This window comes from Brucella lupini (assembly GCF_002252535.1).
Taxonomy (GTDB): domain Bacteria; phylum Pseudomonadota; class Alphaproteobacteria; order Rhizobiales; family Rhizobiaceae; genus Brucella; species Brucella anthropi.
Genome location: NZ_NNRN01000038.1, coordinates 57,672 through 114,289 on the forward strand (window position 1 = coordinate 57,672; position 56,618 = coordinate 114,289).

Sequence of the window (56,618 nt, forward strand, 5' to 3'; positions counted from 1 at the left end):
CGATATGGGACCGGGCACCGACATGGCAAAACCGCTCTTCCGCAAGAACACACTCGATGAAATGACGGTCAAGCGGACCGAAGTGCCAAGTGGCGGCGACGATGCCGCAATCCGCCGTGAGCGCGCAGGCATCGGGTCTTACGAGGACCCTGCCGAAACAGCGCGCAAGAAACGCCGCCCCGGCAAGACAGGCCGACCGGGACGGTGACCGAGATCGTTGATTATGTGTTGGAATACTTACCGATCTTCCAACACATCACGAACGGCCATTCGATTTTCTATACTCAGCGGCACTGCCCGCCATTCATAATGCGATAGCCTGCACGGTCGGCTTCGCAACGGTTGGGGAAAGTGCGCCTGTCGTTACCGCGTCTTGCGCAAACAGGCATATATTCCCGCGTGCAAGCACCCGCGCCCGGCCTGCCCGGTCTGTTGCCCTGATGCGGCGGACGCATGCCGCCTTCGCCGCCCCATCCCGGACCCGGTCTTGATGAGCACTGGCCATTTGCGATGACGCGATAGCCCTCAGCTCTTGCCTGACAGGAATTGCCGAAGGTCTTGCGCGAAGAACCGCGCGTGGCGCAGACGGGAGCATAGATCATCGGGCACATCTGCGGCTGCGACGGTCCAGGGCGAATCGGCGGACGATAATCCGGGCCGCCTTCGGCAACACAACCGGCGAGAAGCAGAGCGCCCGCAAGCACAGCCAATTGTCTGAATCGATGAAACTGCATTTTCCTCTCCCTTGTCCGGATAAATCCGATCTGTCCCGGTCACTAAAATGGCGCAACCTACGATAAGAGCAAGTCTTTTCGCAAAAGTGCAAAACCTTGCAGATCATATCGACAACCCGCCCATATAGGTTACTTTGGCCGAAGTTGAGGGGCGGAACAGGCAGCATGAAACGTTATCGGCACGGCATAGCATTTATCCTGGCTTCGCAGCTTTTCAGCCTGCCTTCCGGCGTGGCTGCATCCTATGCAGCGAGCGAGCCAAACCCGCCAGTCTATGCGCCGCCTTTACCGCCGGAGAAGAAAGTCCCGACCGTCGGTCGCATCTGCCAGCTCATCGGTGCCAATGCCGACATCCACGGCATCCCGCGCGACTTCTTCGCCCGGCTCATCTGGAAAGAAAGCCGTTTCGATCACAACGCGGTCAGCCCTGTCGGCGCTGAAGGCATTGCGCAGTTCATGCCTTATACTGCTAAGGAGCGTGGGCTTGCCGACCCTTTCGACATAGAACAGGCCATTCCCGCATCGGCGAGTTTCCTGCGCGACCTTAAAGGCGCTTTCGGCAATTGGGGCCTTGCAGCCGCCGCCTATAATGCAGGGGCCGGGCGTGTTTCCAGCTGGATGCGGTCCGGCGGATTTCTGCCGCTCGAAACTGAAAATTACGTGCTGGACATTACCGGCGCACCTGCCGACGATTTCGCGGCAGGCAAGGAGGTCGTGAACCGCCCGCTCGATCCCAAGCTCGCCTTCGTCGATGCCTGCAAGCGCCTGCCGATCATCCGCAGCGCCACAATTCCGATGTCGCGCGTGAAACCTAAGCCATGGGGCATTCAGGTCGCTGGCAATTTCCGCCGCAGCGCCGCTGCCAATCAATGGGTGCGCCTGCGCAAGCAGTTCAGCGCCGTGCTGGCAGGCCACGACCCCGTTATCAGCCGGATACGGACGCCGATGGGACGCCGTGGCATCTATGCAGTACGCATCGGCGCCAACAGCCGCGGAGAAGCCGACAGCATTTGTGCGAAGCTGCGCGCCGCCGGTGGCGCATGCATAGTTTCGCGCAATCGATGAAAATACCAGGACATATCCGTTTAAATTCGCGATATATTAGGGTTAGCCTGTTCTATTTTGGGATTGAGTCGATGATTTTCTTGAAACAATCGTAAAAAATTCTGACGATACCGGTTCAAAGATAACCAATCATGTTCCCCCCAAAGAATTTGCTTGCCAAATACCGCTTCATAGATCAGTCTCCACCTGTTCGGGCATTTAGCGAACAAATGGAAGACTGGAAGAACGGCGCGCCGGGGCCGCTATAAGTTCCGGGTCGAAGGCTCCCCTTCGGCAATGATCGGTTCCTTCCCAATGTCGAGAACTGCCTGCATAACCCTCTGCCGGGTGTGTGGTGCGCTTGGCAGAATTTGTAATACCACTGTCTCCACAAGAGCGGTGGCGCCAAGGAAAAGGAACGGATCCCATGGCACAGACCGGACTGGTCAAATTCTTCAATACCGAAAAAGGTTTCGGTTTCATCAAGCCGGACGACGGTGGCGCTGACATCTTCGTACACATTTCTGCTGTACAGGCTTCTGGCCTCACTGGCCTCGCAGACAATCAGAAGGTTTCCTACGAGACGGAACCGGATCGTCGCGGCAAAGGCCCGAAGGCCGTGAACATCACCGTTACCGGCTGATCGTTCATAAAAGAACCTACCACTTGCCCCGGCTTTTGCCGGGGTTTTTTATTGCCAGTATGCAACCCTGAACGGATGATCATTCAGGCGCGAAATATTACAGATGCTGCATGTAATTGACCGGAAACTGACAGCTTTCCATCGCCCTTCACCATTGTTCAGCCTCCATTCATGTCGAAACAGTTAATTAGTTATTCATAAACGATACGTGTGTGCCCGTTCGGCGAGCGTATCGGAGAAATTACAGTCGAGCTTCTGAAGGAGCGAACAATGAACCGATTTGCGAAAACAGCCATTCTGGCAGCGGCATCCCTTGCGGCAGTTGCCGCACCGCTTGCTACAGCATCGGCAGATTCCTGGGGTCGCCATGGCTGGGATCGTGGCGGCTGGGATCGTCCCTACTACCGCGACCGGCATCGCAACCATGGCGACGCCGTTGCCGCAGGTGTGATCGGCCTTGCAGCAGGTGCCCTCATCGGCAGCGCGCTGAGCCAGCCACAACCGACCTATGTGCAGCCTGCCCCGGTCTATGCACCGCCTCCGCCGCCGCCAGCTTATTACCCGGCAGCCCCGGCTCGTCAGGCGACTTATTATCGCTCAAGCTATGAGCCATGGAGCCGTGGCTGGTACCAGTATTGCGCCGACCGTTACCGGTCATTCAATCCGAATACCGGCACCTATCGCGGTTATGACGGACGTGATCACTTCTGCTCCGCAAATTAAAGCACATCCCGAAAAGTGTGAAACGGTTTTCGGATAAGATGCGCGTCAAAACAAGTGATTAGAGCACCGATCTGCTTCAACCAGATCGGTGCTCCAAAGCAAACCATCCCGAGGAAAAGCCGCCTTTAAAGGCGGCTTTTTTTATGCATATCCGATGTCGTTCAAAAATGGATTGGAGCGCCGTTCATCACCGAACCGACCACCGGGACCATGCCCGCAAATGAAACCTATATCGTCCCCGAGCGGCAGCAGCTTTTCCTTGATGGAGCGAATCAGCGCCGCGTGATCACCGCCTGGCAGATCAGTGCGCCCGACCGAGCCGTTGAAAAGCACATCACCGACTATCGCAAACCGCGCTTCGGGGTTGAAGAACACGACGTGCCCCGGCGCATGGCCCGGCGTGTGGAAGACGTCGAATTCGTGCCCGGCGACGGAAACCTTGTCACCTTCATCCAGCCAGCGGTCCGGCGTAACATTGCGCACGCCTTCAGTGATGCCATACTTTAGGCCGGTCGCTTCCAGATTATCGAGCAGGAACTTATCATCCCTGTGCGGGCCGATAATGTCCACATTCAGGGCTTCCTTGAGATCAAGGGCTGCCGCAGCATGATCGATATGGCCATGCGTGATCCAGATGGCCTCGACATCGATCCCTTGGGAATCAATCGCCTCGCGGATGCGATCCAGGTCACCGCCCGGATCGATCACAACACCCTTCTTGGTCTCGCCATCGAACAGAATGGTGCAATTCTGCTGGAAAGGCGTGACGGGAACGATGATGGCCTGCAATTGCCCCATAGTCTTACTCCACTTGAATAAATAGCGGTCCGGAAGGTGCTTTCTGACACAGAGATAGTGTCCTGTGCCCGCCAGGTGAAGCTTTAAATAGATACGGGCGGCTGATAGCCGCCCGTTTTCCCTCTCCAGGATTGTTCGAGGTGCCTACTCCGAAAACCGTTTCACGGTTTCCGGGATAGGCCCCGACAGTTCGTCTTACCGGTTGTCCCCACAACCATGCAGTCTCCAGAGCGCATTTCGATCTGATTGAATCAGACCGGCGCTCCAACTGTTTGCTTTCACGCACATGTTACCCGATCGAAGCGGGATCAGAAATCAGTCCAGTGGACTGATTTCTCTGCGTAGGCGCTTCACACTTTTCGGGATGTCTTAGTGCGTCAGGCCTTGGCAGCCATCGCGTTCTTGATCAGGCCGACAACGGCCGTGAGCACGATACCGCCAATGCCGCCGCCTGCCAGCTGGCCGACAACACCGTTGAGAACGGAATCGAGGCCACCGCCAGACAACATCGGAAGCAGCTGCCCGAGGATGACACCACCGATGCCGCCTGCCACCGTGTTACCCGTGGTGCCCAGACTGATATTCTTCACTGCTCCGGCGATGTTGCCACCAACCGCGCCAGCCACAAGCTGGAGAATGATAGGTAGTAGAGATTCCATAATCGTCACCCCATCTGAGTTTTAAACCGGAATAGCGCGACTCCGGTAAAAAAATCTTGTGCCGAAACTTTCCAATGTCAAACAATAAGCGACGGAATAACAAAAAAGCGGCCCTAAGACCGCTCTTTTTCTGTTTAAAACTTGGTTCGGCACCTACTATTCGGCTGCCGCCCGCTTTGGCTGAACTTCCGCAGAATAGTCATTCATTAGAACATTTGTAATTTCGGAAGGTTTGAAACGGTATTGACCGATCTCGGATACCGGCGTCACTTCCGCTGCTGTTCCGCACAGGAAGCATTCGGAGAAACCGGCAAGTTCTTCCGGCATGATTGCCCGCTCGATGACTTCAATGCCGCGACGCTTGGCAAGATCAATGACCGTGCGACGCGTGATACCGTCAAGGAAGCAGTCAGGCTTCGGCGTATGCAGTGCGCCGTCCTTCACGAAGAAGACGTTTGCACCGGTTGCTTCCGCAACCTGTCCGCGCCAGTCGAGCATCAATGCATCGGCATAGCCCTTGGCTTCGGCGGCGTGCTTGGAGATCGTGCAGATCATATAGAGACCGGCAGCCTTCGAGCGCGAGGGCGCAGTGCGCGGGTCCGGGCGGCAATATTCAGCGATATCGAGCCGGATGCCCTTCATCTTTTCTTCGGGCGAGAAATAGCTCGGCCATTGCCAGATGGCGATGGCAAGATGAATGCGGTTGTTCTGCGCCGAGACCCCCAGTGACTCCGAACCGCGCCAGGCAATCGGGCGAACATAGGCGTCTTCAAAACCCTGCTTCTTCAGAAGCTCGCGGCAGGCATCGTTGATTTCTGCAACGCTGAAAGGAATCTCGAAACCGAGAATGCGTGCAGATTCATGCAGGCGTTCGGTATGCTCATTGAGCTTGAAGATCTCGCCGCCATAGGCGCGTTCGCCTTCAAACACCGCGCTCGCATAATGCAGACCATGGGTCAGCACGTGGATTTTTGCATCTTTCCAGTCGACGAATTCTCCGTCCAGCCAGATAAATCCGTCCCGTTGATCGAATGGAATCGCAGCCATTTTCTTGCTCCTAAATATTTCATCGAGCATTTCTTTTTTCAGGATGAAACCTTGGAAATGCCCTGTCTATGCATTTTGACGCGTATCCCGAAAATCGCCTCATACTTTTCGGGATACGCCTCAGCAGCGCTGTCTCGATCTGGTTTCAGGTCGACTTCAGACCAGATAAACTTCTCCGCATCCCGTCTTCCCCAGCTAAATCGATATAACTGGTGAGACGGCCACCTTTTCCTGCGTAATTGCTGGCCTTTTTGTTCAAAATGCTTTGAGGTCACGCAAACATATTGCGCGAATCCCAGGCGGAGCATGCATGGAAAGAAAATAAATCCTCCACAGGGTTCGAATATTGCGGCAACCATCTCATCACCAACCCATTGAGACGGTGGCGAGAAGCCCGTTAGCGCAATTATTCCTCCTCCTTGCACGTATCAGCGCAAACATTATTCCAAAAAAGCCAGCTTACACTTATCGAAAATTATCTGGGCGATTGAATTATGTCAATAATGCTGACATATTTAACGCAGCAGAACGGAGCACCGATGTGAATTCGACGAACGATATGAATTATATAAGCAATCCGTTGACGGCTGAGGAGGCGGCCGACCTCAACGTGATCGAACTACTGTTTTTTTCCTATCGCGACTTTACCGCCGACCCTGATCTTATTCTGGAAAAGATCGGATTCGGGCGGGCGCATCACCGTGTTCTCTACTTCATCAACCGAAAGCCCGGCATGACGGTTGCCGAGCTGCTGGAGGTCCTGCGGATCACCAAGCAGAGCCTGTCGCGCGTGCTTAAACAGTTGATCGATACGGGGCATGTGGTTCAGGCCACCGGCCTTCACGACCGCCGCCACCGCAAGCTTTATCCGACCAAGAGCGGCCGCCAGCTCACGCTTGCCCTCGCCCTTCCACAGTCACGACGCATCGCACGTGCACTGGAAGACTGTGCGCCGCAGGACCGGGAAGTCATCGAGCGCTTCCTCTATAATATGGTCAACCCCGAGCGGCGCGCCCAGATCGACGAGTTTTCTGCCGAAGATAGTTCGACCAGACATCTCTGAACCGAGCGACACTGGGTTTGAGTGTTACGTCTAGTTGCACAAAGTGTCTGAATAAAAACGTCTGGCCGTGGCGAAAATGGTGGGTTTCGAGAACCGGAGCGCAGTGTACTGCTAAGCATAATCCCGAAAAGTTGTAGACTTTTCGGATAAGATTATGCGTCTGAGCAAGTACATGAGCACCGGAAGCGCAGAAAAACGCTGTTTGCGAGCCAAGGCATGGCGACTTTTGGATCAGACAATAAGTGCTTGTATAAAAACAGGTCCACGCAGGCAGTGAATGGACGTGCCGCATTCCAGTCGATAATATGTGCACCAAAGCATCGGGCATAAGCTGGAATGCTGAAGTAAAATTATCGGAATGGGATCGAAAGACGCCATGGCTGTAGAAGAAGAAAAGACGCTCTCGGACGACGCGCCGCATCTCCTCGTCGTTGACGACGATACGCGTATCCGCAGCCTTCTCTCACAATATCTGACCAATAGCGGATTCCGTGTCACCATGGCTGGAAGCGCTGCCGAAGCGCGCCGCAAGCTCGAAGGCATCGATTTCGATCTGTTGATCCTCGACGTCATGATGCCGGGCGAAACCGGCGTTTCGCTGACGAAATCGCTGCGCGAGCAGAAGAACGTCCCCATCCTGATGCTGACGGCATTGTCGGAAACCGACAGCCGCATCGACGGTCTGGCTGCCGGTGCGGACGATTATCTGCCCAAGCCGTTCGATCCCCGCGAGCTGACGCTTCGCATCAACAATATCCTGCGCCGCGGCGCGCCACCCGCACAGCCGAAAATCGAGCAGATCGTGTTCGGCCCCTATACTTTCTTCATCCCGCGCCGCGAGCTGAAAAAGGGTACGGAAACAATCAAGCTGACGGATCGTGAGCAGGATATCATGGCGATTTTCGCCGAGCGTGCCGGCGAGACGATCCCCCGCCATGAGCTGACCGGTCAGGATGGCGATGTCGGTGAACGCACGATCGACGTCCAGATCAATCGCCTTCGCCGCAAGATCGAGCAGGACCCGGCCAATCCGGTCTGGCTCCAGACCGTGCGCGGTATCGGCTACAAGCTCAGCATCGAATAGCAACCATCGGCAATCAGGAATATCGCGATCAGAAATGGTGTTTTCTCAAAACGCAGGGCGGCAGGTACCAAAGGTGCAGCCGCAATGTTGTTCATGGAAAACGCCATTTGCAGACAGCAATATTTCCGGAAGCGTTTTTCGAGCCAAAAAGTGTGAAGCGGCTTTGCGACAAAATAAGTCTTTTGAGCGCAACCACAGGGTACTGAGGGACGTTTTAACACGATGAAATCGCCCTTGAGAAAATTCTCCCGCTGGTTGGCGCGCATCATGCCGAAGGGGCTTTATGCGCGGTCGCTCATCATCATCATTGCCCCGATGGTTCTGCTCCAGTCCGTGATCGCCTATGTGTTCATGGAGCGTCACTGGCAGATGGTGACCGAACGACTGTCGACCGCCGTTGTGCGCGATATTGCAGGCATCATCGACATTCTCGAAACCTATCCGCAGGAACCGGGCTACGACAATCTCATCCGTATCGCGCAGCAGCGGCTGGCGCTGAACATTTCGATCCTGCCGCCCGATCCGCTACCACCTCCCGGCCCCAAGCCCTTTTTCGCCATTCTCGATTACTTCTTGAGTGAAGAGATCACCCGCCAGATCAATCGGCCCTTCTGGGTCGATACGGTGGGCGATTCCGATCTCATCGAAATCCGCATCAAGCTGGAGGACAAGGTGTTGCGCGTCTTTGCGCGGCGCAGCCAGGCCTATGCATCCAATACAGGCATCTTCCTGACGTGGATGGTGGGCACCGCACTTGTTCTGCTGATTATCGCCATCGCCTTCCTGCGCAACCAGATCAAGCCGATCCAGCAGCTTGCCGAGGCCGCAGAGAGTTTCGGCAAGGGGCGTCCCATGCCGGAGGGGTTCCATCCGCGCGGAGCCGAGGAAGTGCGCCGTGCAGGCATCGCCTTCATTCAGATGCGCTCGCGCATCGAACGCCAGATCGAGCAGCGCACTGCCATGCTTTCCGGCGTCAGCCACGATCTGCGCACCATTCTGACCCGCTTCAAGCTGCAGCTTGCGCTGGCTGGCCACTCGATCGACACCGAGCCGCTCAATCAGGATATTGCCGACATGCAGACCATGCTCGAAGGCTATCTCGCCTTTGCGCGTGGCGAAGGTTCGGAGGAAACCGCAAGCTACGATGTCACGAGGCTTTGCGAAAAACTGGAGCATGAAGCACGCCTGCGCGAGCGCGGCTTCAAGTATCATATTGAAGGCGACAGCGAGATCCATGTGCGTCCGAACGCCTTCTCGCGGCTGGTCAGCAATCTCGTATCAAACGCCTTCCGTCATGCGCAGAATGTCGAGCTGTCGATTTCGCATGTCGAAGGCTGGCTGAAAGTCGTTGTGGACGATGACGGGCCGGGCATTCCGGAAGACCGTCGCGAAGACGTTTTCAAGCCTTTCGTCCGGCTGGATGAAGCGCGAACGCAGGATTCCGGCGGCACGGGCGGGCTGGGTCTTGCTATTGCACGCGATATTGCACGCAGCCACGGTGGCGACATTACGCTGGAAGACGCCCCGACCGGCGGCCTGCGCGCGACCATCCATATTCCGGCTTAAAGCGTTCTGGCCCCGTCAAATGCGCGGCTGCACATCGACAGAGCGATCCGACAACGGAGTTCCATACTTCCAACGCTATTCTTTTCCCTCATCCTGAGGAGCCGTTGAAAACGGCATCTCGAAGGGCGAGGGAAAACGCACGGTGCTTGCCCTCGTCCTTCGAGATGGCTCTTTCGCAAGCTCAGGAGCCTCCTCAGGATGAGGGAGAAACGCGCTTGCTTAACGCGAAATCATCCGCTCTCAATAAAGCTTGCCACCATTCGGCACGGGTTTGTCGATTGCAGCGAGAACCACTTCGCCATCTTCATCCGGCATGCCGAGTGTCAAGACTTCCGACATGAACGGGCCGATCTGTCGTGGCGGGAAATTCACCACGGCCATGATCTGTTTGCCGATGAGTTGCTCCGGCGTGTAGTGCCGGGTGATCTGGGCTGACGACTTCTTGATGCCGATCTTTTCGCCGAAATCGATCTTCAGCTTGAAGGCGGGCTTGCGCGCTTCGGGAAATGGCACAGCTTCCACAATGGTTCCGCTGCGGATATCGACCTGTTCGAAATCTGCCCAGGTGATGGTGGTTGCTTCGCTCATTTTTTCACTCCCCGGCCTGCGCTCCCGGCCTCGCAGAAAACCCGGCGCGAGCGCCGGGCCAAAATTCAACTGATTTGTAGTCAGGCGCGACCGACGGTCTCGAACACCACGCATTCAAGCGCTTCACGCGCCGTAACACCCGACCAGACCACAAACTGGAAGGCCTGGAAATAGGCTTCGCAAGCTTCCAGCGCCGCCGAAAGCAGCACTTCCACCTGACGGCTCGTCGGTTCCGCACCACCTGCCAGCAGCAGCGACTGGCGATACATGATCGCGCCTTCCTGCTGCCAGAGATCGAAATGGCCCATCAGAAGCTTTTCATTGATGAGCGACAGCAGGCGCATCACTTCGTTCACACGTGGCTCGGCCACCTTGATGTCGAATGCGCAGGCCAGATGCAGTGCCTCGAAATCCTCCATCCAGGAAAACGAGATGTGATAGTCAGTCCAGTTGCCCGCAACCGAAATTGCGATTTCGTCGTCGCCAGTCCGCTCGAACGTCCAGTCGTTTGAATGCGCGACCTGTTCGATCACATCCACTGGATGTGCCTCACGTGCGAATTCAAGCTCAAGAAGGCTCATGTCCGTTTCCTGTTCTGGGAACCATCTGCCCCCAGATGCTTCCTAATTCCCGGCGCGCAAGTCATTGCTCGCCCGTGCCGGCCACCGCGCAAGAACAAGCGCAGGAAAACAGGCACGAATTGATCGGTTGAGGAACCGGCATGCACGACGGCATGCAAGCGCCTCAATGGCACACGCACATACGCAACTGATACTGGAAAGCAGCCTGAAAGACGCGAAACCTGACACTCAGCCCCTCGCCGCCGCCTACATGACCGCGTTACGAATCATGTAGTGTTTTCAGTCTATTGATGCTGAATCTGAACGCCAGCCCCTTTTGAACAAAGAGCCGTGAAAGCATGTGGAAATATACGAGGGACCGACCGCGACCCTTGCCTTAACCGACTCTAAGACAAGGGTTTTTGCCACTTGCGGCCTGTTAATAAATATTCAGGGATTATTTTTGGATTTTGCCGAAGATGAAGCCGATTTTGCCGATTTGGCATCAGAATCAACTTCGAATTTCGCAAGACGTGCTTCGAGAGCTTCGATTCTTGCCAGCAACGCGCTGTTTTCCGCACGCGCCTTGATTGCCATTTCGCGAACGGCTTCGAAGTCTTCGCGCTGTACGACATCGAGCGTGTTGAGCACACGCTCGCTCTGGGAACGCAACGCCGTTTCCACTTCACGGCGCACGCCCTGCGCAGCGCCTGCCGCATCCGTCACAAGCTTGGCGAGTTCATCGAGAACCCGGTTCTGTCCGCTGGTCATGGCAATCATTCCTTATTTCCAGGTGAGACCTGTTGAAAACATAAATTTGAAATAGGGCCGTCTCAGTTCCGATGCAAGCGCAGCTATAGAAAGTGATCAGGTTCGGCGCACTTGAATCAAAACTACGGGCCACGCGAAAATGACAGCGACCGGGAACCGGAAGCGCCACTAGCGAATGTACTTAAGGCTACCTTAAGGGTAGATCAGCACCGGAAGCCCGGAAAACGCTATTTGCAAACGCTATTTGCAAACGCGATTTGCAAACGCGATTTGCAGCCGACGGGAACAGCTTGACCATAACGGGTCGGTCCAGCATGTTCCGTCACAAAACGGAGTGATTTCATGATTGAGACGTTGCTGCCCGCATCGGCGCTCGCCTTCCCAAATATCGATCCGGTGATCTTCCGGGTCGGACCGCTGGCAGTGCACTGGTACGGCCTCGGCTATGTCGTCGGCATCATGTTCGCCTGGTGGTACGGCAAGAAGCTCCTACGGAGCCACCGCCTGTGGGCCAACAACCAGCCGCCCATGGCGCCGGAAGCCCTCGATGATTTCGTCATCTGGGCAGCGCTTGGCGTCGTGCTCGGCGGTCGTATCGGCTACGTGCTCTTCTATAATTTCTCCTATTATATCTCCAACCCGCTTGCCATTCCGGCGGTATGGGATGGCGGCATGTCGTTTCACGGCGGCATTCTGGGCACAACACTCGCCATGATCCTGTTTGCCCGCTCGCGTGGCATCAAGGTCTGGAGCATGTTCGACACGATTGCCGCCGGTGTTCCTGTCGGGCTTGGCGTGGTGCGCGTCGCCAATTTCATCAATTCGGAACTTTGGGGTCGTGTCAGTGATGTGCCATGGGCAGTCTACTTCCCCAATGGAGGCCCGCTGCCGCGTCATCCAAGCCAGCTTTACGAAGCTTTCCTTGAAGGTGTGGTCCTCTTCTTCGTACTGTTCCTCCTCGTCTGGGTCGGACGCAAACTGAAGAAGCCCGGCTTCATTGCTGGCGCTTTCGTCACAGGGTACGGCCTCAGCCGTATCGTGGTCGAATTCTTCCGCGAGCCGGATGCGCAGCTCGGCTATCTGTTTGGCGGCTGGCTTACCATGGGCATGGTCCTCTCGGTGCCGATGGTACTGATCGGGCTTTGGGCCATGTGGCGCGCAAACCGGACTGCAGCCAAGGATGCCTGATCTTTCGCTGAAAGACCGGCTGAAACGCCTGATCGCCACTTCCGGGCCGATCAGCGTCGCCGATTACATGGCAGCCTGCCTCGGCGACCGCGAGGCAGGCTATTATACGACACGCGAACCTTTCGGACGTGACGGCGACTTCATCACTGCGCCGGAAGTAAGCCAGATGTTCGGTGAACTGATCGGCATCTGGTGCGTCAGCGAATGGGATGCGCTGGGACGACCGGACAATATCGTGCTTTGTGAAATCGGCCCCGGTCGCGGCACGCTGATGAGCGATATGCTGCGCACCATTGGCAGGCTCGCCCCGCAAATGCTGGGCCATGTGCGTGTCGCCATGGTCGAAACGAGCCCGCGCCTTGCCGAAAAGCAAAAGGAAAAACTGTCCGACGCAGGCGCGAAGATCGACTGGTTCGAGCGCTTTTCCAACATAGCTGACGGGCCGCTGATCCTCGTGACCAATGAGCTGTTCGATGCGATCCCGTTTCGGCAGTTCGTCAAGGTCGATGGCCGCTTTGTCGAACGGATGATCGCGCTCGACGAAAAGGGCGAATTCCATTTCGTCAGCGGTCTGGGCGGCATAGATCCGGCACTGTTACCTGCAGGGCATGCGGAAGCACCCGAAGGTGCAATCTTTGAAGCGGCCCCGGCGCGCACCGCCTTGATGCAGGAAATCGCCAGCCGTATCGCGACCACACGCGGCGCAGCGCTCAACATCGACTATGGCCATCTGAAAGCCGGTTTCGGCGATACGCTGCAAGCCATGTTGAAACACGGGTTTGACGATGTATTTGCCAATCCGGGCATTGCGGACCTCACCAGCCATGTCGATTTCGACATTCTGGACAAGACCGCGCGGGCCAGCGGCTGCAAGACCGGAACAATGACGCAGGGCGAATTTCTGCTCGCAATGGGCCTGCTTGATCGCGCAGGACGGCTTGGCGCGGACAAGGATGCAGCGTTTCAGGAAAAAATCCGGCAGGACGTCGAAAGACTGGCCGCCCCCGATCAAATGGGAACCTTGTTCAAGGTGCTGGCCATCAGCGATTCCGACACAAAACTCATTCCGTTTGCAGTTCCATGACGGCGAAAGCTTCGATTGACAAGCAGACTCTCCTCCCCCACCATCCCGCCGTTTAGTGTCTGGATCAAAAAGCGTCAGGCCGTAGCGAAAATGGTGGTTTTCGAGAACCGGAGCGCAGTGTACTTAAAGGTACATGAGCACCGGAAGCGGAGAAAAACGCCATTTGCAGCAAGGCATGGCGACTTTTGGACCAGACACTTTGGAAAGTGAAGCAAGATGACCGACATGCCGCAACCACTCCGCTCGCCTCTCCTTGAAAAGCCCGTCGGACAGAACGGGAAGCGGATCGCGCATGGCTTTTTCACCCGCAGGGGCGGTGTTTCCGATGGCATCTATACGGGCCTGAACGTTGGAAGCGGGTCAAACGATGTGCCGGAAAAAGTTGCCGAGAATCGCCGCCGCGTCGCCGAGAACCTTGGCGTTGCACCCGATCATCTCATGACCGTGCATCAGGTTCATTCGCCCGATGTCCTGCACGTCACCGAGCCGTTCGGCGCTCCACGCCCGAAGGCCGACGCAATGGTCACAAATGTGCCGGGCATCGCCATTGGTGCTTTGTCTGCCGATTGCGGGCCTGTGCTTTTTGCAGATCACGAAGCGGGAGTCATCGGCTCCGCCCATGCCGGATGGCGTGGCGCTTTCGGCGGTGTCCTTGAAAACACGATTGAAGCCATGATCGGCCTCGGTGCGAAACGCGAGAACATCGTTGCTGTTCTCGGGCCGACGATCGGGCCGGAAAATTACGAAGTCGGGCCGGAATTCTATGCAGAATTCATCGGCAGAGATGCTGCCTACACCACCTATTTCCGGCCTTCCGACAAGCCGGAACACAAACTGTTCGATCTGTGGACATTCATCACCGACCGGCTGACGAAGGCTGGTGTGCGGGCAGAATCCCTTCGCCAGTGCACCTATGCCGATGAGGAACAATTCTATTCCTACCGGCGCACCACCCATCGCAACGAACCCGACTACGGGCGTCAGATTGCAGCGATCGCCATCATAGAAGATTAGGAGAACCGCATGGCCCTTCACTTCGAGCCGGAAGAATTCGCAGCACGTCGCGACCGTCTGATCTTGAAGATGGAGGAGGAAAAGCTGGATGCGCTTCTGCTGTTCGCGCAGGAGAGCATGTACTGGCTGACGGGCTATGACACGTTCGGCTTCTGCTTCTTCCAATGCCTCGTCGTGAAGGCCGACGGGTCGAAGGTGCTGATGACACGCTCCGCCGATTTGCGGCAGGCGCGTCATACGTCGAACATCGAGAACGTCGTCGTCTGGACCGATCGCGACAATGCCAATCCGGCGTCCGACCTTCGCAATATTCTGACCGAACTCGACCTTCTCGGCACCCGGATCGGGATCGAGTACCAGACACATGGCCTTACCGGCGCCAATGCGCGCAAGCTGGACGAACAGCTGCAGAGCTTTGCCAAGCTTTACGATGCTTCCGGCATGGTGGATCGCCTGCGGCTGCTCAAAAGCCCTGCGGAAATTGCCTATGCGAAACGCGCCGCCGAACTCAGCGACGACATACTCGACGCTGCGATAAAGCTCACCAAAGGCGGGGCGAGCGAAACCGATATTCTGGCTGCGATGATGAGCACCAATTTTGCCGGCGACGGCGATTTTCCCGCCAACGAATATATCATCGGCTCCGGCGACGATGCCCTGCTCTGCCGCTACAAATCCGGTCGGCGCAAGCTGAACAAGAACGATCAGCTCACGCTCGAATGGTCGGGCGTCTTCCGGCATTACCACGCGCCGATGATGCGCACGATCGTCGTCGGCAAGCCGACCACACATCATCTGGAGCTCTATGCGGCTGCACGCGAGGCGCTGGAGGCCGTGGAAGCAGCCATGACGCCCGCCTCGACATTCGGCGACGTCTTTGACGCCCATGCGCGGACCATGGAGGCACACGGCCTTACCCGCCATCGCCTCAATACTTGTGGCTATTCAGTGGGAGCACGTTTCACGCCATCATGGATGGACCCGCAGATATTCTATGCCGGAAACCCGGAAAGCATCCAGCCGGACATGACGCTTTTCGCACATATGATCATCATGGATTCCGACACCCAAACCGCCATGACGCTGGGGCAGACATATCTCACAACAAATGGCGCAGCTCAGCCATTATCCCGCCATTCTCTTGATATGATTGTAAAATGAGGCGCAATCGGCGATAAAACTGCCACAAGCGCAACCCGGAAACTGCAAAGCGGCTTTCGGGCAAGATGCACGTCGATAAAATCGATAGATTATTTTGAACTGAAAATGCCCGACCGCAGAGAACCTGCGCCTTCAGGAGCATGAAGCCGAACATGAACAAGGCACGTCTTTCAACGATGTTGTTGCTGGCCGGAGTGCTTACAAGCGTCCTGGCCGCCTGCAACAGCACTGAGTCCGCTCTGAACGTACAGGGTAGCAATCAAAATTCCGGGCAAAATTCCGGGCAAACTACTACGCCAGCCGCGACACCGGGCACCCCGGCGACGGGCACCGCTCCCGTGCAGCCCACGGGAACAACTCCGGCCACAACCGGCACAGCACCTGCGACGACCACGCCAGTGGCACCGCAGCGCAGTGCAGCGCTCAAGCCGGGCAAGTTGCATATCGCCCCGATTGTCGGCGCACCGGTCAATGTGGTGACGCCGCTGACCCATCGCATGAATGACGATGCCAAGACGAAGGGCATTGAGCTTGCAGGCAATAACGATCCAAGTGCTGCCTATGTGATGAAGGGATATTTCTCCGTTCTTTCGGAAGATAATCAGACCACCGTGCTTTACGTCTGGGATGTTCTGGATGCTTCCGGCAACCGCCTTCACCGGATACAGGGGCAGGAGAAAGTTCCAGGTGCTGCCGCAGACTCATGGAGTGTCGTTCCGGCTTCCGCAATGCAGACAATCGCCGACCGGACCATGCAGGAATATTCGACCTGGCTTGCGGCAAATCGCGCATAGAAACTTGCTTTGGCAGCAAAAGACTGAAATCTTTTGCTGAATCTGTTTTGCCTACTGTGGGAAAGCCGGAAAACCGGGCTTTTTACAGCAATTGTGTTCCTGAGGGCCTTGCAATGGCGATGACTCTTTGCAATAGGCCCCACATCCGAAAGAAAACCTTTCTAGCTGCAGTACTTGGCCGGTCAGACCGTACGCAGCTTTAAAGTTTTTAAGAGATTAAGTCCGTTCCGGCGGACTGTTGCGACAGAACCAAACTGCAAACCGCGACCGCATCGGCGTCAGAGGCAAAAGAATGAAACTTTTCGCAGGCAACTCCAACCGGGTTCTTGCCGAATCCGTTGCTCAGTATCTCAACATTCCACTCGGTAAGGCCAGCGTCCGTCGCTTCGCCGATCAGGAAATCTTCGTAGAGATTCAGGAAAACGTGCGCGGCGAAGACGTATTCGTACTGCAATCGACTTCCTACCCGGCAAACGATCACCTGATGGAACTGCTCATCATGATCGACGCCTTCCGCCGCTCGTCGGCACGTCGCATCACTGCCGTCCTGCCCTATTTCGGTTATGCCCGTCAGGACCGCAAGCCCGGCCCGCGTACGCCGATCTCTGCCAAGCTGGTCGCCAATCTCATCACCGAAGCCGGTGCGAACCGCGTCCTGACGCTTGACCTTCATGCCGGTCAGATTCAGGGCTTCTTCGATATCCCGACCGACAACCTCTACGCCGTTCCGGTCATCGCCCGCGATGTGAAGGCCAATTACGCAACCGGTAATTGCATGGTCGTTTCGCCTGACGTTGGCGGCGTGGTTCGCGCCCGTTCGCTCGCAAAGCGCATCGATGCGCAGCTCGCCATCGTCGACAAGCGTCGCGAACGTCCAGGTGAATCGGAAGTCATGAACGTCATCGGTGAAGTGGCTGGCAAAGATTGTCTGCTGTTCGACGATATCGTTGATTCCGGCGGCACGCTCTGCAACGCAGCCGAGGCCCTGCTGGCCAAGGGCGCGAACAGCGTCACCGCTTACATCACGCATGGTGTTCTGTCCGGCGGCGCCGTTGCCCGTATCGCCTCGTCCAAGCTGAAGGAACTGGTCATCACCGATTCCATCCAGCCGACCACCGCCATCAATGATGCGCCAAATATCCGCGTCCTCTCGATCTCGGACCTGATTGGCGAAGCCATCGCCCGCACGGCAGCGGAAGAGTCCGTTTCGAGCCTGTTCGACTAAAACACCAGCCGGATTACAATTCCGAGACATGCCGCCAGCAACAGCACGAGCGGCATGTTGAGCCTCAGAACAACAAGCAAGAATGCCGCCGCGCCTGCAATCAGGACGGCGGCATTGTCTATTGTGCCCCAGACCGGCAGCGGCAATGTGAAGGGGCCGATAGCCTTCTCGACAATCTGCGAAAACAGGACATGCAGCGAGAACCACAGCGCCAGATTGGCAATCACGCCGACGACCGCAGCCGTAATCCCGCCCAGCATGGCCGACAGCCAGCGCACCTGACGCAGCCGCTCCACGAATGGCGCGCCCGCCAATATCCATAGAAAACAGGGCACGAAGGTAAACCAGAGCGCGATCAGTCCGCCGAAAAAGCCGCCCAGAAGCGGCGGCAGGCCCGACAGGTTCGCAGCCCCCACAAAGCCGACAAAGACCAGCACCAGGATCAGCGGTCCCGGCGTGGTTTCCGCCAGACCGAGCCCGGTCAGCATTTCCCCCGGCTTCATCCAGCCGAAATGCTCGACCGCCTGCTGCGCCGTATAGGAAAGAGCTGCATAAGCGCCCCCAAAAGTCACCGCAGCAAGCTTCGAGAAGAATGCCGCCTCCTGCACAAAAACATGCGCGCCACCAAAAGCGAAGAAAAGCCCGAGCAAAGGTAAAAGCCACAGCCCGCCCCAGATGAGCGTTTGCTGCGTGAATTCGCGCAAGGCGCCAGGCGTCGCCTCTCCCAGAATTGTGGCAGCACCATTTCCCTGCACGATATGCCGCAGGCCACCTGCAAGAGCCGCCAGCAGGACGACGAGCGGAAACGGCAGTTTCAGGAAGGCTATCGCAACGAATGCCGCAATCGCCACTGCATAGGAGAACCCCGAGGCCAGCGTCCGTTTAGCCATGCGATAAAGCGCTTCAAAAACCACGGCCAGAACCGCAGCCTTGAGGCCGAACAACAGCCCGGCCACGATGTCGACATGCCCGAAGGAGATATACAGCGCCGACAATGCAAGCATGACGACAGCGCCGGGCAGCACAAACAGAAGCCCTGCCAGAAGGCCACCGCGCCAGCCCTTAACCGCCCAACCGGAATAGGTCGCAAGCTGCATGGCTTCCGGCCCCGGCAGCAACATGCAGAAATTGAGCGCATGGATCAGCCGTTCCTGATCCATCCATTTCTTTTCATCCACGAGAATGCGCTGCAGCATGGCGATCTGCGCGGCCGGCCCGCCGAAGGACAGAAGCCCGATCTTGCCGAATGTCGCGAAGAGTTCTTTGTAGCCCGGTTGCTGAATTGGCTGTGTCACGCTGTCATCCTGAATGATCCTTGGCACTACAGTTGCAAATTCGTCAGACCGTGGCGAAAAGAGTGATTTTCGAGTACCGGAGCAGAGCGTACTTAAAGGTACGCGAGCACCGGAACGCAGACAAATTGCTCTTTGCAGCCCGGCATCACGAAGAATGCAACTGTAGTGCAGCTGTCGGCGAGGATCATTACAGGTTCATGACGGTTTTCACAGCTTACTCAGCCGCAGCGCCTTCTTCCGCCAGCTCATCCGGCGCATTCGGGTCGCCCGGTGCCGTTTCGCAGGCGAGATCGGGAAAATTGACGATGCGCATTCCCTTGAAATCGTTGCGCACAACCAGGAGCCCGCGTTCTTCAAAATAGGTCAGCAGACGCCGGGCACGGCTGAACGAGTGCGTGCCATAGGCGCGCGCCAGCGCTGCGTCGGACGGGCAAGGCGCGCCGGTGACAGCCGCCTGCGCAACGATCAGGAACACGCCCTGCACATCGTCGGTGAGGCTTTCCGACAGGGACAGCGCCTGCTGCCATGTTTCGCCACTGGCCACATCGCTTTCAATGCTGGCCTGCGCCACCGCCAGCCTGCGGCGGAAGGCAGGGAGAGCCAGCGGTTCGCCCGGAACGCGGTGAATGCGACAGCGCACCAGAAAGTCCTGATAAAGCACGGCCACGGACCGGAACGACGCTTCCGGATCGTCCACGATCTCGCGCATGACCTTTTCGAGGAGCTCATCCCGTTCGGCTTCCACCATGCCGGGGAACAAAGGTTCCTGTGCCGGTTCGGCTTCGGGCTTCGGCTTTGCTACCTGCGCCAGAATCTCCGCCGTCGATGGCGGCGGTGGAGGCGGCGGCGCTCTGCGCACGGCAGCACGGATTTCCTGCGGCGCAGGCGTGAAGATGAGGTCGAGCGCATCTTCCGGCGCATCAGGAAGTGGCATCAGTTTCGGCGATGAAGACCGCGCCGATGTCTCCACCTTGCCGATCTTGATCGGCAATGGACGACGCGACAATGCGGGGCCAAGCGCCACGAAATGTCCGCGCTGCAGATCGCGGAACATTTCAGCCTGCTTGCGCTCCATGCCCAGAAGATCAGCGGCGCGCGCCATATCGATATCGAGAAATGTACGCCCCATGAGGAAGTTCGAAGCTTCAGCTGCAACGTTCTTGGCAAGCTTCGCCAGTCGCTGCGTGGCGATAACACCCGCAAGGCCACGCTTTCGTCCGCGACACATGAGATTGGTCATCGCTCCGAGGGAAAGCTTGCGCGCTTCATCCGACACTTCACCGGCGGCAGCAGGCGCAAAAAGCTGCGCCTCATCCACAACCACGAGCATCGGATACCAATAGTCGCGCTCGGCATCGAACAAACCGCCAAGAAAAGCCGCAGCCGAGCGCATCTGCTGCTCGACATCGAGACCTTCCAGATTGAGCACCACCGAAACACGATGCTGGCGGATGCGTCCGGCAATGCGTGTCAGTTCGGCTTCGGTACGGGCGGCATCGACAACGACATGGCCGTAAAGATCGGCAAGCGTGACGAAATCGCCTTCAGGGTCGACGATGCACTGCTGCACCCATTGCGCGCTCTGTTCCAGAAGGCGGCGCAAAAGATGCGATTTGCCGGAGCCGGAATTGCCCTGCACGAGCAAACGCGTGGCGAGAAGCTCCTCAAGATCAAGCATGGCCTGCTTGCCACCGCCAAGCGCCGCTGCCGAGGCAGAACCGCTTCCAGCAACTGCACCCATGTCGATACCGACCTGCATCTCGCCTCCTTGTTTCAACATAGCAGGAACAAACGACTCGCACGGCCAAGCCTGCGGTCGATCAGGCATTCGCTTAACACTTTTGCGGTCGTCATCGCCACCCGTTAAGACAGATGCCCACAGATGCCGGGCGGTAGATTTCAACCTGAAGTTTTGATAGCTATCCAAACAGGGGGCAAAAGCAGCAAGCGTCTAGTGTGGCGAATCCGAAATTCGTCTCACGCGGGAGCAAGCTGTGTACGAATTTCGGATTCAAAGCCACACTAGTAACATATAGAATCTAGTGTGGTTTACGGATTTGAAGTTCCTGAACGCTGATGCCATGCAAATTATGGGAACTTCAAATCCACCACACTAGCCAGCGGGCGCGTCGGGGAGGATGAGCCGCTCCGACCTAGGCATAGGCTTTGCCCTCTATTCGGAGGTGGACTCTATGTGGTTAATACCCATTAGATTCACGCTTAGAATAAAGAAAACCCGCACCAGCTGGCAAGCCACAGTGCGGGTACATTTCTTTAGCTAAGAACACGGTAGCTGGAGTTCGCGCTTCAGCTACCGATCCGAATATAGGCCATCGAGATCGTTTTTTCAACTATGGCCCGTTGCCCTCCCGTGTAAGGCAAATCCAAAAAACTTGCGCCGCCGCACGCTATGGTCTATAGCCAGCGCCATCCGCGTAGACACCCTTGGAGGCAACGCGGAATGGAGCGGTCCGGTCTTTCACCTTGTGACAGACAATACGGGCTGTTTCATGTCGTTTGTTGAAGCATGATCCCGAAAAGTGGAAACCGGTTTTCGGACAAGATCATGCGCAAATTATACAGCGAGCGACACTCCAGTAACATCGAAAGGAAATGCCATGAGCGAGACTTACGTGCTCAAGGCCGATCTGCGTACCCGGGTTGGTAAGGGGTCCTCCCGCGAACTGCGTCGCAACGGCCAGATTCCTGCAGTCATCTATGGCGACAAGCAGGAACCCCTCGCAATCGCCGTCTCCTACAAGGAGATCTTCTACAAGATTCATGGCGGTGGCTTTAAGACCACTGTTGCCACGATCGAAGTAGACGGCAAGAAGATTCAGGTCCTCCCGAAGGACTACCAGCTGGATCCGGTCCGTGACTTCCCGCAGCATGTCGACTTCCTGCGCGTTTCCGCGAAGTCGGTCGTCCACGTGAATGTTCCTGTTCACTTCAAGAACGAAGAAGCAGCTCCGGGCATCAAGCGCGGCGGCGTTCTCAACATCGTTCGTCACGACGTTGAACTGATCGTTCCGGCCAATGCAATTCCGGAAGCACTCGAGTTCGACCTGACCGGCCTCGAAATCGGCGACTCCGTCCACATTTCGGCGATCAAGCTGCCGAAGGGCGTGACCGCTGCCATCCAGGATCGCGACTTCACCATCGCCACGATTGCTGCTCCTGCCGGCCTGAAGTCGGAAGAAGCTGCTTCGGAAGGCGCTGCAGAAGAAGAAGCCAAGGACGGCGAATAATCGCTTTCCGCACAGGAGCGCTAACGCGCTTCTTATCCGAAAACCGGTTCCCACTTTTCGGGAAGCGCTACAGAAGGGGCTCTGAACCATGCTGCTCATTGCAGGTCTTGGCAATCCGGGCCCCAAATATGCGCATAACCGGCACAATATCGGTTTCATGGCGGCGGATGAAATATTCCGCCGCCATCGCTTTTCCAACTGGCAGAAGAAGTTTCAGGCCGAGATTGCCGACGGTGTGATCGACGGCGAAAAAGTGCTGCTGGTCAAGCCGCAGACTTTTATGAACCTTTCGGGTCAGTCCATCGGCGAAGCCATGCGCTTCTACAAGCTGACACCTGCCGATCTTGTCGTGATCTATGACGAACTCGACCTCATTCCCGGCAAGCTGCGCATCAAGACCGGCGGCGGCTCCGGCGGCCATAACGGCATCAAATCCATCGACGCGCATATGCAGGCCTTCCCCGGCGGCCAGAATTATCGCCGCATGCGGCTTGGCATCGGCCATCCGGGTGCGAAGGAACTCGTGCATAACTATGTCCTCGGCGATTTCGCCAAGGCCGACAATGAATGGCTGGATACGCTCCTGGGCGCTATTGCCGACAATGTGGGCCTGCTTGCCGCCAAGGGCGAAGACAACAGCTTCATGAACCGCATTGCGCTCGCCATGGGCGACGGCAATCAACGGCCCAGCGGTTTCAAGGCCGATCCCGCACAACTGGAAAAGGCGCCACCAAAGGCGCAGAGCCATATTCGCCAGGCGCGGCAGAACCAGAAGAAGCCGAATATTCCTGCCAGCGGCCCGATGGCTGAAATGCTGAAAAAGCTGCTTGGCAAAAAGGACTAAAGCATTTCCAGCAAAAGTGCGAAGCGGTTTTGCATGGGAGAATGCGTAAAAGTAAGCCGTTCCCAAGGGCGCGACGCCTCCGCCTCTTGACGCTTCACGGTCCGATGACGCATAGCCACAACAATAGAATTCTAGTCTGATAGGTACGATCATGGGTTTCAAATGCGGCATCGTCGGTCTGCCAAATGTTGGCAAGTCGACGCTTTTCAACGCGCTGACCAAAACGGCCGCCGCACAGGCCGCAAACTATCCGTTCTGCACCATTGAGCCGAACACGGGCGAAGTGGCGGTTCCCGATCCGCGCCAGAACGATATCGCCCGGATTGCCGGTTCGAAGGAAATCATCCCGACCCGCATCAACTTCGTTGATATTGCCGGCCTCGTGCGCGGCGCATCGAAGGGTGAAGGTCTCGGCAACCAGTTCCTCGCCAATATTCGCGAAGTGGATGCCATCGTGCATGTGCTGCGCTGCTTCGAGGATGACGATATCACGCATGTCGAAGGTCGTATCGATCCGGTATCGGACGCCCAGACGGTTGAAACGGAGCTGATGCTGTCGGACCTCGAAAGCATCGAGCGCCGCATCGTGCAAATCCGCAAGCGCGCTACCGGCAAGGACAAGGAAGCCCTCACCATTCTGCCGGTGATGGAAGCAGCACTGGAACTGCTCCAGAACGGCCAGCCGGTCCGCCTGATGCTGAAGGATATTGCCGCAGAAGACCTGCTGACGCTGAAGGGCCTGAACCTTCTCACCTCCAAGCCGGTTCTTTATGTCTGCAACGTCGCTGAAGGCGATGCGGCCAAGGGCAACGAGTATAGCGCTGCCGTCGACAAGATGGCCGAGGAACAGGGTGCCCAGACGGTCATCATTTCGGCTGCAATCGAAGCGGAAGTTGCGCAGCTTCCCGATGAGGAAGCCAAGGAATATCTGGAAAGCATGGACCTTGAAGAACCGGGCCTCGACCGCCTGATCCGCGCCGGCTACAAGCTTCTCGACCTCATCACCTATTTCACCGCCGGACCGAAGGAAACCCGCGCCTGGACCATCCGGCGCGGCACCAAGGCTCCCGGTGCTGCTGGTGTCATTCATACCGATTTCGAACGCGGCTTCATCCGTGCCCAGACCATCGCCTATGAAGACTACGTCAAATACAATGGCGAAGTCGGAGCGAAGGAAGCCGGCAAGGCAAGGGACGAAGGCAAGGAATACATCGTCCATGACGGCGATGTGATGCTGTTCCGCTTCAATACCTGATACGTTCAGGCCGCCGAAAACCGGCGGCCTTTTCTTTATGCCTACTCGGAGGAGATCGAGGGTGAGCAAGCCTCTGCCTAAATATGCTTATGAGGATATGGAGCCGGGAATGACCCTTCCCTTCGGTCCTCGTACGATCAACAAGCAAGAAATCATCGAGTTTGCCAGCGAGTTCGATCCGCAGCCGTTCCATCTTGATGAGGAAGCAGGCAAGGCGAGCGTGCTCGGCGGGCTGGCGGCATCAGGATGGCAGACCACCTCCCTCATCATGCGCATGGTCTGCGATGCCTATCTTACAAACTCAACGTCACAGGGCGGTCCCGGCGTCGAATTCACGCGTTGGAAACGCCCCGTGCTTGCGGGCGATACGCTGAATGGTGTGACGACCATCAAGGACAAGCGCATTTCCAAATCGCGCCCGGCCATCGGGTTGGTGACATTCCACCATGAACTGTTCAATCAGCGTGGTGAGAGCGTGTGCGAAATGCAGCATCCATGCATGATGCTGCGCCGCGATTACGATGCGACGGCAGGAGGGGCGTCATGAGTTTCCTGGAAGAAAATCTCGGGCAGAACCTCGTCATCGGCAGCTATACGTTTACTGCCGAGGAAATCATCGATTTCGCCAGAAAATACGATCCGCAGCCGTTCCATCTGGACAGCGAAGCGGCAAAAAAGAGCGTCTTCGGCGGACTTTGTGCGTCCGGCTGGCACACCACTGCAGTGTTCATGAAGCTCAATGTCGCGTCCATCGTCAAGGCAACGAAGGAAGCTTTGAAACGCGGCGAGACGCCGCCGACATTCGGCCCCTCACCCGGCTTTGAAAACCTGAAATGGTCAAAGCCCGTCTATGCCGGAGATACGATCACCTACAAGCGCCTGGTCCACGCCATAAGGCCGCTCGCCTCCCGCCCCGGCTGGTCGATGCTGACCATGACGACGAGCGCCCATAACCAGAATGGCGACGAGGTGCTGTCTTTCGACAATGCGGCGATGGTGAAACTGCCGCCCAAGGCTGATGCCTGAAATAACAAAGCCCGGAGCAATGTCCGGGCTTTTTCGTATTCTCAGTCGCCTTCAAAGGCCACGAGCGTGCGGACCGGCACGCCAAGAGCTTCCAGCTTCTTGCGTCCGCCGAGATCCGGCAGGTCGATGATGAAGCAGGCTGCGACGATCTCTGCGCCCATCTGAAGCAGAAGCTTCGCCGCCGCTTCCGCCGTTCCGCCCGTGGCGATCAGATCGTCCACCAGAATGATCCGTTCGCCCTTTTCAATCGCGTCGCGATGCATTTCCATTTCGTCGATGCCATATTCAAGGCTGTAGGCAATGCGCACTGTATCGCGCGGCAGCTTGCCCTTCTTGCGGATCGGTACGAAACCAGCCGACAGCTGATGCGCGATTGCGCCGCCGAGAATAAAGCCACGTGCTTCGATGCCCGCTACCTTGTCGACTTTGTTGCCTGCATAGGGATAGACCAGCTCATCGACGGAACGGCGAAATGCCTGCGCATCGCCCATAAGCGTCGTCACGTCACGGAATTGGACGCCCGGCTTGGGATAGTCCGGAATGGTGCGGATCGCATCCTTCAAGCTGGCTTTAAATCCGGATTCCATTTTCCATCCTTTCAGGCGGCCTGCAGGCCGGTCAAGTTAATCAAGGCAAAGTTGGGACCAAGGACCTTTACACCCTCAAACGGGCAAATTGCAAAAGAAACCGCCCATTTCTGCGAAGAACATTGCGGCGACGCACGGTCATTTTCATGGCCTAATTGTGGCAAGGCTGACCTTCCAGTTCCAGCACAAAAAAATGGGCGCCCACGGCGCCCATCTTTTAATTCAGGTTGATCCATTGTCAGTGTTTAACATCCGACCAGATCGAACGCTTGGCGACATAAACCAGACCGGCAAAAAGGATCAGGAATATGATGACCCGGAAACCGGTCCGCTTGCGATCTTCCAGATGCGGCTCTGCAGCCCACATCAGGAATGCCGAAACGTCGCGTGCATACTGATCCACCGTTTGCGGCGAACCATCGTCATAGGTGACTTGGTCGTCGCTCAGCGGCTTTGCCATGGCCAGCGACTTGCCGGCGATGAAGTATGGGTTGAAATGCGTCCCTTCCGGAATATGCATCCCCGCTGGTGGCTGTTCATCATAGCCGGTCAGCAGTGAATGGATGTAGTCCGGACCTGCTTCGGCATATTGCGTGAATATGTCGAAGATGAAGGTCGGGAAGCCGCGTTCAACACCACGAGCCTTCGCGATCAGCGAGAAGTCCGGAGGAGCTGCACCGTTGTTCGCGGCCGCAGCTGCGTTCGCGTTCGGAAATGGCGCCGGGAAGTGATCAGTCGGGATCGCCTTGCGGGTGAACATTTCGCCATCCGCATTCGGCCCGTCCTGCACTTCATATTCAGCGGCAAATGCCTTGACCTGCTCCGGTGAGTAGCCGAGACCTTCCAGCGTACGGAAGGCCACCAGGTTCATCGAATGACAGGCCGAACAAACTTCCTTGTAGACCTTCAGGCCACGCTGAAGCTGTCCCTTGTCATAGGTTCCGAACGGACCGGCAAAGCTCCACTTTTCCTGCTTGGGATGGTGGATCGGGAAATGTTCCGGCTCCGCGGCATTGCCGCCTTCCTCAGCCGAGGCACCACCTAGGGCGATACCAAGCGCGACCAGCGGAGCAATACCGAAGGCAGCGAAATTCTTGAGGATGTTTTTCATTGTTACGTCCTTCATCTCTCTCGCTGGTTCAGCCCCGAGTTTCAACAGGGATTTCCACGGGGGTAACCCCGGCCTTGCCGCTCTTCTCCAGAACCGCCTCGGTGATCGAGTTCGGCAAACGCTTCGGCGTTTCGATCAAGCCGATGACCGGCATGATGATGATGAAGAAAGCAAAGTAATAGAGCGTACCCAGCTGCGCCATGAAGACGTAGGAACCTTCCGCAGGACGCGAACCCAGCCAGCCGAGGAAGATGGCGTTGATCACGAACAACCAGAAGAACAGCTTGAACCACGGACGATAGACAGCCGAACGAACCTTCGACGTATCGAGCCACGGCACGACGAAGAGGATTGCGATCGAACCGAACATGGTCAGAACGCCGCCGAGCTTCGAGTCGATCGGGCCGATGTTGAAGGTGATGGCGCGCAGCATCGCGTAGAACGGCAGGAAGTACCATTCCGGAACGATGTGAGCAGGTGTCTTCAGAGAATCGGCCGGGATATAGTTATCCGGATGACCGAGGAAGTTCGGCATGTAGAAGACGAAGTAGGCGAAGAACACGAAGAAGACGAGCGCGCCGAAAGCGTCCTTGATGGTCGCATAAGGCGTGAACGGCAGCGTGTCGGTCTTGGACTTGACTTCAATGCCGGTCGGATTGGTCTGACCCGTCACATGCAGCGCCCAGACGTGCAGGATGACGACACCGGCAATCATGAACGGCAGCAGGTAGTGCAGCGAGAAAAAGCGGTTGAGCGTTGGATTGTCGACCGCAAAGCCGCCCAGCAGAAGCTGCTGGATCGGTTCGCCGATGATCGGGAAAGCCGTGAAGAAGCCGGTGATAACCGTCGCACCCCAGAAGGACATCTGGCCCCATGGCAACACGTAGCCCATGAAGGCGGTAGCCATCATGAGAAGGAAGATCACCACGCCCAGAATCCACAGAAGCTCGCGCGGCGCCTTGTAGGAACCGTAATAGAGACCGCGAGCGATATGGAGATAGACGGCAATGAAGAAGAAGGATGCACCGTTGGAGTGCATGTAGCGCAGCAGCCAACCGGAGTTGACGTCGCGCATGATCTTCTCGACGGAATTGAACGCAATGCCCGTATCGGCAGCATAATGCATGGCCAACACGACGCCGGTCAGGATCTGCGAAATGAGCATGAAGCTCAAAATGCCACCAAACGTGTACATGTAGTTCAGGTTACGCGGCGTCGGATAGGCCACGAAGGAATCATAGACGAGACGCGGCAAGGGAAGCCGTTCGTCCACCCATTTTTCGATGCCGGTCTTCGGCGTGTATGTGGAGTGTCCACCACTCATGTCTTCTCTCCCCAAGACCTGTTAGCCGATCCTGATGACCGTATCGGAAGCGAACGCATATTGCGGAATGTGCATGTTCTCCGGAGCCGGACCACTGCGGATACGTCCGGCAGTGTCATAGGTCGAGCCATGGCATGGGCAGAACCAGCCACCGAAAGAACCGGATTCACCGAGCGGCACGCAACCCAGATGGGTACACACGCCGATCATCACCAGCCAGTTTTCCTTGCCCTCGCCTGCCGAGCGGGCGACATCGGTCGCCTGCGCATCCGCTGCGAGGTTGGCGTTACGTGCGTTCTGATCCTTGAGATCACCAAGAGCGGTTGTCTTGGCATCCTCGATTTCCTTGGCGGAGCGGTTACGAATGAAAACCGGCTTACCACGCCATTTGACAGTTAGTGATGCTCCTTCCGTCAGGGACGAAACATCAACCTCGATGGACGCAGCCGCGAGTGTCGAAGCGTCCGGACGCATCTGGTCGATAAACGGCCAGGCCAGTCCGCCAACTCCGACGACACCGGCCATTCCCGTCGCAATATACAAAAAATCACGCCGTGTCGGCTCAGCCGTGTCGTGTGCGCTCACGTGCCAATTCCTTTTCAACCTGCATGTTCAATTGAACTCTCCCCTCGTCCTCTTTTGCACTTGCGCAAAAGTAGTCCTGCAAGTGCTCACAGGACGAAATTCCCTCCATTTCACTATCCGGTTTATGCGCGTAAAAATCGCTTGTCCAGACACCAACCCCTTATGACGGCACGATGTCGCAGGCGGATTTGCTTGCTCAATTCAGGGAATGCACAGCAAAGCGATAACGCATTACAGACAGTGGAAAGCTTTCAGCTTTCTCCGTTCCTCCCTATGAAACCGCCCGACTGGCGGGCCCAAAGTCCCGCATAGATGCCACCGCGGGCGATAAGTTCGTCATGCGTTCCCTCCTCCACGATGCGGCCTTGATCCATCACAACGAGACGATCGAGCGCTGCGATGGTGGAAAGGCGGTGAGCAATCGCAATAACCGTCTTTCCATCCATAAGGCGTTTCAAATTCTCCTGAATCGAAGCTTCGACCTCCGAATCGAGTGCGGAAGTCGCCTCATCGAGGATGAGGATTGGCGCATCCTTCAAAATAGCGCGAGCGATAGCAATGCGCTGGCGCTGCCCGCCGGAAAGCTTGACGCCGCGCTCGCCCACAAAGGCATCGAACGACCGCCGCCCCTGGAAATCCTCCAGACTGGCAATGAACCCATCGGCTTCGGCCTGACGTGCTGCCTGCAGCAGTTCTTCGTCGGTCGCATCGTCGCGCGCCAGCATGATGTTGTCGCGCAGCGACCTGTGCAGCAATGCAGTTTCCTGACTGACGACCGCGACCGCCCGACGCAGCGAGGTTTGGGTGACGTCGCGAATGTCCTGCCCGTCCACGAGGATCGCGCCTTTCTCGACATCGTAGAGGCGCAGGATGAGATTTACGAGGGTAGACTTGCCCGCCCCGGAATGCCCGACGAGACCGACGCGTTCACCACCGCGCACAGTGAGGTTGATATTGTCGAGAACGCCCGCCGCCTTGCCGTAGTGGAACGTGACATCCTGAACATCGATACGCGCCTTTGTCACCTGCAAGGGTTTGGCACCGGGCCTATCCTCAAGACCAAGCGGAGCAGAAACCAGCCGCATGGAATTCTCGATCAGTCCGAGCTGGCGCAGCATGCCATTGAGCTGCATCATGAGACGGCCAAGGAGCATATTGAGGCGCAGGACGAGGCCAAGTGTGAACGACACCTGCCCGACCGTGATGGCATTGCGCGTCCACAAATCGATGGCAATCGCCGCAACCGTCACGATCATCAGGCCGGAAAGTGCCGTGAGCGAAACCCGAACGCCGGTGAGCGAGCGCATGAACGGAAGAATTGCGCCGAGATACCGCTCGAAACCATCGCGCAGATAGCGCTCATCGTCATCGGCAGTATTGAGCTTGATCGTCTGGATGTTGGAATAGCTGTCAACGATACGCCCGTTAATCATCGATCCCGCCTCGGCAGAAGCCTCAGCGTGCTTGCGGATGCGTGGCAGATAGCGCCAGGCGATGAAGCCGAAGGCAATGATCCAAAGGACTACCGCCGCTGCCAGCCGCCAGTCGAGCCGACCGACCAGAAACAGCGTGGTGATGCTGTAGATCGCCATGAACCAGACGACCTGAATGAGACTTTCAATGAGATCGCCTGCCGCCTGCCCCGCCTGCCAGACCTTGGTGGCAATGCGCCCGGCAAAATCATTCTGGAAGAAGGCATAGGACTGGCGGAGAACATAGGAGTTCGCCTGCCAGCGGATCATATTGTAGAAACCCGGCGACAAGGTCTGGTCTTCCAGCAGCGTGTTGATCGCCGTCACGACGAGGCGGATTACAAGGACGGTTATGCCCATGAACAGAAGCTCTGGCCCTGCCGCCTGCAAAAGCGCCGACCAGCTTCGTTCGACGCCACCCTTCCCCGCCTGATCGAGAATATCGACCAGCCTGCCTGTGAAATAGAACAGGCCCGCCTCGACCAGCGGCAGCAATCCGCCAACCGCAAGCGAAACGGCGAGCGGCCATTTCGCTTGCCTCGCATAATGCCACAGAAAGCCGAGCGTCGTTGAAGGCGGTCTCAGCCGGTCCGGCTCACGAAAGGGATCAACCCAACGTTCGAACAGGCTGTAAACCGCTTTCATCAATGGCTTCTGTCCTTATTGTACCAGCGCATCCTCGGGATTTTCATCGAAGCCGAGGAAACCGCCGGACTGGCGGGCCCATAGACTTGCATAAATGCCGCCGAGCGCCACAAGTTCCTCATGTGTGCCATCTTCGACGATGCGCCCCTTGTCCATCACCACGAGACGATCAAGCGCCGCAATGGTGGAAAGGCGGTGCGCGATGGCAATCACGGTCTTGCCTTCCATCAAGGTGTTGAGACTATCCTGAATGGCTGCTTCGACTTCCGAATCGAGCGCCGAGGTCGCCTCGTCCAGAATGAGGATCGGCGCATCCTTCAGCATCACACGCGCAATGGCAATGCGCTGGCGCTGTCCGCCGGAAAGCTTGACGCCACGTTCACCAACATGCGCATCCAGCCCCTGCCGTCCCTTCGGGTCGGTTAGCAGCGGAATGAACTGGTCGGCCTGCGCCAGACGAATGGCCTGCTGAAGCATTTCTTCGGTGGCATCCGGCCGCCCATACATGATGTTCTCACGAACCGAACGATGCAGAAGCGAGGTATCCTGCGTCACCATGCCGATATTGGCGCGAAGCGAATCCTGCGTGACTTTGGAAATGTTCTGCCCGTCGATCAGAATGCGGCCCTTCTCCAGATCGTAGAAGCGCAACAGCAGATTGACCAGCGTGGACTTGCCAGCACCGGACCGCCCAACCAGGCCCACTTTCTGGCCCGGCTGGATCGTGAGCGTGAGATTTTCGATAACCCCTTTGCCCTTGCCGTAATGGAAGCCGATCTTGTCGAAGTCGAGTTCGCCTCTGGTCACCTGCAATGCCGGTGCACTGGGGACGTCCACGACCTCATGCGAACGCGCAATCGTCGTGATCCCGTCCTCCACCGTACCTATATTTTCAAACAGGGCCGACATTTCCCACATGATCCACTGCGACATGCCGTTGAGGCGCAAAACCAGACCGATGCCCACAGCAACGGCGCCGACGGAAATCGCTTCATTCATCCAGAGCTGGATGCCGATTGCACCCACCGCAAACAGCAGAATGCAGTTCGCCATATAGAGCGTGAAATGAAACAACGTGATGAGTCGCATCTGCCGATGCACGGTACCGAGGAAGCCATCGAGGCTTTCCTTCACATATGATTCTTCCCGGCTTGAATGCGAGAAAAGCTTCACGGTTGCGATATTGGTGTAGCTGTCAACGATACGTCCCGTCATCGATGAACGCGCATCGGCCTGCTGTTCCGAAATCACGCGCAGACGCGGGATGAAAACACGCAGCAATATGATGTAGACGACGAGCCAGACGGCAAACGGGATCATCAGGACAAGGTCCGCAGACGCTGCAATGAACAGCGTGCCCGCGAAATAGACGATCACATAGTTGAGCACGTCCAGAAGCTTCATCACCGTTTCACGAACGGCGAGCGCAGTCTGCATCAGCTTGGTTGAAATGCGCCCGGCAAACTCATCCTGAAAGAAAGCCATCGACTGGCGGATCAGGTAACGGTGCATCAGCCAGCGCACGCGCATCGGATAATTGCCGAGCAATGTCTGGTGGATAAGCAGCGAATGGATCAATACTACGCCCGGAAGGACGACCAGAACAACACCAGCAATCAGCGCAAGCCGCCAGCCTTCATTGCTCAGAAATGTCTCGCGCGACTGATGTGACAGCCAGTCGACAATATTGCCCATGAAGGCAAAGAGCGACACTTCGATCACGGCGATGAGCGTGGTGAAGATCGCCATGCCGATGATCCACGGCCAGGCACCGCGGGTATAATAAAGGCAAAAGGCTACCAGGCCGCGCGGGGGCTCGCGCGGCGGCTCTTCGGGATAGGCTTCGAGTCGTTTTTCAAACCATCTGAACATGGTGCACCTTTTAGGTGGTCCCGGAAGAATTGCCAAGACGGAAGAGGAACAAAACGGGAATATTTCTACAGATGTTTTCTGTAGAAATCACGACACCGGAGCTGTTGATGTTCCGGCTATTGCCGCCTTCGGTGCTTGCGGCAATCTGCATTTCGCGTTACCCGCATCATATGGAACTGCGCGTCGCACTTTACCAGCCCGACATTCCCGGCAACACGGGAACCATCCTGCGTATGGCCGCTTGCCTCGGCTTCGCGGTCGACTTGATCGAACCTGCCGGGTTCGACATTTCCGACCGGTCCCTGAAGCGCGCCGGCATGGACTACCTGGAGCAGGCAACCCTCACTCGCCATGCGGACTGGCACCACTTCGAAGACTGGCGCCTGCAGGCCAAGCGCCGGATCGTGTTGCTGTCCACCAAGGCAGCGATCCCCTATACGGATTATCGGTTTCAGGAAAATGACATTCTGCTCTTCGGGCGTGAGTCGTCGGGCGTTCCCGACAATGTCCACAATTCCGCCGATGCACGGCTTCTGATCCCGATGATGCCCGGCGCGAGATCGCTAAATCTTGCGGTTTCGGTTGCGATGACGGCAGGCGAAGCTCTGCGCCAGCGGAGGGACAAGGTCGATTCCCTCCGACAGGAATGACAACGCCAGAATTGCGCTTCGCGAAAGGACCGGCTTCGCAAAGCACCCCCGCCCCATCCGGTCTGAAAGGCTCGCTTCGTCCATGAACCTGTCTGTTCGTACACTCACTCTTGCTGCTTCCGCCGCTTCACTGCTGGCAAGTGCTCCGGCTTTCGCCAAGGAGGCTTCGCCCATCGCGCCAAAGGTGATGGTCATCACCATGTTCGGCGAAGAAGCCAAGCCATGGCTTGAAGGCGAAAAATTCACGCAGAAGATCAAGCTGCCCGGCCTGAGCCCCGAATATCCAGAGATCGACTGCACCGCCGAAGGCCTCTGCCACATAACGACGGCGATGGGCTTCGCCAATGCCGCAAGCGCGACGGCGGCTATGGCGCTGAGCGACAAGCTCGACCTCTCGCATACCTATTTTCTGATCGCTGGCATTGCCGGTGTCGACCCGAAGCACGGCACACTCGGATCGGCGCATTGGGCAAAATATTCCGTCGATGCCAATCTGAACCACCGCATCGACATTCGGGAAGCACCGGAAGGCTGGCCAACGGACTTTTTCGGCCTCGGGGCTGCAAAGCCCGGCGAAAAGCCGAAATGGGCTGCGGGCACTGAAGTCTTCGAACTGAACGGCAAGCTGGCCGATTACGCACTGGCAACAACCAAGGGCATCGAACTTCTCGATAGCGACGCAGCGAAGGAATACCGCAAGCACTACACGCAGGAAGCGGCGACTGGCGCACCAAAGGTCACAATCTGCGATACGGCTTCGGGCGATACCTACTGGCACGGCGCGAAGCTCGGCGAAGCCATGACCGAATGGTCGAAGCTTCTGACCGACGGCAAGGCCGACTACTGCACCTCACAGATGGAAGACAATGCCACACTGACCTCGCTGAAACGGGCTGCCGACGCTGGCAAGCTCGATTTCAACCGCATCGCATTGCTGCGCACCGCGTCGAACTTCGACCGTCAGGGCAAGGACCAGACGGCTGCTGAATCGCTTGCCGCAAATTCCGGCGGCTTCCCGCTCGCCACGACCAACGCCTATCGCGTCGGGAAGGCCTATGCCGACAGCATCATCCAGAACTGGAAAGCGTGGGAAAAAGCACCGCAGACTGCAGGGAAATAAAACTCCAATCATTGAGCTGGCAGTTTTTTGAATAAAAATTGCCAGCTCAAACAAGCGGTTGATTCAAAGTATTATAAAAATTACTCCATCTCAAATTACACTCTAATTGATATGGGGCTAAATAATGAAGAAACTTATATTCTTTGTTTTTTTATATTCTTTGAACTGCAGCAATGCCATTTCGGCAGATATTTCAAATAAAAAAACAACAGATATAAATTATACATTTTCTGGCGGCATAGGATACTCCTGGATCAAGGCCGACGAAATAGTATATGACCAAGACAACAGAATAAGTCATCTTATCTGGAAGTCTCAGATGCCAGTTTTAAGCGGCAAGATAACAGCAGACATTGGTTCTGACCTTACATTTTCAGGAAACTTGAAGGTCGGTCTGACTGGGAGCGGAAATTTACACGATTATGACTGGCTTTCCGACGCGAGTGGTTTCAGCGGATACGACTTTAACAACTGGACAGATCACTCTCAAAGCGAAACCGATTTGGACCGTTACATCAATTTTGACGTCGCCCTGGGGCATAACTTCGTTATCAACCCGCAGAATACATTGAATATTCATGGCGGATTTAAATATACGAATGTGAAATGGACGGCCTCGGGCGGTGATTACGTCTACAGTTCAAAAGGTTTTCGTGACACCACAAGCACACTCCCCGATGGAAAGGTAATAAGTTACGAGCAGCGCTTGCCTGCACTCTTCATTGGCTCCGAATGGACCACCAATGTGGATCGATGGTCGTTCAGTGCCCTTGGACGTGCTGGCCTCACTGTTTCCGGCAAAGATCTCGACGATCACTGGCTACGCGATCTGCATTTCATTGACACATTTAACAGAGCGCCATTCTTTGAACTTCAAGCCAACGCTTCCTATTCGTTTAACGAACAAACAAGCCTTTACGTCACTGCCGGGTTTGAAAAGCACATGAAAATGAGAGGCGACACCCAAATTTTCGATCACGCCGACAGCACGATGAGCTTCGCGTCAGATGGCGCTGGCGCTTCGCTTCAGGCAGCAACTGTATCAGCTGGCCTGAAAGTAAAATTCTAGAACTTCGTTTAGATCGTCTCGAACAGGCTCACGTTGAAACCCAACTTTCAACGTGAGACAAAACGGGTTACGATATAACAACCCAAAATTGAAAGCACCCCGGACTTCTGCCGCGGGGCGTTTTTACAATGTCCTAATTCGAATCTCGATTCATTGAATTAAGCCGCTAGGCTGAACCAGTTCGCTAATCCGCAGTCGCCAGCCGGCGCATGGTGAACTCGATCACGTCGTCCGGGCGCTCGCACCAGCTCTCGATTTCCGTCCAGTAGGCCGCTTTCGGGAATGTCTCGAACCATTCACGCGCTTTTTCACGTGCCGCCAGCCTCGGCAGGGTGAATGTCTCGCGAACGAAACCGTCGCGCGGCATCCGGCTTTGCTTCAGGCCTTTCTGGGCGCGACTCTTCTGCAGCTGCTTGCGCAAGCCTTCGAGCGGTGGACGGGGCGGTGCTGCTGTCATGCTATGCCCTCCCGGCAAAACCGGAAATGAATGACTTCCAAACCCTAGGTAGAGAAAGATAGGGGAGCGGGTCTATAAAGACGAGTCTTTTCTTGGGGAGAGGGTCTATACTACCCTGTGATCGCGCGCTTCGTGCTTTGCGCCTGCAGCGGACTTTGATAAGCCAAGAAATAATAGTTCATCCATTTACCCTTGGCTGCCTGATACCGCCGAGCGATCCGGCAAACCGCGCCGGAAGGAAACAGACAATGCAACGCGACGAAATTCCAGCAATCATCCCCACAGACATCGAAAAGAAGAAACAGGCGGCACAGCGCTGGTTCGAGGAACTGCGCGACCGTATCTGTGCAAGCTACGAACAACTTGAAGATGAATTGCAGGGCCCACTTTCGGATCGCGAACCCGGACGCTTCGTCCGCACGCCCTGGCAGAAGGACGAAGGCCGTGGCGGCGGTGGCGTCATGTCGATCATGCATGGCCGTGTCTTCGAAAAGGTCGGGGTGCATGTCTCGACGGTCTATGGCGAGTTCTCGCCGGAATTCCGCAAGCAGATTCCCGGAGCAGAGGAAGACCCGCGTTATTGGGCGAGCGGCATTTCGCTCATCGCCCATCCGCAAAACCCGAATGTGCCTGCCGTCCACATGAACACGCGCATGGTCGTGACCACGCGCCAGTGGTTCGGCGGCGGTGCCGACCTGACGCCGGTTCTGGACAACCGCCGCACGCAGGACGATCCCGATACACTCGCCTTCCACAAGGCTTTCCGTTTCATCTGCGAGAAGCACAAGGACATCGTCGACTATCAGCGCGTGAAGGACTGGTGCGACGAGTATTTCTTCCTGCCGCACCGCAATGAAGCGCGCGGCACCGGCGGCATCTTCTATGATTGGCTGCATTCGCCGGACGAAAAAGGCGGTTGGGATGCGGATTTTGCCTATACGCGCGACGTGGGACGCGGTTTCTCGGTCGTCTATCCGCATCTCGTGCGCCAGAACTTCAACAAGGACTGGACCGACGCGGATCGCAACGAACAGCTCATCCGTCGTGGCCGCTATGTCGAGTTCAACCTGCTTTACGATCGCGGCACGATCTTCGGCCTCAAGACCGGTGGCAATGTGAATTCCATCCTGTCTTCCATGCCGCCCGTGGTGAAGTGGCCTTAACAGTACTGAATGAAAAGGGCCGGTTTCCCGGCCCTTTTTTATATATTGAATGCGGCATGATAGGCGACATCGCCCTGTGGCATATCGGCCCCGAAGGCCAGACACTGGAAATATTCCGCGGGCACACCCGGCAGTTTCAGCCGCGCATCGGCCTTGAAGCCGAAACGACCATAATAGCCGGGATCACCCAGAAGAACGCAGCCTTTAGCTCCAGCCGCACGCAATTGCGCAAGGCCCTCACGGATCAGCTTGCCGCCGATCCCCTCGCCTTGCCGGTCTGGACGGACCGAAACAGGGCCAAGCCCATACCAGCCCTTGTCCTCGCCACCGATCAGGACGGGCGAGAATGCGACATGACCCAGAATTTCGCCCTTATCTTCGGCAACCAGCGACAGAGTGAGCGCCTTTGCAGCGCGAAGCGCATCAACGATCTCTCCTTCCTTCTGGTTGCTATAAGCCACGGTGCGGAATGCCTCATCCGTGAGGTGACGGATTTCGGCGGCGTCTTCAGACGTTTCCTTGCGAATATGCATGACGCTCTCCTTCACCGGTTATTGAGCTGAGCGCGAACATTTTCGCGCCCTTTGAACGAGATGCGATAAGGACTGCCCATTCGGGATTCGATCAGCCGCTTACGGCGCAATTGCTGGAAAACTGCCATCGTGCAATCGGAAAGCAGATAGCCTTCACGGGTAAAGCATTCGATTTCGCAGATATGTCCGTCTTCGCGCAGATGGCGGATGTAGCCGCCCTGCGCCAGCACGTGCAAGACGCGCTGTTCCATGCGTGAGATATTCATTGTTGTTCTTGCCTGGATGGAAACCATGACAAGCACCAGCTCTCGCGGATGGTGAACCATCCACGGCCAATGCCGTTTCCGCTCCTGAACACTGCCCGTCAGACGCTCTCAGCGCCTGCCATCTTGCAGCTTGTTCGGAACGATCAAAGGCTTCCTACAATCTCCGGCATCAACAATTCCTCGTTATGGTATTCCCGGCAAAATCCAAAATGGCAGTGCGGCAGGGAACACATAAAAACAGGAGGGCGATAAGCCCTCCTGCTCATTTATAAGCGCTGAACGCCAGTGTCAAACGGCTTCAAGCCTTCGGCTGGTTGCGCAGCTTTTCGGCTTCCGCATAAAACTTCTTTTCCCACTCATTGTGGTTATCGAGCCCCTCCTTGATGAACGGCGTGAAGATCGCAAGGTTCATCAGGCACCAGTTGACAAGTCGAGCCGGGAACTTGAGCGGCTTCACAAAGTCGACGAAAAGGACCACGCGCGTCTTGTCGGTATGGTTCCACGCCTCATGCTCATAGGCATCGTCGAAAATCAACACCTTGCCTTCCTGCCAATGACAGACCTGATTGTCCACGCGGATGGCAAGCTGGTCATTCGGTTCCGGCACGATGAGACCAAGATGCAGGCGCAGCACGCCATTATAAGGTCCGCGATGCGGCGGCAGATGCTTGCCCGGTTCGAAGATGGAGAACATTGCCGTCGTCAGGCCGGGAATCTTGTTCACGATACGCCAGGTTTCCGGGCAGGCCTTGATGTTCTGTTCCGACTTCACGCCGAAACCGAGCAGAAAGAACGTCTTCCAGCGATTATCGGTCGAGATCGTTTTCACATCGGTCGAAATATCCTGAAAGGAAGGCAGCTCACTCTGACGCAGCAGAACCGTATCCAGCTCCTTGCGGATGGCAGGCCATTCCTTCTCGATCTCGGCGGACCAGGGGAAAGTCGCATTGTCGTAGACGGGCGGATTGCCGAGCTTGGTATATTTCAGATTGAGACCTTCGGCCCAGGATACGATCCCCATGAAAAAGCGGGTGATCGGGCTTGGCCGGTCCATGGCGGCGATGCCTTCGGTGCCAAACTTCTGCTTCGGATCGGTCGCTGCTTTGTCTTGTATCGATGTATCGGGGTTGGACATCTCATATTCTTTCAAAACGCGCGCTGAAAAGTTTTCTTTGCCAGTATTGGGCCTGTTTTGGGTATGTTTCGCCCCAAAACCGGTTCCCACTTTTGGGAAACATGCTCCAGCTATAAAGCGATGAAACTACGGCTGAAATTTGCAAGCAAGCCATTAGCTATTCATTTTCAGGGCATTTCCAACAAAAGTGAGACACGGTTTTGTGTTCGGAAATGCCTGAGAAAAAACGGTTAGAGCGAAACCGCTCTAACCGCGATCAAGTTTGTCCAGAAGCGTGGCACGGTCAAGACTAAAACCGGAGTCAATCCAGAAAGTTTCGAGAGACCGCAATGTTTCTCCAAGACCGGGGCCTTTTTCAATGCCCAAAGCCAGAAGATCACTGCCCGTGACGGGGAAAACAGGGGCATCATAATGTTCGGCGGCATCGAGAAGACGCGCGAAACCACCGGCGCGGATCATCGCATCGTCGCTGCCCGCGGCATCGGCTCGCGCCGCCGCATAGGCCAGACGAATGCGGTCAAGCACAGCCTGCTTGCTGCCGCGATAGATGGTCTTCTTCAAAGCTTGCTCGGAAAGCTCCGGCTTGACCGTATCGGCCCGTGCCCAGGCTTCAAGCCGCGCCCTTTCCGCATTGGACATTTTCAGCCGCTTGCCCATCTCCTCCATCCGCACGCTGTCGGGCGGAATAATGCTTTCAAGCCGCAGCAGCGGATCAGGCTGCCAGCCAAGATCGGCCTCGGTCCGCACCAGCCCATGAATGGCGTCGATACCCCATTTCTCGCTTTCAGGCAGAATGAGATTCAAGACACCGGCCTGTCGCATCCACAAAAGCGCGCGCGACGGATCGGGAGCGGACAGGAGTTTCTTCAGTTCCGACCAGACCCGTTCGGCGGAAAGCTGGGTGAGGCCATCCTTCAGTCGTGCGCTGGCGCGCAAGCCCTCAGCCTCGGGCCGTCCCGAACCATACCAGGCGAAGAAGCGGAAAAAGCGCAGGATGCGCAGGTAATCCTCTCGAATGCGCTGTTCCGCATCGCCGATGAAGCGCAGCGTCCGGCTCTCAATATCGCCAAGCCCGCCCACATCATCGATCACGCCGCCATCAGCCGTCACATAAAGTGCATTGATGGTGAAGTCGCGCCGTTCCGCATCGGCTTTCCAGTCGGTGCCGAAGGCGACCTTGGCATGGCGGCCATTGGTTTCAATATCCTGCCGCAGCGTCGTGACCTCGAACGGATGGCCCTGCACGACAACAGTGATCGTGCCATGCTCGATACCGGTCGGCACCGGCTTGAAACCGGCTTCATTTGCCAGCCTCACCGTATCCTGCGGCAAATGCGTCGTTGCCAGATCGACATCGCTGACCTTGGTGCCAAGCAGCGTGTTGCGCACTGCGCCACCCACGACACGCGCCTCGCCGCCATCGCGGTTCAGCGCCTTGAACAGGGCTTGCAACGGCTTTGCTTTCAGCCAGTCCGCCTTGCCGGAAATATTCATACTCTCGCTCAAACGTAGAGCCTTTCATAAAGTCCGCGAATGATACCGGCGGTTGCCCCCCAGATGAATCGCTCGTGATAAGGCATGGCGTAATAAAAGCGTTCCTTGCCGTTGAATACCCGGCTTTCACGCCGATGGTTCTCCGGGTTCATCAGGAAGGAAAGCGGCACCTCGAAAATATCGGCGACCTCGTCCGGGTTGGGATGCACGTCGAACGGCGTTTTCACCACCGCCAGAATGGGCGTGATCGAAAATCCGCTACCGGTGAGATAACGCGGCAGATTGCCAATGATCTCGGCACGATCCGCCGCAAGCCCGATTTCCTCATTCGCCTCGCGCAGTGCAGCCCGTTCCGCCGTGCCATCCTCCGGGTCGATTGCACCACCCGGAAAGGCGATCTGGCCGGAATGCTTGCGCAGTGTATCGGTGCGCTGTGTCAGAAGAAGTGTTGCCTCCGACCCGCGATCCACCACCGGCACAAGAACGGCGGCGTCGCGCATCTTAGCCATCGTCATTAATTGTGTAATATCGGGATTAAGCGAATGATCGCCAATCAGATCATCCTGGCTGGGGCGCCACTGCCGAACCCGCTCGGCAAAATCACCGGCTGAAAAGGCTGGGAATTCACTCATTGCAGTGCAGCCTCCAGTGCATCGGACACCATGATCGGAAAGACCACGCCGCCAGAGCGAACCGCAAATGTCGGCACGCCGTCGACTTCGATTTCTTCGCCCAGCGCCACCAGATCATACATCACAGCACGCGCAATCAGCGCCTCCAGCCGTCCACGAACCAGCACATAGGGCTTCAAGCCACCGCTTGTCCGCTCTATCACGAAGCGCAGGGGATGCTGCGCGTCGGCGGTCACGACGTCACCCACATTGGTACGGAATGTCAGTGCCTGCGTCTCGCCTACGCCAGACACTTCCATCTCGACGGCAACAAAATGCGCATCCTCGACGCGGATGCCGACTTTTTCCACCGGCGTTACAAGATAGGTCTGGCCGTCATCATCCTTGCGCAGAACGGTCGAAAACAGTCGCACAAGCTGTTTGCGCCCAATCGGCGTACCCATATAGAACCAGGTGCCATCCGCCTTGATTTCCATATCGAGATCGCCGCAAAAGTCCGGGTTCCAGCGCTCAACAGGCGGGATTCCGCGCTCTTTCGTCGCCGGACCACTTTGCGCATCCGCATGGGCGCGCGCAATCAGGGCTTCCAGTCCGCCAGTTCCTTCCGCGGTGCGCATCGAACTTTGCGGCGCGTCTTTGCCTTCAGGGGTGCTTTTTATCATCCGACTCGGTTATTCCTGCTCGAATGTGTTTAATATGCTCGAAGTCATGAAATAGTCACCGTTTCGCGGCTTGTCAGCACTATATGCGATTTATAAGGCACTTCCGCCAGAGCGGTCATATTGCGAGGTCCACATGAGCGTTATCGTTACGCCTGAAACCGCCAATCCCGAACAGATCGTCGCGGAGGCCGAACGGGCGCTCGCGGACATCGCACGCATCAAGGAAAGCGTCGGGACTGTGATCTTCGGTCAGGAAAACGTGATCGAGCGCACGCTCGTCGCCGTTCTGGCGGGCGGGCACGCCTTGCTGGTCGGCGTACCGGGTCTCGCCAAGACCAAGCTGGTCGAAACGCTGGGCACCGTGCTCGGCCTTTCCGGCCAGCGCATCCAGTTCACGCCCGACCTGATGCCATCCGACATCATCGGTTCGGAAGTCATGGAACAAGATGCCGACGGGCGCCGCTCCTTCCGCTATCTCAAGGGCCCGATCTTCGCGCAGCTCCTGATGGCTGACGAAATCAACCGTGCTTCGCCGCGCACGCAGTCTGCGCTTTTGCAGGCCATGCAGGAATATCATGTCACGGTCGCGGGCCAGCGCTACGACTTGCCCGCACCGTTTCATGTGCTTGCGACACAGAACCCGCTGGAACAGGAAGGCACCTATCCGCTGCCGGAAGCCCAGCTCGACCGCTTCCTGATGCAGATCGACATTCTCTATCCGGAACTGGATGCGGAACGCCGCATTCTTCTAGAAACAACCGGCGTTTCCGAGGCCAAGGCCTATGAGATCATCAACGCCGAACGGCTGATCGAAATGCAGACTTTGGTGCGACGCATGCCGGTGTCGGAAAGCGTTGTGGAAGCAATCCTCAAGCTGGTGCGCTCCGCCCGTCCCGATGCCGATAACGACCACGCGAAGAAACATATTGCCTGGGGTCCCGGCCCACGTGCCAGCCAGGCGTTGATGCTCTGCGCACGCGCTCGCGCACTCTATGAAGGTCGCCTCGCCCCATCCGTAGACGACGTGAAAGCGCTGGCCGAGCCAGTCCTTCAGCACCGCATGGCGCTCAATTTTGCGGCGCGCGCCGACGGCATGCATATTCGTGACGTCATCGCAAATCTGGTAAAGGCTGCCGTCTGATGGTCATTGGCGCAGAAGTTTCCACCGCAGATCGCAAGGAGACACTTGCTCGCGCCCGTGCGCGGGCAGCGGCTATCCCCGATCTGCTGGTTGAAGCTCAGCGCGTGGTCAACACCGTCATGAATGGCTGGCACGGACGGCGCAAACGCGGTCCCGGCGAAAATTTCTGGCAGTTCCGCCCCTATGTGGACGGCGAATCCCTTGCCCGTATCGACTGGCGGCGTTCCGCGCGCGACGATCATACCTATGTCCGCGACCGCGAATGGGAATCCGCCCATACGGTCTGGCTCTGGTGCGATTTCTCGCCCTCAATGCTCTATCGCTCGCAGCTCGCGCCTGTTTCCAAGGAAGCGCGTTCGCTCGTGCTGACGCTCGCTCTTGCCGAACTTTTATCGCGCTCGGGCGAACGCATTGCCTTTCCGGCGCTGATCCAGCCTTTTTCTGCCCGCAACGGCGCTGAACGTCTGGCGGCAGCGCTGATGCACGAAGCGCCGGTTGCAGCACTGCCCGACATCACCCAGATCCGCCGCTTTTCGGAAGTCGTCCTCGTATCGGATTTCCTGCATCCGTTTGATGAACTGACCGATCTTCTCGACCGTCTGGCACAACGCGGTGTCCGCGCGCATCTGGTGGAAGTTGCCGATCCTGCCGAAGAAACATTTCCCTATTCGGGCCGCACCGAATTCCGCGATCCTGAAACCGGCGCCACGCTCGTCGCCGGTCGGGCCGAAACCTATGCGGACGATTATCGCCGCCTCTACACTGCGCGCCGTGAAACCCTGTCGGATTTCTGCAAGCGGCTCGGCTGGAGCTATACGGTCCACCGGACAGACAGGCCGACGGCGGAAGCACTGGCACGGCTTCACGATGCGCTGAGCACCAGCGGAAACTTGAGCGCCGCCCTGCCTGCAGCGGGAGGCGCGCGCACATGAATTTTCTGCCGCTCGCCTTCGGTTCGCCGCTCATTCTCGCGGGGCTGATCGCCCTGCCGGTCATCTGGTGGCTTCTGCGCATGACGCCGCCGCGTCCACAGGAGGAAACCTTTCCGCCGCTTCGCATTCTGGCGCAAGTTTTCAAGCGCGAGGAAGTGCCATCGAAGAGTCCATGGTGGATGACGCTGCTGCGGCTGCTGATTGCCGCGCTCGTCATTCTCGCACTCGCCTCGCCGGTCTGGAATCCGCGTCCGGTCGCGCTGTCCGGCAATGAGCCGCTTGCCATCGTCATCGACAATGGCTGGGCTTCCGCCGAGGACTGGCAACAGCGGGTCAATGCCGCCGAAAAACTCATCTCCGACGCAGAGGGCAGCGATGCTCCGATCTACATCGTGGGTTCGGCGGAACCGGCCAATGCCGAAATCGGCCCGTATGACGGCAAGAGTGCTGCTGAGCGCCTTCAGGCACTGGAGCCGCGCCCGATCCCAGTTGACCGCAAGTCGGCAATGGAACGACTGGCTTCCACCTTGCCCGCGGATACAAAGGTCCGCCTCGCCTTCATGAGCGACGGGCTGGCATCGCCAGGTGATGCGGAAACCTTCGCAGAGCTGGACAAGTCGAGGCATCTCGCCTCCGTTCTCTGGTATGGCGCGAGCCTCAGCCGCACTTTGGCGCTGACCGGCATAGACAACAAGGCTGACGGTCTGGAAGCCGTCGCCATCCGCCCGGAAGGCGTGTCGGCTCCGCGCACGCTCACTGCCGCTGCCTATGACGACAAGGGACGCCGCATCGCCGAAGCGCCGCTTTCCTTCGCGCTTGGAAGCGCGGAAGGCACGGCACGGTTCAACCTTCCGGTGGAGCTTCGCAATGATTTTCGCCTGATCCGTGTCGATGGTATCGAACAGGCAGGCGCAACACGGCTGATCGATGCAGGATCGGAACGGCGCACCGTCGGCCTTATCGCCAGCGGTGACGGCGATCTGGCGCAGCCCCTTCTCTCGCCGCTGCATTATATTTCCCGTGCGCTGTCGCCCTATGTCAATCTGATCGAACCGCGCTCCGCCGATCTTCTGCAATCCGTGCCGGAAGTGCTGGATGCAAAGCCGTCGATCCTCATCATGGCCGATATCGGCACGTTGCCGCAGCCTGTCACCGAACAGCTTTCCAAATGGATTGAGGACGGCGGCACGCTGGTGCGGTTCGCAGGCCCGCGCCTTGCCGGTGCCAGCGACAATGATCCGCTTCTGCCGGTGAAATTGCGCAAGGGCGAGCGCGCCTTGGGCGGCACGCTGTCCTGGTCCGAACCGCAGAAGCTCCGCATTTTTCCTGACAAGGGGCCTTTTGCCGGTCTGGCCGTCCCCGATGATGTGACCGTCACCCGGCAGGTTCTTGCCGAGCCGTCGTTCGATCTCAACGACAAGGCTTACGCCGTTCTTCAGGACGGAACGCCGCTTGTGACCGGCGAACAGCGCGGACGCGGCAATATCGTGTTGTTCCACATCTCTCCCGATGCCAGCTGGTCAAGCCTGCCCATTTCGGGTTCCTTCGTGGAAATGCTGCGCCGCATCGTGTCGCTGTCACAGAGAACCGGCGCGCAGGAAAATCAGGTTTCGGTCTCTCTGCCGCCCTACCAGCTGCTTTCGGCTTCCGGCGCGCTGACCCCACCGACATCCGAGGCCAAGCCACTGATCATCGAAAAGAACAAGCAGGCCAGCGTCAGCATCAACACGCCGCCCGGCTTTTATGGCAATGAGGACGGCTTGAAAGCGCTCAACATCTTCGAAGGTGCGAACATCAAGCTGCAACCCATTGCCCAGCCGACACTTTCCGTCGGAATAACGCCTGCTTCCTATACATCGGACCAGTCGATTTCACTGGCGGGACCATTCTTTGCGGTCGCCGCAATGCTTCTCGCACTCGATACGCTTTTGATGCTGTGGCTGCGCGGTGCCTTCCGTCGCCGCATGAAAGTGCGTGCCAAGGTGGCGGGAATAGCTGTTCTGCTGGCCGGTTCCCTCGCCTTCAACCTGCTTCCTTCCGGAATGGGCAAAGCACAAGCACAGACTCAATCCCAGTCTGGGGCTCAAGAGCAGGTGCATGACGACAGCAAGCCGGGAGACGAGGCGATCATCAACTCCGTCTCGCAGACGCATCTTGCCTATGTCATCACCGGCAGCGCCCAGACCGACGACATCAGCAAGGCAGGCATGCGGGGCTTGAGCTTCGCGCTGATGGACAAGACCGCACTCGAACCGGGCGACCCTATCGGCGTCGACCCCGCCAAGGACGAACTGGCCTTTTATCCGTTGATCTACTGGCCTATCGACCCGCAGGCACCGATGCCAAGCCCGGAAGCGATTGCCAAGGTCGATGCCTATATGCAGCAGGGCGGCACCGTGCTTTTCGACACGCGCGACCAGTTGCAGGCCGGAGCCAGCCTCGATCCGTCGGCCTCACCCGCCAACCAGCGCCTGCGCGCCATTCTCGACGGCATGAACGTTCCGCCGCTGGAACCCGTGCCTGACGATCATGTGCTGACCAAATCCTTCTTCATCATGCCCGATTTTCCGGGTCGCTATGAAGGCAGCCCGCTCTGGGTCGAGGCTTCGACACCGAACGCTTCGCCACGGGAACGCCCCGTGCGCACCGGCGACGGCGTGACGCCGATCATGATTACAGCCAATGATTTCGCTGGCGCATGGGCTGTGGATGAGCAAGGCAATCCGCTGCTCCCGACTGTGCCGAACGATCCGATGCAGCGCATCTATGCCATTCGCGGCGGCGTGAACATCGTGATGTATATGCTGACCGGCAACTACAAATCCGATCAGGTCCACGCCAAGGACCTCATCGAACGGCTGGGGAACTAGCATGATGTTTTGCAGCCACGTCATCGCCCGATCCCGCTTCTCTTTTCCCCTCATCGTGAACGCGAACGGCGGTAGGAGGTGAGAATGAATATCGAATTCGAACCGTTCCTCTCCACGCCCTGGATGATTGTCATCCTCGTGCCGCTGGCGCTGTTGGTGCTGGCCACGATTGCGTTGCGGATGCGCGGCGGTCTGATCCGTCTGCTGGCTGCGGCAGCGCTTGCGCTCGCGCTTTTCAATCCAGTCATCATCAATGAAGAACGCGAACCGCTGAAAAGCGTGGTCTCGGTGGTGGTGGATCGCAGCCAGAGCCAGGAACTCGGCAGCCGTCGTGCCGACACCGATGCCGCCTTGAAGGCGGTTCAGGACCAGCTTGCAGCCATGCCGCAGTTTGAAACCCGCGTGGTGGAAGCAGGCAAGCCCGGCGAAAACGAAGACGGTTATGCAACCCGGCTTTTCGGGCCGCTGGCGCGTTCGCTCCTCGATGTGCCACCGTCCCGCGTCGCGGGCGCGATCATGATTACCGACGGCCAGGTGCACGACATCCCAGGTAACAAGAATGCGCTCGGCTTCGATGCGCCGCTGCATGGTCTCGTGACCGGAAAGCCGGATGAATTCGACCGCCGCATCCGCTTCAACAAGGCACCACGTTATGGCATCAGCGGCAAGCCGCTCGAAATGTCGTTTACGGTGATCGATGAAGGCAAAAACCTCGGCAGCCCTGCGCCGGTCGAAATCCGCGTCAATGGCGAAACCGTCAGTGAGGAAGAAGCGCAGGTCGGGCAGGAAACACCCGTCACCATCACCTTGCCGCGCGCCGGTGTGAACATTGTCGAAATTGCCACGCCAGCGCTTCCCGGTGAAGTAACAGACACCAACAATCGCGCTGTCGCAACCGTGGACGGCGTTCGCGAGAACCTGCGCGTGCTGCTCGTCTCCGGTGAGCCGCACAATGGCGAACGCACATGGCGCAACCTGCTGAAATCCGATGCCGCCGTCGATCTCGTCCACTTCACCATTTTGCGCCCGCCGGAAAAGCAGGACGGTACTCCGATCAACGAATTGTCGCTGATCGCATTCCCGACCCGTGAACTCTTCGTGGACAAGGTCAACGAGTTCGACCTCATTATCCTTGACCGCTACCAGCATCGCGATGTGCTGCCGCTCCTCTATTACGATTACATTGCACAATATGTGGAGAATGGCGGTGCCTTGCTGGTTGCAGCCGGTCCGGAATATGCAGGCGAAATGTCGATTGCCCGCACACCGCTTTATAGCGCCCTGCCCGCCATGCCGACCGGCGCGGTGACCGAAAAGGCGTTCTATCCGCGCCTTACGACCATCGGCAAACGCCACCCCGTCACGCGCGGGCTTGATGGCAGCGAACAGGAGCCACCACACTGGAGCCGCTGGTTCCGCACCATCGACATCACCGCGCCACAGGGCGAAACAGTGATGAGTGGCGCGGACAACAAGCCGTTGCTGGTTCTCAACCGCGTCGGAAAAGGCCGCGTCGGCATGTTCCTCTCCGATCAGGGCTGGCTTTGGGCGCGCGGCTTCGAAGGCGGCGGTCCTTATGCTTCGCTCTATCGCCGTATTGCCCATTGGCTGATGCAGGAGCCGGAACTGGAGGAAGAGGCGCTGACCGCCTCCGGCAATGGCCGCACCCTTTCCATCCGCCGCCAGACCATGGGCGACAATCCGGGTGTTGCAACCGTCTCGACCCCATCCGGCAAGGAATTGCAGGTCAATCTTGCGCCCAGCAAGCCAGGCCTGTTTGAAGGTTCGCTGCAAACGGACGAGATCGGCATCTTCCGGGTGAAAAACGGCGATCTGGAAGCACTGGCCCATGTCGGGCCGATCGATGCGCCAGAATTTGCGGACAGTATCTCCACAACGGATCGTTTGAAGCCGCTCGCTGAAGCGGCCGGTGGCTCGGTCCATCGCGTGCATGCAAGTGCCGATAGTTCGGTCCGGGTTCCCACGATTACCGCAATCAGTGGCAACCGTAGCGCCAGCGGCAACGACTGGATTGGCCTGCGTGAAACCTCGGATACGCAGCTGAAAAGCGTCAATCGCCTGCCGTTGTTCTCCGGCTTCCTGGCGCTTGGCCTGCTGCTCTTCGTCTTTGGCAGCATGTGGTATCGCGAAGGGCGGTAAACCGCCCCTCGCTTTCCCCTCTTTTTAACTATTTTGCCCGGTTGGCGTGGCGCACGATGCCGCTGACACCGTTCAGCGCACCGGTTGCAAGTTCGCAGGCAAGCATCCGGCGCGGATCGACCGACGCTGGCATGACCATGGAGCCAGCAGGCACCATCTTGAAACCGAACGGACCGTAGTAGGGCTCGTCGCCGACGAGAATGACCAGCTTGTGACCGGCCTTCTTCGCCGCTTCCAGCGACATGCGCATCAGCTTGCCGCCAATGCCCCGCTTCTTCCACTCAGGCCGCACAGCAAGTGGTCCAAGCAGGAGTGCAGACGTCTTGCCAACGACAACCGGCGTCTGCCGTACTGAGCCGACGACGATACCGCCCATCAGTGCAACGAAGGAAAGGTCAAGGGCGTGCGGACCACCTTCACGGATGAAATGCGCGGCCCGGGTAAACCGTCCGGGCCCGAAGGCTTCAGCATTGATGGCTTCGATTTCAATGTCGTGCGCCGGGCATTCCTGCGCGTAGGTCAGTTCAAGCTGCTGCATGGGCTTAGATCGCAATAGGAGAAGTCGGGGACCGTCAGGTCAATGGAATGCATTCCGCGCTTGGGCGCGGTTCAAGTTTCATCGTCGGATGAAAAGCATTTCCATTAATCGTTCTCCTTGGCGGTCGGCGTTTGAATGACCGCAATTTGGAAGTTGCATTACACCAAAATGGACAAAGGTAAAACTATTTTTTTCAAAATGGCGGTTTAGACTGATCTTTTTGGAACCGTTACGGACTGTTCACGGCTTGCAATGCTGCAAAACGGCGGTTCTCGCCCTATTCTCTTTGCAAAAGGAGAAATCACATGGGACTTCTGGTCGATGGTAAGTGGCACGATGTCTGGTACGACACCGAGAGCACGAAAGGCCGTTTTGAACGTTCTAAATCGCAATTCCGCAACTGGGTAACGGCAGACGGCAGCGCCGGTCCGACCGGCGAAGGCGGCTTCAAGGCCGAGCCAGGTCGCTACCATCTCTACGTTTCATATGCCTGTCCGTGGGCGCATCGCACGCTGATCTTCCGTGCCCTGAAGGGACTTGAAGATGTCATCTCGGTATCGGTCGTGGATTACCTGATGGCGGAAGAAGGCTGGACCTTCTACGGCACGACTGGCAGCACCGGCGATGCACTTTACGGTGCAAAGCGTTTGCATGAAATCTACACTCGCGCCGATCCAAACTATTCCGGCCGCGTCACGGTGCCGGTGCTCTGGGACAAAGAGCGCCAGACAATCGTGTCCAACGAGTCAGCGGAAATCATCCGCATGCTCAACACCGCGTTCAACGATTTCGGTGATGCCTCGCTCGACTTTTACCCGGAAGCATTGCGCGGTGAAATCGATGCCCACAACGATTTCATCTACCCCAATATCAACAACGGGGTTTATCGCGCCGGTTTCGCCACCACGCAGGACGCCTATGAGGAAGCGTTCGGGCAATTGTTCGCGGCACTCGATTCGCTTGAGGATCGGCTTTCGCGCCAGCGTTATCTGACCGGCGACCGCCTGACAGAAGCGGACTGGCGGCTGTTCACGACGCTCTTGCGTTTCGATCCGGTCTATGTGGGCCATTTCAAGTGCAATCTGCGTCGTCTCGCCGATTACCCGAACCTTTGGAACTACACGCGAGAGCTCTATCAGGTGCCGGGCGTGGCCTCGACCGTGAACATGGAACACATCAAGGGCCACTATTATCGCAGCCACAAGAACATCAATCCGACGGGCATTGTGCCTGCGGGACCGGAGATCGACTTCTCTGCGCCGCATGACCGGGATCAGTTTCCGAAAGCCTGACCAGACGGGACTGCGTTTTTCCTGCAACACTATTGTTAGAACATCAGCACTCTCTCAAAATCTCTTGCGCCCCTTTGATTTCGATCAATGGGGCGTTTCGTTGCGCGGTCCAAATTGCACACATCACTACCCCCAAGGCTAACAAGACTGACAAGACCGAACACGACTTAAGGAGAGAGAAGATGAACCGCTTCACGAGGGGATTGCTGGCCGCAACCGCGCTGACCTTTGCCGCGCCGGCAGCATTTGCTGCGGACGCCGTTGTAGCCCAGCCCGCATCTGAAATTCAGGCCATTCCGGAGGCCCTGTCGCCATGGCAGATCCGTGTGCGCGCACTCGGCGTCATCCCCCAGAATTCCGGCTATGTGAACGGCATTTCGGGGTCTGATCTCGACTATTCGAAGTCGATCACACCTGAACTCGACATCACCTATTACTTCACCGATAATTTCGCTGCCGAACTCATTCTCGGCACGACCTATGCCAATATCAATGGCGCCGGTTCAATCGACGGATTGGGCAAGATCGGCAAGGCATGGATTCTGCCTCCGACCCTCACCCTGCAATATCACTTCACCAATTTCGGCGCCTTCAAGCCTTATGTCGGCGCGGGCGTGAACTACACCATGTTCTACAATCAGGATGCGACTGGCGTTGAATATCTCAAGGTCAAGAATGCATTCGGCGGCGCGCTGCAGATCGGCTTCGACTACATGCTCAACGAGCATTGGGGCGTGAACTTCGACGTCAAGAAGCTGTTCCTGGAGCCCAAGTTCGACGCCACCCTGATCGGCGGCACGGAAGTCAGCGGCAAGGCCAAGCTCAATCCATGGCTGATCGGTACGGGTGTTACCTACCGCTTCTAAAATTACGCATGTCACGGTGAAGGCGCAGCCAATATGCCTTCACCAAAGCGGAAGCGGTTCCAGATCGTGAAGCGCTTCCTGTAGACGCCGCTTGGTTGACGATGTCGTCCCTTCCGGCAAATCGTCCAGAGGAAAGAAACCGCATTCTGCGATTTCCCGGTCCGGCAAACGCGGGGCCGTCTGTTCGAAATTCCTGCATATGTAAAGCGCCACGTGGTCGCGCGGCGACGCATGCGCATTCTTGTAAAGCGCAAAAAGCTGCGGTGGACCTTTCAGAACGATGTTGGCCTCCTCGCGCAACTCCTTTTCCAGCGCCTGCCCAAAGGTCTCGCCACGTTCGACGCCTCCGCCCGGCAATTGCCATCCGGGGACATAGGTATGCTTCACAAGAAAAACGGAATTCTTCTTTTCATCGAAGACAATAGCCCTGACGCCCAGCGTCATCGGACGTCGCATTAGAAAATAAGTATGAAATATGAAATGACGAAAGCGCATACCGTCTCTCCGCGAGGCAATATACCTCTATCCAAAACAGCAATGACATCAACAAAAAGTCGCTAAACAGGTTTCGGTTTCACGCATTATCCAGTAAATGGGCCTTATGTTTCGTCTCGCCCATATCTCCGATATACACCTTTCGCCTCTGCCGCGCGTGCGATATCGCGAATTGGCATCGAAGCGTATCACCGGCTATATCAACTGGCTGCGCAATCGCAAAAACGCGATGCACGGAACCGTGCTGGACACTCTCATTGATGATATGCAGGCGCAAACGCCGGATCATATCGCGGTGACGGGTGATCTCGTCAATCTGGCGCTCAATCTCGAAATCGATATTGCCCACGACTGGTTGTCCAAACTGGGTAGTCCGGACGATGTATCGGTCGTTCCCGGCAATCATGATGCCTATGTTCCGGGCGCGCTCGACAAGTCGTGCCGGAAATGGGAACCGTGGATGCGTGGCGACGGCATCGACAACAAAGACAATCGCCCGCAATTTCCCTATATGCGCGTGCGCGGACCCGTTGCGCTGATCGGCGTTTCGTCAGCGCGTGCGACGGCCCCCTTCATGGCGAGCGGCGACTTCCGGTCTGAACAAGGAAAACGTCTGGCCGCAATGCTGGATGAAGCTGGCGCTCGTGGGCTCTTCCGTATTGTGATGATCCATCACCCGCCGATCTATGGTGCAACGCCTGCCCATAAACGCCTCTATGGTATTCGCCGTTTCCAGAAAATCATACGCAAACACGGTGCAGAGCTGGTTCTTCACGGCCATACGCATCTTATCACGCATTACGAGATCGACGGGCCGAACGGCAAGATTCCCGTTATCAGCGTGCCGTCTGCAAGCCAGAATTTCGGCGGCCATAAACCGGCTGCCCGCTATAATATATTCAGTATCGATAAGCGGCCTGACGGCAGCTGGTCATGCCTCATGGAAGAGCACGGCGTTTCCGATGCCAGCGAGAAAATAACAAAGCTCAACGAGCGCGTTCTTTATTGATGCGGCAAATAAAAAACGGCGCCAAGGCGCCGTTTCTTGTCCGATCTTTGGCTGATTCCCTGAAGTTTACGCAGTTCTTACCGGGAACGGCAGCTCCAACTGATCTCTAATAACTGCGGAACGTGATGTTGCATCCTTTCTGTCCTGCAGCTCGCTCCAGAGCCTGCATCTCGCCCTTTAGACGAGCGACTTCGGCAGCCTTGACACCATTTCCCTCATTGAACAGCAATACTGGCCAGAACAACACCAGGCCGACGCCCGTTTTGATTGCATCATTTTTTGCTGCCGCGTTTTGACGCCCAACCGCCGTCGCCGCACTGGCAGAAAGACGAACACCTTCTTCTTTCAGTGCATGACAGGAAAGAGAATCATAAGCCGCTGATGATGCGTAACTTGGCTCAATTTTATTTGCCTGCGACGCACATCCGGAAATAACAGTTAACGAAACAACACATAGTAAAAAGCGATTCATTGAACACCAATTAGTTTTAAAGGATACACTAATCGATCTAAATGAAACGTTATCACATTTCAAAAGCAAACAATTGGAGGCTATTCTCTTGAAGAAACTCAACAGTTGATAGCCACCACAAGCAAAAAGACGGCACGATGTGCCGCCTTTCATTGGCAGTCTGCTCTTGAAATTACTTACCAATCACCCGGTTGGCAGCCGAGACAATGGCTTCCAGCGAAGCACTGACGATATTGTCGTTGATACCGGCGCCGAACAGCTTGCCGCCCGGATGAGCCATTTCGACATAGGAGATGGCCGAAGCATCCGAACCTTGCTGTAGCGAATGTTCGGAATAGTCAACGACCGACATCTTCACGCCGAGATATTTCGACAGCGCGTCGACAAAGCCGTCAATCGGTCCCGTTCCCTTGCCCTCGATATTCTTGGTCACGCCGTTATCGGTGATTTCGGCGGTCAGGATACGACGGCCCTTCTGTTCCGGATCGGGCATGGTGTGATGATCGACGAACTTGATGCGGGCATTGGGCTGCGTCACATAAAGCTGCTGGAACTCCTCGTGAATGCGCTTCGACGGCAGTTCCTTGCCTTCTTCATCGGTAATGTTCTGGATGATCTCGCGGAACTCGACCTGCAGGTTGCGCGGCAGGTTCAAGCCATAATCCGCCTGCAGGATATAGGCGATACCGCCCTTGCCCGACTGCGAATTGATGCGAATGATCGCTTCATAGGAACGGCCCACATCCTGCGGGTCGATCGGCAGATAGGGCACTTCCCAGATCGGCGAATTGGCCGAACGGCGCGCCTTCATGCCCTTGTTGATCGCATCCTGATGCGAGCCGGAGAAAGCCGTATAGACCAGCTCGCCGACATAAGGATGGCGCTCGGCAATCTTCAACTGGTTCGAATATTCATAGACTTCCTTCATCCGGTTGATGTCGGTGCAGTCCAGCTCAGGGTCCACGCCCTGCGTGTACATGTTGAGTGCCAGCGTCACCACATCGACATTGCCGGTGCGTTCGCCATTGCCGAACAACGTACCTTCAACGCGGTCGGCACCAGCCATCAAGCCCAGTTCGGTTGCAGCAATGCCCGTGCCACGGTCATTATGAGGGTGCAGCGAGACAATCAGGTTCTCGCGATTGTCGAGGTTGCGGCACATCCATTCGATCTGGTCGGCATAGATGTTCGGCGTGTTCATCTCGACGGTCGAAGGCAGGTTGACGATCAGCTTGTTGTCTGCGGTCGGCTTCACGATCTCGATGACCGCATTGCAGATTTCCAGCGCCACATCCAGCTCAGTGCCCGTAAAGCTTTCGGGCGAATACTGGAAGCGATAACCGCCCCCCGCTTTCGCAGCCATATCCATGATCATCTTGGCAGCGTCGGTCGCGATCTGCTTGATACCGCCAACATCCTTGGCGAAGACCACGCGGCGCTGCAATTCACTGGTGGAATTGTAGAAATGGATGATCGGCCACTTGGCGCCTTCAAGCGCTTCGAAAGTGCGCGTGATCAGTTCTGGGCGGCACTGGACCAGAACCTGCAAATCCACTTCGTCGGGAACATTGCCCTGTTCGATGGCCCAGCGGCAGAAATCGAAATCCGTCTGCGAAGCGGACGGAAAACCGATTTCGATTTCCGGGAAACCCATATCGACCAGCAGGCGGAACATGCGCTCCTTGCGGTCATGGCCCATGGGGTCGATCAAGGCCTGATTGCCATCACGCAGATCGACCGAACACCAGATCGGTGCCTTTTCGATACGCTTGGACGGCCAGGTGCGGTCATCGAGCTGCGGAACCGGGAAAGGCGAATATTTGCTGCCTGCAGTAGGCATGCCTTTGCGCTCGGAAATGGATTTCGATTGCGGCGTGGCGACGGACTGATTCATTTTCGTTTCCTCCCGGCTTTCGACGGCATTCAAGCCCGTCAAGCGCGGATACTACTGATCGATTATAAGGGTTTTCTGGAAAGGAGCACAGGCCTGCGACCGGAGATCGACCGCCGGACGCTCCTTTCAGCGAGCCCGGCGATCGCCGCTAAGGCCGAGGGTAAGAAGCGAGTTTAGAACGCAAACATCAACGCGCGCGCCGAAGGCGGCTGCAGAATGTTCCAAGGATGTTGCGTTTCTGATCGTCATGGAAAAGCTTTTACACGCGCGATTTGTACTGTGCAAGACAGTATTTCATTCAGGCGAAGGGCACCGCGCTGGTTCCCGGCGGCAGCTTGGCCTCATCCTCCGGCTCGACGTGGATCACCACGCGCGCGCTATCGATCTGCTTCTTCAGGGCGTCTTCGATACGGTCGCAAATCACATGGGCATCGCCGACGCTCATTTCCGCCGCAACGACCAGATGAAACTCGATGAAGGTTACACGGCCAGCGATACGGGTCTTCAGGTCATGAACCTCAATGGCACCGCCCGCATTAGCCGAAATGACATCGCGAATGCGCATTTCCTCGGTCGGCTCGACACCGATATCCATCAATCCCTGCACCGAGGAATTGATGACATGCCAGCCCTGCCAGAGAATGTTGATTGCCACCAGAATAGCAAGCAGCGGATCGAGTATGGCCCAACCGGTCACGACCGCACCGACAAGACCGACGAGAACGCCCACGGAGGTGAACACATCGGTCATGATGTGC

The 56,618-nt window shown here is 57.1% G+C and carries 57 protein-coding genes (2 of these 57 cut by a window edge); 29 read left to right on the top strand and 28 right to left on the bottom strand.

The features are described 5' to 3' along the window. On the top strand, nt 1–208 hold the final stretch of the coding sequence (gene uvrB, locus CES86_RS06545; RefSeq protein ID WP_094513971.1) for an excinuclease ABC subunit UvrB. The gene continues 2,618 nt to the left of window position 1, outside the view; the window shows 208 of its 2,826 coding nt (coding positions 2,619–2,826); the start codon falls outside the window, past its left edge; its stop codon occupies nt 206–208. A gap of 76 nt (nt 209–284) precedes the next feature. Here the strand turns inward: uvrB and CES86_RS06550 are convergent, their stop codons facing one another. After that, a complete protein-coding gene (locus tag CES86_RS06550) occupies nt 285–734 on the bottom strand; it encodes a Kazal-type serine protease inhibitor family protein (protein WP_010659639.1) in 450 nt (149 codons plus the stop codon). 165 nt (nt 735–899) lie between these two features. Here CES86_RS06550 and CES86_RS06555 point away from each other — a divergent pair, with 165 nt between their 5' ends. The 3 genes from CES86_RS06555 to CES86_RS06570 all read left to right on the top strand — a co-directional run bounded on the left by CES86_RS06555 (nt 900) and on the right by CES86_RS06570 (nt 3,144). Continuing rightward, nucleotides 900–1,799 (top strand): SPOR domain-containing protein, encoded by a 900-nt coding sequence (locus CES86_RS06555; RefSeq protein ID WP_012091676.1) that lies wholly within the window; start codon nt 900–902, stop codon nt 1,797–1,799. Between the two features lie 406 nt (nt 1,800–2,205). Then, nucleotides 2,206–2,421, top strand: coding sequence for a cold-shock protein (locus CES86_RS06565; RefSeq protein ID WP_010659637.1), 216 nt, complete (start codon nt 2,206–2,208; stop codon nt 2,419–2,421). Between the two features lie 270 nt (nt 2,422–2,691). Continuing rightward, on the top strand, nt 2,692–3,144 hold the full coding sequence (locus CES86_RS06570; protein WP_010659636.1) for a BA14K family protein: 453 nt from the start codon (nt 2,692–2,694) through the stop codon (nt 3,142–3,144). A 141-nt stretch (nt 3,145–3,285) separates the two neighbouring features. Here the strand turns inward: CES86_RS06570 and CES86_RS06575 are convergent, their stop codons facing one another. The 3 genes from CES86_RS06575 to CES86_RS06585 form a co-directional block, all read right to left on the bottom strand. Further along, nucleotides 3,286–3,942, bottom strand: coding sequence for an MBL fold metallo-hydrolase (locus CES86_RS06575; RefSeq protein ID WP_029929127.1), 657 nt, complete (start codon nt 3,940–3,942; stop codon nt 3,286–3,288). A gap of 377 nt (nt 3,943–4,319) precedes the next feature. Further along, a complete protein-coding gene (locus CES86_RS06580; protein ID WP_010659634.1) occupies nt 4,320–4,601 on the bottom strand; it encodes a hypothetical protein in 282 nt (93 codons plus the stop codon). A gap of 156 nt (nt 4,602–4,757) precedes the next feature. After that, entirely contained in the window at nt 4,758–5,648 is an 891-nt protein-coding gene (locus CES86_RS06585) for a branched-chain amino acid aminotransferase (protein WP_010659633.1), read from the bottom strand. Nucleotides 5,649–6,189: 541 nt separating this feature from the next. Here CES86_RS06585 and CES86_RS06595 point away from each other — a divergent pair. Next, entirely contained in the window at nt 6,190–6,711 is a 522-nt protein-coding gene (locus tag CES86_RS06595) for a MarR family winged helix-turn-helix transcriptional regulator (protein ID WP_010659631.1), read from the top strand. A 376-nt stretch (nt 6,712–7,087) separates the two neighbouring features. Further along, the gene (locus tag CES86_RS06600) at nt 7,088–7,795 is read left to right on the top strand and encodes a response regulator (RefSeq protein WP_061346454.1); all 708 of its coding nucleotides are present in this window, start codon (nt 7,088–7,090) and stop codon (nt 7,793–7,795) included. Here the strand turns inward: CES86_RS06600 and CES86_RS27465 are convergent. Then, nucleotides 7,774–8,064: a hypothetical protein gene (locus CES86_RS27465; protein ID WP_167387099.1), complete on the bottom strand. Its 291-nt coding sequence runs from the start codon at nt 8,062–8,064 to the stop codon at nt 7,774–7,776. The two genes, CES86_RS06600 and CES86_RS27465, sit on opposite strands and share 22 nt — an antisense overlap. Between CES86_RS27465 and CES86_RS06605 the strand changes: the two genes are divergently transcribed. Continuing rightward, nucleotides 8,018–9,361 carry an ATP-binding protein gene (locus CES86_RS06605; protein WP_094513974.1) on the top strand — a complete coding sequence of 448 codons (1,344 nt, stop codon included), beginning with the start codon at nt 8,018–8,020 and terminating at the stop codon, nt 9,359–9,361. The two genes, CES86_RS27465 and CES86_RS06605, sit on opposite strands and share 47 nt — an antisense overlap. Nucleotides 9,362–9,601: 240 nt before the next feature. Here CES86_RS06605 and CES86_RS06610 read toward each other — a convergent pair whose 3' ends face one another. From CES86_RS06610 to CES86_RS06620, 3 genes are all read right to left on the bottom strand, one after another. Then, the gene (locus tag CES86_RS06610; protein WP_094513976.1) at nt 9,602–9,949 is read right to left on the bottom strand and encodes a tRNA-binding protein; all 348 of its coding nucleotides are present in this window, start codon (nt 9,947–9,949) and stop codon (nt 9,602–9,604) included. Between the two features lie 80 nt (nt 9,950–10,029). Further along, nucleotides 10,030–10,530, bottom strand: coding sequence for a type III secretion system chaperone family protein (locus CES86_RS06615; RefSeq protein ID WP_010659627.1), 501 nt, complete (start codon nt 10,528–10,530; stop codon nt 10,030–10,032). A gap of 429 nt (nt 10,531–10,959) precedes the next feature. Continuing rightward, on the bottom strand, nt 10,960–11,280 hold the full coding sequence (locus CES86_RS06620) for an accessory factor UbiK family protein (RefSeq protein WP_094514100.1): 321 nt from the start codon (nt 11,278–11,280) through the stop codon (nt 10,960–10,962). Nucleotides 11,281–11,622: 342 nt separating this feature from the next. Here CES86_RS06620 and lgt point away from each other — a divergent pair, with 342 nt between their 5' ends. The 6 genes from lgt to CES86_RS06650 all read left to right on the top strand — a co-directional run bounded on the left by lgt (nt 11,623) and on the right by CES86_RS06650 (nt 17,746). Next, nucleotides 11,623–12,468, top strand: coding sequence for a prolipoprotein diacylglyceryl transferase (lgt, locus tag CES86_RS06625; protein WP_012091670.1), 846 nt, complete (start codon nt 11,623–11,625; stop codon nt 12,466–12,468). Continuing rightward, a complete protein-coding gene (locus tag CES86_RS06630; protein WP_094513977.1) occupies nt 12,461–13,552 on the top strand; it encodes a class I SAM-dependent methyltransferase in 1,092 nt (363 codons plus the stop codon). Before lgt ends, CES86_RS06630 begins: the two co-directional genes overlap by 8 nt. Nucleotides 13,553–13,768: 216 nt before the next feature. After that, nucleotides 13,769–14,566: a peptidoglycan editing factor PgeF gene (pgeF, locus tag CES86_RS06635; protein ID WP_094513979.1), complete on the top strand. Its 798-nt coding sequence runs from the start codon at nt 13,769–13,771 to the stop codon at nt 14,564–14,566. A gap of 9 nt (nt 14,567–14,575) precedes the next feature. Next, the gene (locus tag CES86_RS06640) at nt 14,576–15,727 is read left to right on the top strand and encodes a M24 family metallopeptidase (protein ID WP_094513980.1); all 1,152 of its coding nucleotides are present in this window, start codon (nt 14,576–14,578) and stop codon (nt 15,725–15,727) included. A 140-nt stretch (nt 15,728–15,867) separates the two neighbouring features. After that, nucleotides 15,868–16,521, top strand: a complete 654-nt coding sequence (locus CES86_RS06645; protein ID WP_094513982.1) for a hypothetical protein — start codon at nt 15,868–15,870, stop codon at nt 16,519–16,521. A 292-nt stretch (nt 16,522–16,813) separates the two neighbouring features. Beyond that, complete coding sequence (locus CES86_RS06650; RefSeq protein WP_012091666.1) at nt 16,814–17,746, top strand: ribose-phosphate pyrophosphokinase; 933 nt, start codon at nt 16,814–16,816, stop codon at nt 17,744–17,746. On the opposite strand, the gene chrA is transcribed toward CES86_RS06650, so the two are convergent. Beyond that, a complete protein-coding gene (gene chrA / locus CES86_RS06655; RefSeq protein WP_094514102.1) occupies nt 17,743–19,041 on the bottom strand; it encodes a chromate efflux transporter in 1,299 nt (432 codons plus the stop codon). The two genes, CES86_RS06650 and chrA, sit on opposite strands and share 4 nt — an antisense overlap. A gap of 214 nt (nt 19,042–19,255) precedes the next feature. Continuing rightward, on the bottom strand, nt 19,256–20,800 hold the full coding sequence (locus tag CES86_RS06660; RefSeq protein WP_012091664.1) for an ATP-binding protein: 1,545 nt from the start codon (nt 20,798–20,800) through the stop codon (nt 19,256–19,258). 859 nt (nt 20,801–21,659) lie between these two features. Here CES86_RS06660 and CES86_RS06665 point away from each other — a divergent pair. The 5 genes from CES86_RS06665 (at nt 21,660) to CES86_RS06685 (ending at nt 25,414) form a co-directional block, all read left to right on the top strand. Beyond that, nucleotides 21,660–22,289 carry a 50S ribosomal protein L25/general stress protein Ctc gene (locus tag CES86_RS06665; protein WP_010659617.1) on the top strand — a complete coding sequence of 210 codons (630 nt, stop codon included), beginning with the start codon at nt 21,660–21,662 and terminating at the stop codon, nt 22,287–22,289. Between the two features lie 88 nt (nt 22,290–22,377). Next, a complete protein-coding gene (gene pth, locus CES86_RS06670; protein ID WP_010659616.1) occupies nt 22,378–23,133 on the top strand; it encodes an aminoacyl-tRNA hydrolase in 756 nt (251 codons plus the stop codon). 151 nt (nt 23,134–23,284) lie between these two features. Beyond that, entirely contained in the window at nt 23,285–24,388 is a 1,104-nt protein-coding gene (gene ychF, locus CES86_RS06675; RefSeq protein WP_010659615.1) for a redox-regulated ATPase YchF, read from the top strand. Nucleotides 24,389–24,449: 61 nt separating this feature from the next. Beyond that, nucleotides 24,450–24,935, top strand: coding sequence for a MaoC family dehydratase (locus tag CES86_RS06680; protein ID WP_010659614.1), 486 nt, complete (start codon nt 24,450–24,452; stop codon nt 24,933–24,935). After that, nucleotides 24,932–25,414 carry a MaoC family dehydratase gene (locus tag CES86_RS06685; protein ID WP_094513983.1) on the top strand — a complete coding sequence of 161 codons (483 nt, stop codon included), beginning with the start codon at nt 24,932–24,934 and terminating at the stop codon, nt 25,412–25,414. Before CES86_RS06680 ends, CES86_RS06685 begins: the two co-directional genes overlap by 4 nt. Nucleotides 25,415–25,455: 41 nt before the next feature. On the opposite strand, the gene CES86_RS06690 is transcribed toward CES86_RS06685, so the two are convergent. The 6 genes from CES86_RS06690 to CES86_RS06715 all read right to left on the bottom strand — a co-directional run bounded on the left by CES86_RS06690 (nt 25,456) and on the right by CES86_RS06715 (nt 33,010). After that, on the bottom strand, nt 25,456–26,001 hold the full coding sequence (locus CES86_RS06690) for an adenine phosphoribosyltransferase (protein ID WP_010659612.1): 546 nt from the start codon (nt 25,999–26,001) through the stop codon (nt 25,456–25,458). A gap of 238 nt (nt 26,002–26,239) precedes the next feature. Then, complete coding sequence (locus CES86_RS06695; RefSeq protein ID WP_012091661.1) at nt 26,240–27,112, bottom strand: cytochrome c1; 873 nt, start codon at nt 27,110–27,112, stop codon at nt 26,240–26,242. Nucleotides 27,113–27,140: 28 nt separating this feature from the next. Then, the gene (locus tag CES86_RS06700; RefSeq protein ID WP_010659610.1) at nt 27,141–28,436 is read right to left on the bottom strand and encodes a cytochrome b; all 1,296 of its coding nucleotides are present in this window, start codon (nt 28,434–28,436) and stop codon (nt 27,141–27,143) included. Nucleotides 28,437–28,457: 21 nt separating this feature from the next. Beyond that, nucleotides 28,458–29,021 carry a ubiquinol-cytochrome c reductase iron-sulfur subunit gene (gene petA / locus CES86_RS06705; RefSeq protein WP_010659609.1) on the bottom strand — a complete coding sequence of 188 codons (564 nt, stop codon included), beginning with the start codon at nt 29,019–29,021 and terminating at the stop codon, nt 28,458–28,460. Nucleotides 29,022–29,272: 251 nt separating this feature from the next. Further along, nucleotides 29,273–31,138 carry an ABC transporter ATP-binding protein gene (locus CES86_RS06710; protein ID WP_029376056.1) on the bottom strand — a complete coding sequence of 622 codons (1,866 nt, stop codon included), beginning with the start codon at nt 31,136–31,138 and terminating at the stop codon, nt 29,273–29,275. A gap of 15 nt (nt 31,139–31,153) precedes the next feature. After that, on the bottom strand, nt 31,154–33,010 hold the full coding sequence (locus CES86_RS06715) for an ABC transporter ATP-binding protein (RefSeq protein WP_094513984.1): 1,857 nt from the start codon (nt 33,008–33,010) through the stop codon (nt 31,154–31,156). Nucleotides 33,011–33,180: 170 nt separating this feature from the next. Between CES86_RS06715 and CES86_RS06720 the strand changes: the two genes are divergently transcribed. The 3 genes from CES86_RS06720 (at nt 33,181) to CES86_RS06730 (ending at nt 35,849) form a co-directional block, all read left to right on the top strand. Next, nucleotides 33,181–33,660, top strand: a complete 480-nt coding sequence (locus CES86_RS06720; RefSeq protein ID WP_010659606.1) for a tRNA (cytidine(34)-2'-O)-methyltransferase — start codon at nt 33,181–33,183, stop codon at nt 33,658–33,660. An 82-nt stretch (nt 33,661–33,742) separates the two neighbouring features. Beyond that, nucleotides 33,743–34,780 (top strand): purine-nucleoside phosphorylase, encoded by a 1,038-nt coding sequence (locus CES86_RS06725; protein ID WP_094513986.1) that lies wholly within the window; start codon nt 33,743–33,745, stop codon nt 34,778–34,780. A gap of 124 nt (nt 34,781–34,904) precedes the next feature. Then, the gene (locus CES86_RS06730; protein WP_231771194.1) at nt 34,905–35,849 is read left to right on the top strand and encodes an omptin family outer membrane protease; all 945 of its coding nucleotides are present in this window, start codon (nt 34,905–34,907) and stop codon (nt 35,847–35,849) included. Nucleotides 35,850–36,033: 184 nt separating this feature from the next. Here the strand turns inward: CES86_RS06730 and CES86_RS06735 are convergent, their stop codons facing one another. Next, the gene (locus CES86_RS06735) at nt 36,034–36,306 is read right to left on the bottom strand and encodes a hypothetical protein (protein WP_010659602.1); all 273 of its coding nucleotides are present in this window, start codon (nt 36,304–36,306) and stop codon (nt 36,034–36,036) included. A gap of 248 nt (nt 36,307–36,554) precedes the next feature. On the opposite strand from CES86_RS06735, the gene hemF reads away from it, so the two are divergent. After that, entirely contained in the window at nt 36,555–37,469 is a 915-nt protein-coding gene (gene hemF, locus CES86_RS06740) for an oxygen-dependent coproporphyrinogen oxidase (RefSeq protein WP_094513987.1), read from the top strand. A 38-nt stretch (nt 37,470–37,507) separates the two neighbouring features. Here hemF and CES86_RS06745 read toward each other — a convergent pair whose 3' ends face one another. From CES86_RS06745 to CES86_RS06770, 6 genes are all read right to left on the bottom strand, one after another. Next, nucleotides 37,508–38,002, bottom strand: coding sequence for a GNAT family N-acetyltransferase (locus CES86_RS06745; protein WP_094513989.1), 495 nt, complete (start codon nt 38,000–38,002; stop codon nt 37,508–37,510). Between the two features lie 11 nt (nt 38,003–38,013). Further along, entirely contained in the window at nt 38,014–38,268 is a 255-nt protein-coding gene (locus tag CES86_RS06750; RefSeq protein WP_010659599.1) for a YjhX family toxin, read from the bottom strand. 298 nt (nt 38,269–38,566) lie between these two features. Beyond that, a complete protein-coding gene (locus CES86_RS06755; RefSeq protein WP_094513990.1) occupies nt 38,567–39,403 on the bottom strand; it encodes an aspartyl/asparaginyl beta-hydroxylase domain-containing protein in 837 nt (278 codons plus the stop codon). A gap of 246 nt (nt 39,404–39,649) precedes the next feature. Next, nucleotides 39,650–40,909: a CCA tRNA nucleotidyltransferase gene (locus CES86_RS06760; protein ID WP_040129154.1), complete on the bottom strand. Its 1,260-nt coding sequence runs from the start codon at nt 40,907–40,909 to the stop codon at nt 39,650–39,652. Next, on the bottom strand, nt 40,906–41,529 hold the full coding sequence (locus CES86_RS06765; protein ID WP_012091651.1) for a CoA pyrophosphatase: 624 nt from the start codon (nt 41,527–41,529) through the stop codon (nt 40,906–40,908). The genes CES86_RS06760 and CES86_RS06765 overlap by 4 nt, the downstream gene beginning before the upstream one ends. Beyond that, complete coding sequence (locus CES86_RS06770) at nt 41,526–42,191, bottom strand: DUF1285 domain-containing protein (protein ID WP_012091650.1); 666 nt, start codon at nt 42,189–42,191, stop codon at nt 41,526–41,528. Before CES86_RS06770 ends, CES86_RS06765 begins: the two co-directional genes overlap by 4 nt. A 133-nt stretch (nt 42,192–42,324) precedes the next feature. Here CES86_RS06770 and CES86_RS06775 point away from each other — a divergent pair, with 133 nt between their 5' ends. The 4 genes from CES86_RS06775 (at nt 42,325) to CES86_RS06790 (ending at nt 49,294) form a co-directional block, all read left to right on the top strand. Continuing rightward, on the top strand, nt 42,325–43,332 hold the full coding sequence (locus CES86_RS06775; protein WP_010659594.1) for an AAA family ATPase: 1,008 nt from the start codon (nt 42,325–42,327) through the stop codon (nt 43,330–43,332). Next, nucleotides 43,332–44,264, top strand: coding sequence for a DUF58 domain-containing protein (locus CES86_RS06780; protein WP_094513992.1), 933 nt, complete (start codon nt 43,332–43,334; stop codon nt 44,262–44,264). Before CES86_RS06775 ends, CES86_RS06780 begins: the two co-directional genes overlap by 1 nt. Continuing rightward, nucleotides 44,261–47,134 carry a DUF4159 domain-containing protein gene (locus tag CES86_RS06785; protein WP_094513993.1) on the top strand — a complete coding sequence of 958 codons (2,874 nt, stop codon included), beginning with the start codon at nt 44,261–44,263 and terminating at the stop codon, nt 47,132–47,134. Before CES86_RS06780 ends, CES86_RS06785 begins: the two co-directional genes overlap by 4 nt. Before the next feature lie 84 nt (nt 47,135–47,218). After that, nucleotides 47,219–49,294: a glutamine amidotransferase gene (locus CES86_RS06790; protein WP_012091647.1), complete on the top strand. Its 2,076-nt coding sequence runs from the start codon at nt 47,219–47,221 to the stop codon at nt 49,292–49,294. A gap of 28 nt (nt 49,295–49,322) precedes the next feature. Here CES86_RS06790 and CES86_RS06795 read toward each other — a convergent pair whose 3' ends face one another. After that, nucleotides 49,323–49,832 carry a GNAT family N-acetyltransferase gene (locus CES86_RS06795; protein WP_094513995.1) on the bottom strand — a complete coding sequence of 170 codons (510 nt, stop codon included), beginning with the start codon at nt 49,830–49,832 and terminating at the stop codon, nt 49,323–49,325. Nucleotides 49,833–50,137: 305 nt separating this feature from the next. Here CES86_RS06795 and CES86_RS06800 point away from each other — a divergent pair, with 305 nt between their 5' ends. Then, entirely contained in the window at nt 50,138–51,124 is a 987-nt protein-coding gene (locus CES86_RS06800; protein ID WP_040129151.1) for a glutathione S-transferase family protein, read from the top strand. A 182-nt stretch (nt 51,125–51,306) separates the two neighbouring features. Next, nucleotides 51,307–51,990 carry an OmpW/AlkL family protein gene (locus CES86_RS06805; protein ID WP_012091644.1) on the top strand — a complete coding sequence of 228 codons (684 nt, stop codon included), beginning with the start codon at nt 51,307–51,309 and terminating at the stop codon, nt 51,988–51,990. Between the two features lie 39 nt (nt 51,991–52,029). Here CES86_RS06805 and CES86_RS06810 read toward each other — a convergent pair whose 3' ends face one another. Further along, nucleotides 52,030–52,485: an NUDIX domain-containing protein gene (locus tag CES86_RS06810; protein WP_094513996.1), complete on the bottom strand. Its 456-nt coding sequence runs from the start codon at nt 52,483–52,485 to the stop codon at nt 52,030–52,032. Between the two features lie 106 nt (nt 52,486–52,591). Between CES86_RS06810 and CES86_RS06815 the strand changes: the two genes are divergently transcribed. Continuing rightward, nucleotides 52,592–53,494, top strand: coding sequence for a metallophosphoesterase family protein (locus CES86_RS06815; RefSeq protein ID WP_094514103.1), 903 nt, complete (start codon nt 52,592–52,594; stop codon nt 53,492–53,494). 106 nt (nt 53,495–53,600) lie between these two features. On the opposite strand, the gene CES86_RS06820 is transcribed toward CES86_RS06815, so the two are convergent. The 3 genes from CES86_RS06820 to CES86_RS06830 form a co-directional block, all read right to left on the bottom strand. Continuing rightward, nucleotides 53,601–54,119 (bottom strand): hypothetical protein, encoded by a 519-nt coding sequence (locus CES86_RS06820; RefSeq protein WP_235819890.1) that lies wholly within the window; start codon nt 54,117–54,119, stop codon nt 53,601–53,603. A 19-nt stretch (nt 54,120–54,138) separates the two neighbouring features. Further along, on the bottom strand, nt 54,139–55,860 hold the full coding sequence (gene leuA / locus CES86_RS06825) for a 2-isopropylmalate synthase (protein WP_094513999.1): 1,722 nt from the start codon (nt 55,858–55,860) through the stop codon (nt 54,139–54,141). Between the two features lie 298 nt (nt 55,861–56,158). Continuing rightward, nucleotides 56,159–56,618, bottom strand: the 3' portion of a protein-coding gene (locus CES86_RS06830; protein ID WP_010659582.1) for a cation diffusion facilitator family transporter. It continues 449 nt past the right edge of the window; 460 of the gene's 909 nt are visible here — the last part of the coding sequence; the start codon falls outside the window, past its right edge — the gene reads right to left on this strand; its stop codon occupies nt 56,159–56,161.

Bases quoted from the DNA above. Each gene is read 5' to 3' on its own strand.
- CES86_RS06730 (WP_231771194.1), top strand. From the start codon at position 34,905: ATGAAGAAACTTATATTCTTTGTTTTTTTATATTCTTTGAACTGCAGC.
- CES86_RS06685 (WP_094513983.1), top strand. From the start codon at position 24,932: ATGAGTTTCCTGGAAGAAAATCTCGGGCAGAACCTCGTCATCGGCAGC.
- pth (WP_010659616.1), top strand. From the start codon at position 22,378: ATGCTGCTCATTGCAGGTCTTGGCAATCCGGGCCCCAAATATGCGCAT.
- CES86_RS06700 (WP_010659610.1), bottom strand. From the start codon at position 28,436: ATGAGTGGTGGACACTCCACATACACGCCGAAGACCGGCATCGAAAAA.
- CES86_RS06765 (WP_012091651.1), bottom strand. From the start codon at position 41,529: ATGAGTGAATTCCCAGCCTTTTCAGCCGGTGATTTTGCCGAGCGGGTT.
- CES86_RS06790 (WP_012091647.1), top strand. From the start codon at position 47,219: ATGAATATCGAATTCGAACCGTTCCTCTCCACGCCCTGGATGATTGTC.
- pgeF (WP_094513979.1), top strand. From the start codon at position 13,769: ATGACCGACATGCCGCAACCACTCCGCTCGCCTCTCCTTGAAAAGCCC.
- CES86_RS06645 (WP_094513982.1), top strand. From the start codon at position 15,868: ATGAAGCCGAACATGAACAAGGCACGTCTTTCAACGATGTTGTTGCTG.
- CES86_RS06580 (WP_010659634.1), bottom strand. From the start codon at position 4,601: ATGGAATCTCTACTACCTATCATTCTCCAGCTTGTGGCTGGCGCGGTT.
- CES86_RS06710 (WP_029376056.1), bottom strand. From the start codon at position 31,138: ATGAAAGCGGTTTACAGCCTGTTCGAACGTTGGGTTGATCCCTTTCGT.
- CES86_RS06565 (WP_010659637.1), top strand. From the start codon at position 2,206: ATGGCACAGACCGGACTGGTCAAATTCTTCAATACCGAAAAAGGTTTC.
- CES86_RS06775 (WP_010659594.1), top strand. From the start codon at position 42,325: ATGAGCGTTATCGTTACGCCTGAAACCGCCAATCCCGAACAGATCGTC.
- CES86_RS06785 (WP_094513993.1), top strand. From the start codon at position 44,261: ATGAATTTTCTGCCGCTCGCCTTCGGTTCGCCGCTCATTCTCGCGGGG.
- leuA (WP_094513999.1), bottom strand. From the start codon at position 55,860: ATGAATCAGTCCGTCGCCACGCCGCAATCGAAATCCATTTCCGAGCGC.
- CES86_RS06720 (WP_010659606.1), top strand. From the start codon at position 33,181: ATGGAACTGCGCGTCGCACTTTACCAGCCCGACATTCCCGGCAACACG.
- CES86_RS06815 (WP_094514103.1), top strand. From the start codon at position 52,592: ATGTTTCGTCTCGCCCATATCTCCGATATACACCTTTCGCCTCTGCCG.
- CES86_RS06745 (WP_094513989.1), bottom strand. From the start codon at position 38,002: ATGCATATTCGCAAGGAAACGTCTGAAGACGCCGCCGAAATCCGTCAC.
- CES86_RS06820 (WP_235819890.1), bottom strand. From the start codon at position 54,119: ATGAAAGGCGGCACATCGTGCCGTCTTTTTGCTTGTGGTGGCTATCAA.
- CES86_RS06555 (WP_012091676.1), top strand. From the start codon at position 900: ATGAAACGTTATCGGCACGGCATAGCATTTATCCTGGCTTCGCAGCTT.
- CES86_RS06690 (WP_010659612.1), bottom strand. From the start codon at position 26,001: ATGGAATCCGGATTTAAAGCCAGCTTGAAGGATGCGATCCGCACCATT.
- lgt (WP_012091670.1), top strand. From the start codon at position 11,623: ATGATTGAGACGTTGCTGCCCGCATCGGCGCTCGCCTTCCCAAATATC.
- CES86_RS06610 (WP_094513976.1), bottom strand. From the start codon at position 9,949: ATGAGCGAAGCAACCACCATCACCTGGGCAGATTTCGAACAGGTCGAT.
- CES86_RS27465 (WP_167387099.1), bottom strand. From the start codon at position 8,064: ATGATGCGCGCCAACCAGCGGGAGAATTTTCTCAAGGGCGATTTCATC.
- CES86_RS06715 (WP_094513984.1), bottom strand. From the start codon at position 33,010: ATGTTCAGATGGTTTGAAAAACGACTCGAAGCCTATCCCGAAGAGCCG.
- hemF (WP_094513987.1), top strand. From the start codon at position 36,555: ATGCAACGCGACGAAATTCCAGCAATCATCCCCACAGACATCGAAAAG.
- CES86_RS06665 (WP_010659617.1), top strand. From the start codon at position 21,660: ATGAGCGAGACTTACGTGCTCAAGGCCGATCTGCGTACCCGGGTTGGT.
- CES86_RS06795 (WP_094513995.1), bottom strand. From the start codon at position 49,832: ATGCAGCAGCTTGAACTGACCTACGCGCAGGAATGCCCGGCGCACGAC.
- CES86_RS06810 (WP_094513996.1), bottom strand. From the start codon at position 52,485: ATGCGCTTTCGTCATTTCATATTTCATACTTATTTTCTAATGCGACGT.
- CES86_RS06805 (WP_012091644.1), top strand. From the start codon at position 51,307: ATGAACCGCTTCACGAGGGGATTGCTGGCCGCAACCGCGCTGACCTTT.
- CES86_RS06600 (WP_061346454.1), top strand. From the start codon at position 7,088: ATGGCTGTAGAAGAAGAAAAGACGCTCTCGGACGACGCGCCGCATCTC.
- CES86_RS06725 (WP_094513986.1), top strand. From the start codon at position 33,743: ATGAACCTGTCTGTTCGTACACTCACTCTTGCTGCTTCCGCCGCTTCA.
- CES86_RS06660 (WP_012091664.1), bottom strand. From the start codon at position 20,800: ATGCAGGTCGGTATCGACATGGGTGCAGTTGCTGGAAGCGGTTCTGCC.
- ychF (WP_010659615.1), top strand. From the start codon at position 23,285: ATGGGTTTCAAATGCGGCATCGTCGGTCTGCCAAATGTTGGCAAGTCG.
- CES86_RS06770 (WP_012091650.1), bottom strand. From the start codon at position 42,191: ATGATAAAAAGCACCCCTGAAGGCAAAGACGCGCCGCAAAGTTCGATG.
- CES86_RS06570 (WP_010659636.1), top strand. From the start codon at position 2,692: ATGAACCGATTTGCGAAAACAGCCATTCTGGCAGCGGCATCCCTTGCG.
- CES86_RS06550 (WP_010659639.1), bottom strand. From the start codon at position 734: ATGCAGTTTCATCGATTCAGACAATTGGCTGTGCTTGCGGGCGCTCTG.
- CES86_RS06780 (WP_094513992.1), top strand. From the start codon at position 43,332: ATGGTCATTGGCGCAGAAGTTTCCACCGCAGATCGCAAGGAGACACTT.
- CES86_RS06630 (WP_094513977.1), top strand. From the start codon at position 12,461: ATGCCTGATCTTTCGCTGAAAGACCGGCTGAAACGCCTGATCGCCACT.
- CES86_RS06575 (WP_029929127.1), bottom strand. From the start codon at position 3,942: ATGGGGCAATTGCAGGCCATCATCGTTCCCGTCACGCCTTTCCAGCAG.
- CES86_RS06695 (WP_012091661.1), bottom strand. From the start codon at position 27,112: ATGAAAAACATCCTCAAGAATTTCGCTGCCTTCGGTATTGCTCCGCTG.
- CES86_RS06750 (WP_010659599.1), bottom strand. From the start codon at position 38,268: ATGAATATCTCACGCATGGAACAGCGCGTCTTGCACGTGCTGGCGCAG.
- CES86_RS06735 (WP_010659602.1), bottom strand. From the start codon at position 36,306: ATGACAGCAGCACCGCCCCGTCCACCGCTCGAAGGCTTGCGCAAGCAG.
- CES86_RS06605 (WP_094513974.1), top strand. From the start codon at position 8,018: ATGAAATCGCCCTTGAGAAAATTCTCCCGCTGGTTGGCGCGCATCATG.
- CES86_RS06615 (WP_010659627.1), bottom strand. From the start codon at position 10,530: ATGAGCCTTCTTGAGCTTGAATTCGCACGTGAGGCACATCCAGTGGAT.
- CES86_RS06640 (WP_094513980.1), top strand. From the start codon at position 14,576: ATGGCCCTTCACTTCGAGCCGGAAGAATTCGCAGCACGTCGCGACCGT.
- CES86_RS06650 (WP_012091666.1), top strand. From the start codon at position 16,814: ATGAAACTTTTCGCAGGCAACTCCAACCGGGTTCTTGCCGAATCCGTT.
- CES86_RS06620 (WP_094514100.1), bottom strand. From the start codon at position 11,280: ATGACCAGCGGACAGAACCGGGTTCTCGATGAACTCGCCAAGCTTGTG.
- CES86_RS06755 (WP_094513990.1), bottom strand. From the start codon at position 39,403: ATGTCCAACCCCGATACATCGATACAAGACAAAGCAGCGACCGATCCG.
- CES86_RS06800 (WP_040129151.1), top strand. From the start codon at position 50,138: ATGGGACTTCTGGTCGATGGTAAGTGGCACGATGTCTGGTACGACACC.
- CES86_RS06585 (WP_010659633.1), bottom strand. From the start codon at position 5,648: ATGGCTGCGATTCCATTCGATCAACGGGACGGATTTATCTGGCTGGAC.